Annotated in this window: 56 protein-coding genes; all 56 read left to right on the top strand. The window is 42.8% G+C overall.

The window, feature by feature from the left end; genetic code table 11:
- Positions 1 to 70 precede the first annotated feature (70 nt).
- The 56 genes from flgG to BQ5796_RS06510 all read left to right on the top strand — a co-directional run bounded on the left by flgG (position 71) and on the right by BQ5796_RS06510 (position 57635).
- Complete coding sequence (flgG, locus tag BQ5796_RS06230) at positions 71 to 874, top strand: flagellar basal body rod protein FlgG (protein WP_071459450.1); 804 nt, start codon at positions 71 to 73, stop codon at positions 872 to 874.
- Between the two features lie 71 nt (positions 875 to 945).
- On the top strand, positions 946 to 1167 hold the full coding sequence (locus BQ5796_RS06235; protein ID WP_071459451.1) for a flagellar FlbD family protein: 222 nt from the start codon (positions 946 to 948) through the stop codon (positions 1165 to 1167).
- Entirely contained in the window at positions 1157 to 1585 is a 429-nt protein-coding gene (gene fliL / locus BQ5796_RS06240) for a flagellar basal body-associated protein FliL (RefSeq protein WP_071459452.1), read from the top strand. Before BQ5796_RS06235 ends, fliL begins: the two co-directional genes overlap by 11 nt.
- A 45-nt stretch (positions 1586 to 1630) precedes the next feature.
- Positions 1631 to 2632: a flagellar motor switch protein FliM gene (fliM, locus tag BQ5796_RS06245; RefSeq protein ID WP_071459453.1), complete on the top strand. Its 1002-nt coding sequence runs from the start codon at positions 1631 to 1633 to the stop codon at positions 2630 to 2632.
- A complete protein-coding gene (fliY, locus tag BQ5796_RS06250; protein WP_071459454.1) occupies positions 2619 to 3794 on the top strand; it encodes a flagellar motor switch phosphatase FliY in 1176 nt (391 codons plus the stop codon). The genes fliM and fliY overlap by 14 nt, the downstream gene beginning before the upstream one ends.
- A 20-nt stretch (positions 3795 to 3814) precedes the next feature.
- Positions 3815 to 4177 (top strand): response regulator, encoded by a 363-nt coding sequence (locus BQ5796_RS06255; RefSeq protein WP_071459455.1) that lies wholly within the window; start codon positions 3815 to 3817, stop codon positions 4175 to 4177.
- A gap of 15 nt (positions 4178 to 4192) precedes the next feature.
- Positions 4193 to 4864 carry a flagellar biosynthetic protein FliO gene (locus tag BQ5796_RS06260; RefSeq protein ID WP_428839289.1) on the top strand — a complete coding sequence of 224 codons (672 nt, stop codon included), beginning with the start codon at positions 4193 to 4195 and terminating at the stop codon, positions 4862 to 4864.
- Positions 4857 to 5522, top strand: coding sequence for a flagellar type III secretion system pore protein FliP (gene fliP / locus BQ5796_RS06265; RefSeq protein WP_071461174.1), 666 nt, complete (start codon positions 4857 to 4859; stop codon positions 5520 to 5522). Before BQ5796_RS06260 ends, fliP begins: the two co-directional genes overlap by 8 nt.
- Positions 5523 to 5538: 16 nt before the next feature.
- Positions 5539 to 5808 (top strand): flagellar biosynthesis protein FliQ, encoded by a 270-nt coding sequence (fliQ, locus tag BQ5796_RS06270; protein ID WP_071459456.1) that lies wholly within the window; start codon positions 5539 to 5541, stop codon positions 5806 to 5808.
- 4 nt (positions 5809 to 5812) lie between these two features.
- Positions 5813 to 6589 (top strand): flagellar biosynthetic protein FliR, encoded by a 777-nt coding sequence (gene fliR / locus BQ5796_RS06275; RefSeq protein WP_071459457.1) that lies wholly within the window; start codon positions 5813 to 5815, stop codon positions 6587 to 6589.
- Positions 6590 to 7678 carry a flagellar biosynthesis protein FlhB gene (gene flhB, locus BQ5796_RS06280; protein WP_071459458.1) on the top strand — a complete coding sequence of 363 codons (1089 nt, stop codon included), beginning with the start codon at positions 6590 to 6592 and terminating at the stop codon, positions 7676 to 7678. It abuts the gene before it with no gap.
- A gap of 51 nt (positions 7679 to 7729) precedes the next feature.
- On the top strand, positions 7730 to 9766 hold the full coding sequence (gene flhA / locus BQ5796_RS06285) for a flagellar biosynthesis protein FlhA (RefSeq protein ID WP_071459459.1): 2037 nt from the start codon (positions 7730 to 7732) through the stop codon (positions 9764 to 9766).
- Complete coding sequence (locus BQ5796_RS06290; protein WP_071459460.1) at positions 9763 to 10887, top strand: flagellar biosynthesis protein FlhF; 1125 nt, start codon at positions 9763 to 9765, stop codon at positions 10885 to 10887. The genes flhA and BQ5796_RS06290 overlap by 4 nt, the downstream gene beginning before the upstream one ends.
- Positions 10874 to 11755, top strand: a complete 882-nt coding sequence (locus BQ5796_RS06295; RefSeq protein WP_071459461.1) for a MinD/ParA family protein — start codon at positions 10874 to 10876, stop codon at positions 11753 to 11755. The genes BQ5796_RS06290 and BQ5796_RS06295 overlap by 14 nt, the downstream gene beginning before the upstream one ends.
- Entirely contained in the window at positions 11742 to 12800 is a 1059-nt protein-coding gene (locus BQ5796_RS06300; RefSeq protein ID WP_071459462.1) for a protein-glutamate methylesterase/protein-glutamine glutaminase, read from the top strand. Before BQ5796_RS06295 ends, BQ5796_RS06300 begins: the two co-directional genes overlap by 14 nt.
- Before the next feature lie 15 nt (positions 12801 to 12815).
- On the top strand, positions 12816 to 14852 hold the full coding sequence (locus tag BQ5796_RS06305) for a chemotaxis protein CheA (RefSeq protein ID WP_071459463.1): 2037 nt from the start codon (positions 12816 to 12818) through the stop codon (positions 14850 to 14852).
- Positions 14853 to 14871: 19 nt separating this feature from the next.
- Positions 14872 to 15327, top strand: a complete 456-nt coding sequence (locus BQ5796_RS06310; protein WP_071459464.1) for a chemotaxis protein CheW — start codon at positions 14872 to 14874, stop codon at positions 15325 to 15327.
- Positions 15328 to 15338: 11 nt separating this feature from the next.
- Entirely contained in the window at positions 15339 to 15983 is a 645-nt protein-coding gene (locus tag BQ5796_RS06315; protein ID WP_071459465.1) for a chemotaxis protein CheC, read from the top strand.
- Entirely contained in the window at positions 15976 to 16473 is a 498-nt protein-coding gene (locus BQ5796_RS06320) for a chemotaxis protein CheD (RefSeq protein WP_071459466.1), read from the top strand. The genes BQ5796_RS06315 and BQ5796_RS06320 overlap by 8 nt, the downstream gene beginning before the upstream one ends.
- A gap of 69 nt (positions 16474 to 16542) precedes the next feature.
- On the top strand, positions 16543 to 17304 hold the full coding sequence (locus tag BQ5796_RS06325) for a FliA/WhiG family RNA polymerase sigma factor (RefSeq protein WP_071459467.1): 762 nt from the start codon (positions 16543 to 16545) through the stop codon (positions 17302 to 17304).
- A gap of 15 nt (positions 17305 to 17319) precedes the next feature.
- On the top strand, positions 17320 to 18684 hold the full coding sequence (locus tag BQ5796_RS06330; RefSeq protein WP_071459468.1) for a flagellar assembly protein A: 1365 nt from the start codon (positions 17320 to 17322) through the stop codon (positions 18682 to 18684).
- A 54-nt stretch (positions 18685 to 18738) separates the two neighbouring features.
- Positions 18739 to 19272 (top strand): hypothetical protein, encoded by a 534-nt coding sequence (locus BQ5796_RS06335; protein WP_071459469.1) that lies wholly within the window; start codon positions 18739 to 18741, stop codon positions 19270 to 19272.
- 151 nt (positions 19273 to 19423) lie between these two features.
- Positions 19424 to 20146 (top strand): 30S ribosomal protein S2, encoded by a 723-nt coding sequence (gene rpsB / locus BQ5796_RS06340; protein ID WP_071459470.1) that lies wholly within the window; start codon positions 19424 to 19426, stop codon positions 20144 to 20146.
- Positions 20147 to 20276: 130 nt separating this feature from the next.
- Entirely contained in the window at positions 20277 to 21161 is an 885-nt protein-coding gene (tsf, locus tag BQ5796_RS06345; protein WP_071459471.1) for a translation elongation factor Ts, read from the top strand.
- Positions 21162 to 21256: 95 nt separating this feature from the next.
- Positions 21257 to 21982: a UMP kinase gene (gene pyrH, locus BQ5796_RS06350; protein ID WP_071459472.1), complete on the top strand. Its 726-nt coding sequence runs from the start codon at positions 21257 to 21259 to the stop codon at positions 21980 to 21982.
- Positions 21982 to 22539 (top strand): ribosome recycling factor, encoded by a 558-nt coding sequence (frr, locus tag BQ5796_RS06355; RefSeq protein WP_071459473.1) that lies wholly within the window; start codon positions 21982 to 21984, stop codon positions 22537 to 22539. The genes pyrH and frr overlap by 1 nt, the downstream gene beginning before the upstream one ends.
- A 230-nt stretch (positions 22540 to 22769) precedes the next feature.
- Positions 22770 to 23549 carry an undecaprenyl pyrophosphate synthase gene (gene uppS, locus BQ5796_RS06360; protein WP_071459474.1) on the top strand — a complete coding sequence of 260 codons (780 nt, stop codon included), beginning with the start codon at positions 22770 to 22772 and terminating at the stop codon, positions 23547 to 23549.
- Between the two features lie 12 nt (positions 23550 to 23561).
- Positions 23562 to 24350 (top strand): phosphatidate cytidylyltransferase, encoded by a 789-nt coding sequence (locus tag BQ5796_RS06365; RefSeq protein ID WP_071459475.1) that lies wholly within the window; start codon positions 23562 to 23564, stop codon positions 24348 to 24350.
- Positions 24351 to 24380: 30 nt separating this feature from the next.
- Positions 24381 to 25523: a 1-deoxy-D-xylulose-5-phosphate reductoisomerase gene (gene dxr / locus BQ5796_RS06370; protein ID WP_071459476.1), complete on the top strand. Its 1143-nt coding sequence runs from the start codon at positions 24381 to 24383 to the stop codon at positions 25521 to 25523.
- Between the two features lie 81 nt (positions 25524 to 25604).
- Positions 25605 to 26864 carry an RIP metalloprotease RseP gene (gene rseP / locus BQ5796_RS06375; RefSeq protein ID WP_071459477.1) on the top strand — a complete coding sequence of 420 codons (1260 nt, stop codon included), beginning with the start codon at positions 25605 to 25607 and terminating at the stop codon, positions 26862 to 26864.
- Positions 26865 to 26926: 62 nt separating this feature from the next.
- The gene (locus BQ5796_RS06380; protein ID WP_071461176.1) at positions 26927 to 28630 is read left to right on the top strand and encodes a proline--tRNA ligase; all 1704 of its coding nucleotides are present in this window, start codon (positions 26927 to 26929) and stop codon (positions 28628 to 28630) included.
- 146 nt (positions 28631 to 28776) lie between these two features.
- Positions 28777 to 33099, top strand: a complete 4323-nt coding sequence (locus BQ5796_RS06385) for a PolC-type DNA polymerase III (RefSeq protein WP_428839290.1) — start codon at positions 28777 to 28779, stop codon at positions 33097 to 33099.
- Between the two features lie 187 nt (positions 33100 to 33286).
- A complete protein-coding gene (gene rimP / locus BQ5796_RS06390) occupies positions 33287 to 33757 on the top strand; it encodes a ribosome maturation factor RimP (RefSeq protein ID WP_071459479.1) in 471 nt (156 codons plus the stop codon).
- Positions 33758 to 33816: 59 nt separating this feature from the next.
- Entirely contained in the window at positions 33817 to 34929 is a 1113-nt protein-coding gene (nusA, locus tag BQ5796_RS06395; protein ID WP_071459480.1) for a transcription termination factor NusA, read from the top strand.
- 17 nt (positions 34930 to 34946) lie between these two features.
- Entirely contained in the window at positions 34947 to 35228 is a 282-nt protein-coding gene (rnpM, locus tag BQ5796_RS06400) for an RNase P modulator RnpM (protein WP_071461177.1), read from the top strand.
- Entirely contained in the window at positions 35228 to 35527 is a 300-nt protein-coding gene (locus BQ5796_RS06405) for a YlxQ family RNA-binding protein (RefSeq protein WP_071459481.1), read from the top strand. The genes rnpM and BQ5796_RS06405 overlap by 1 nt, the downstream gene beginning before the upstream one ends.
- A 19-nt stretch (positions 35528 to 35546) precedes the next feature.
- A complete protein-coding gene (gene infB / locus BQ5796_RS06410) occupies positions 35547 to 38009 on the top strand; it encodes a translation initiation factor IF-2 (RefSeq protein WP_071459482.1) in 2463 nt (820 codons plus the stop codon).
- Positions 38009 to 38290, top strand: coding sequence for a DUF503 domain-containing protein (locus tag BQ5796_RS06415; protein ID WP_071459483.1), 282 nt, complete (start codon positions 38009 to 38011; stop codon positions 38288 to 38290). The genes infB and BQ5796_RS06415 overlap by 1 nt, the downstream gene beginning before the upstream one ends.
- 16 nt (positions 38291 to 38306) lie before the next feature.
- Positions 38307 to 38672, top strand: coding sequence for a 30S ribosome-binding factor RbfA (rbfA, locus tag BQ5796_RS06420; RefSeq protein WP_071459484.1), 366 nt, complete (start codon positions 38307 to 38309; stop codon positions 38670 to 38672).
- A 62-nt stretch (positions 38673 to 38734) separates the two neighbouring features.
- Positions 38735 to 39655 carry a tRNA pseudouridine(55) synthase TruB gene (gene truB / locus BQ5796_RS06425; RefSeq protein WP_071459485.1) on the top strand — a complete coding sequence of 307 codons (921 nt, stop codon included), beginning with the start codon at positions 38735 to 38737 and terminating at the stop codon, positions 39653 to 39655.
- A 33-nt stretch (positions 39656 to 39688) separates the two neighbouring features.
- A complete protein-coding gene (gene ribF, locus BQ5796_RS06430) occupies positions 39689 to 40639 on the top strand; it encodes a bifunctional riboflavin kinase/FAD synthetase (RefSeq protein WP_071459486.1) in 951 nt (316 codons plus the stop codon).
- A gap of 124 nt (positions 40640 to 40763) precedes the next feature.
- Positions 40764 to 41033, top strand: a complete 270-nt coding sequence (rpsO, locus tag BQ5796_RS06435; protein ID WP_071459487.1) for a 30S ribosomal protein S15 — start codon at positions 40764 to 40766, stop codon at positions 41031 to 41033.
- Between the two features lie 321 nt (positions 41034 to 41354).
- Positions 41355 to 43475 (top strand): polyribonucleotide nucleotidyltransferase, encoded by a 2121-nt coding sequence (gene pnp / locus BQ5796_RS06445; protein WP_071459489.1) that lies wholly within the window; start codon positions 41355 to 41357, stop codon positions 43473 to 43475.
- Positions 43476 to 43587: 112 nt separating this feature from the next.
- Positions 43588 to 44547 carry a polysaccharide deacetylase family protein gene (locus tag BQ5796_RS06450; RefSeq protein ID WP_071459490.1) on the top strand — a complete coding sequence of 320 codons (960 nt, stop codon included), beginning with the start codon at positions 43588 to 43590 and terminating at the stop codon, positions 44545 to 44547.
- A gap of 88 nt (positions 44548 to 44635) precedes the next feature.
- The gene (locus tag BQ5796_RS06455) at positions 44636 to 45868 is read left to right on the top strand and encodes a M16 family metallopeptidase (protein ID WP_071459491.1); all 1233 of its coding nucleotides are present in this window, start codon (positions 44636 to 44638) and stop codon (positions 45866 to 45868) included.
- An 81-nt stretch (positions 45869 to 45949) separates the two neighbouring features.
- The gene (locus BQ5796_RS06460; RefSeq protein ID WP_071459492.1) at positions 45950 to 46189 is read left to right on the top strand and encodes a YlmC/YmxH family sporulation protein; all 240 of its coding nucleotides are present in this window, start codon (positions 45950 to 45952) and stop codon (positions 46187 to 46189) included.
- 141 nt (positions 46190 to 46330) lie between these two features.
- Complete coding sequence (gene dpaA, locus BQ5796_RS06465) at positions 46331 to 47230, top strand: dipicolinic acid synthetase subunit A (protein WP_071459493.1); 900 nt, start codon at positions 46331 to 46333, stop codon at positions 47228 to 47230.
- Positions 47230 to 47817, top strand: coding sequence for a dipicolinate synthase subunit B (gene dpaB, locus BQ5796_RS06470; RefSeq protein ID WP_071459494.1), 588 nt, complete (start codon positions 47230 to 47232; stop codon positions 47815 to 47817). The genes dpaA and dpaB overlap by 1 nt, the downstream gene beginning before the upstream one ends.
- A 232-nt stretch (positions 47818 to 48049) precedes the next feature.
- Complete coding sequence (asd, locus tag BQ5796_RS06475) at positions 48050 to 49099, top strand: aspartate-semialdehyde dehydrogenase (RefSeq protein WP_071459495.1); 1050 nt, start codon at positions 48050 to 48052, stop codon at positions 49097 to 49099.
- A gap of 44 nt (positions 49100 to 49143) precedes the next feature.
- Positions 49144 to 50382, top strand: a complete 1239-nt coding sequence (gene dapG, locus BQ5796_RS06480; protein WP_071459496.1) for an aspartate kinase — start codon at positions 49144 to 49146, stop codon at positions 50380 to 50382.
- Positions 50383 to 50400: 18 nt separating this feature from the next.
- Positions 50401 to 51270, top strand: coding sequence for a 4-hydroxy-tetrahydrodipicolinate synthase (gene dapA / locus BQ5796_RS06485; protein ID WP_071459497.1), 870 nt, complete (start codon positions 50401 to 50403; stop codon positions 51268 to 51270).
- Between the two features lie 166 nt (positions 51271 to 51436).
- On the top strand, positions 51437 to 53101 hold the full coding sequence (locus BQ5796_RS06490) for a ribonuclease J (RefSeq protein WP_071459498.1): 1665 nt from the start codon (positions 51437 to 51439) through the stop codon (positions 53099 to 53101).
- Between the two features lie 120 nt (positions 53102 to 53221).
- The gene (locus BQ5796_RS06495; protein WP_071459499.1) at positions 53222 to 53962 is read left to right on the top strand and encodes a ClpP family protease; all 741 of its coding nucleotides are present in this window, start codon (positions 53222 to 53224) and stop codon (positions 53960 to 53962) included.
- Positions 53959 to 54183 carry a YlzJ-like family protein gene (locus BQ5796_RS06500; protein WP_071459500.1) on the top strand — a complete coding sequence of 75 codons (225 nt, stop codon included), beginning with the start codon at positions 53959 to 53961 and terminating at the stop codon, positions 54181 to 54183. Before BQ5796_RS06495 ends, BQ5796_RS06500 begins: the two co-directional genes overlap by 4 nt.
- A gap of 138 nt (positions 54184 to 54321) precedes the next feature.
- Complete coding sequence (locus BQ5796_RS06505) at positions 54322 to 56646, top strand: FtsK/SpoIIIE family DNA translocase (RefSeq protein ID WP_071459501.1); 2325 nt, start codon at positions 54322 to 54324, stop codon at positions 56644 to 56646.
- A 263-nt stretch (positions 56647 to 56909) separates the two neighbouring features.
- On the top strand, positions 56910 to 57635 hold the full coding sequence (locus tag BQ5796_RS06510; protein WP_071459502.1) for a GntR family transcriptional regulator: 726 nt from the start codon (positions 56910 to 56912) through the stop codon (positions 57633 to 57635).
- The last annotated feature ends 36 nt before the right edge of the window (positions 57636 to 57671 follow it).

A 57671-nucleotide genomic window follows, 5' to 3' on the forward strand; every position in this document is an offset into this window, starting at 1 on the left:
GGCTTGACCAATAATGGAAGCCAGGGCTGTGGATCGAAGGAAACGGCCCATAATAAGAGGAGGAATAGAAATGCTTCGTTCAATGTATTCAGGAATAAGCGGAATGAAAAACTTTCAAACAAAGCTTGATGTAATTGGCAATAATATCGCGAACGTCAATACACACGGTTTCAAAAAAGGAAGGGTCACTTTTAAAGATACCGTATCTCAAACGATTTCTGGTGCCTCTGCACCTACAGGGGCAGGCGGAATTAATCCCAAGCAGGTAGGCCTTGGATCCCAACTTGCTACCATTGATACGATTGATAGCCAGGGAAGCCCGCAGACAACAGGGCGTGTTCTTGATGTTTCTATTCAAGGGGATGGTTATTTGACCGTTCAAAGGGATGGGAATACATTTTATACGCGCGCAGGGAACTTATATCTTGATAATAGCGGCCAGCTGGTCACAAGCGCTGGTGATAATGTGCTCGATACCAAAGGCAGTCCAATTATCATTAATGGTGGCGACCTTACGACAGTAAAGAGTCTGAGCATTTCAACAGATGGCAAAATTAATTACATTAAAGATGGCGAGACAAAAATTTCGGTTGCTGGGCCTATCGCAGTTGCCAGGTTCAATAATAATGGTGGGCTTGAGAAAGCTGGAGATAATCTTTTTAGCGAGACGGTCAATTCTGGAAAGCCGACCGTATTAGATCCCGGTACATCTGGCGCTGGAATGCTGATATCAGGGCAGCTTGAAATGTCGAATGTGGACCTTTCCGAAGAGTTTACCGAAATGATTGTTGCTCAACGCGGATTCCAGGCCAATACCCGAATTATTACAACTTCTGATGAGATATTGCAAGAGCTTGTAAACTTGAAACGATAATCTGGAAAGGAGCAGGGGAATTGCTGTGTTTCCTTCTTAGGGGATAGACAGAGCTCCCCTCATATCTCATTGTGATTAGACTGACGAAATTGAATGGGAAACAGTTTGGGCTTAATGCTATTTTTATCGAGACGGTTGAGTCATTCCCAGATACTACCATTACTCTTACCAATGGTCATAAATACATTGTTAGTGAAACCGTGGATGAAGTATTTGCTTTAATAGCTGAATTCACTAAATCAGTGGGTTTGATCGGCACTAATATGCTGGGGGAAATGAAAGATGAAGAATAACAAACTATTGATGACAGTTGTATTGATGCTGATAGCTGTTATGTTAGCTTCAGCTGCGGCTGTGGTTGTAGTGTTAAAGATGAAAGGGGAAGACGGGAAACAGGCTCCCTCCATTGATGAAGTGCTGGAAGCATCCGTCGATGTTCCTGAAATCACGACAAATCTGGCTTCGGATGATTATATACGGATCTCCTTTAAAATCCAGACAGATAGTAAAGATGCGAAAGAAGAACTAGAAAAGCGGGATTTTCAAGTCAGGAACATCATCATCCAAGAGCTATCCGAAAAGAAATCGGAGGAACTACAAAGCGGCGGCGGCAAAGCTGCTCTTGAAACCGAGCTGAAGGATAAAATCAATACGCTGATGCAGGATGGAAAAGTCGTAAAGGTTTACATTACCGGTTCGCTCCTCCAGTAAGCATGGCATAGAAGAAACAAGACAGGTAAACGGAGGTGAGCCTCATTGTCCGGGGAAGTATTGTCACAAAACGAAATTGATGCGCTGTTGTCTGCCTTATCGACAGGTGAAATGGATGCGGAAGAACTGCGGAAAGAACAATCAGAGAAAAAGGTAAAATCGTATGATTTCAGGCGTGCACTACGGTTTTCTAAGGATCAGATGCGCAGTCTGACAAGAATTCATGAGAATTTTGCCAGACTATTGACAACCTTTTTCTCTGCCCAATTAAGGACTTTCATTCAAATCAGCGTAGCATCGGCTGATCAGATACCTTATGAGGAATTTATTCGTTCTATTCCTAAAATGACTGTGCTGAATGTATATGAAGTACCGCCCCTTGAAGGCAGAATTTTAATGGAAATAAACCCTAATATAGCCTATGCCATGATGGACAGGCTGCTCGGGGGGAGAGGGGCAGGGCATAATAAGATTGATAGTCTTACGGAAATTGAAACTAAAATCATGAGCGCCGTTTTTGAAAGGTCCTTTGAGAACTATCAAGAGGCGTGGGCAACCATTTCGGATATCGAGCCTCAGCTTGCCGAATTTGAAGTAAATCCCCAGTTTTTGCAAATGGTATCGCCAAATGAAACAGTTGTCGTCATTTCCTTGAACATAACGATTGGAGAGACAAGCGGAATGATTAATATTTGTATTCCGCATGTTGTGCTCGAACCAATCATTCCAAAATTATCTGTTAAGTATTGGATGCAGTCAGAGAAAAAAGAGCATCTTTCTTCGGAAAATGAAGAGATTGAAAGTGAACTGCAAAAGGCGGAAGTAACGGTTACTGCAGAATTGGGAACTACAGAAATTACAATCCAAGACTTTCTGATGCTGAATACGGGTGATGTTATCGAATTAAACCAGTCGATTAACGATCCATTGACAGTATTGGTTGGAGGGGTTCCGAAATTTTCAGGACAACCAGGAAGAAAAAATAAAAAAATTGCTGTTCAAGTAATGGATGCTTTTAAGGGAGGAGATGAAGATGATGAGCGATGACATGCTTTCACAGGATGAAATAGATGCATTGCTTCGGGGAAACAACCCGGAGGAAGAACAGAACAATAATTTAAATGTTGAAGAATATCTTTCTTTCATGGAACAGGATGCGTTGGGAGAAATCGGGAATATTAGTTTCGGAAGCTCTGCAACAGCATTATCGACATTGTTGAATCAAAAAGTGGAGATTACCACACCTACTGTTACGATTGTTCACAGAGAAAGGATACCAGAAGAATTTCCTGATCCCTATGTGGCTGTTCAGGTGCATTATACAGAAGGTTTCTCAGGGACAAACATGCTTGTCATCCAGCAGAATGATGCTGCTGTCATTGCAGATTTAATGCTTGGAGGAGACGGTAGTGCACCGAGGGAATTGATGGATGAAATTCAACTAAGTGCGGTTCAGGAAGCAATGAACCAAATGATGGGGTCCGCAGCCACATCGATGTCGACTGTTTTCAGCAAGCGCGTGGATATATCCCCGCCGGCCATCAATTTATTAAATCTGCAGGAAGGCAAAGGAACGGAAAGTATTCCTTCCGAGGAAGTATTTGTCAAGGTTTCCTTCAGATTAAAGATTGGAAGTTTAATAGATTCAAGTATCATGCAACTGTTTCCAGTCGAATTTGCACGTAGTCTTATCAATGAGTTATTAAATCCAGGAAATAAAACCGGAGAACAAAAGAATGATGGAAATGCTGAAGTGAAAGAACTAGATTTCCTTCGTGAAGAAGGAATGGGAGGTATTGAGCAGCCTTCACGTCAACCAGAACGAGACTTTCAAAATGAGCACCAGGAAACTCAGCATCTTGGCATGTCATTCTCCAACTCAGCGGAGCCGCAAATTCAGCCAGCTGTATTTTCCAGCTTTGACAGTGTTCAGCCAGTACAACATGAAAGCCAAAACTTGGATATGCTCCTTGATATCCCGCTTGAGGTAACGGTCGAGTTAGGGAGGACAAAAAGGTCAGTCCGCGATATCCTTGAACTGTCTGGAGGCTCCATCATTGAGTTAGATAAATTAGCAGGGGAACAAGTGGATATCCTTGTCAACAATCGACTCGTTGCTAAAGGTGAAGTAGTCGTAATCGACGAAAACTTTGGCGTTCGTGTTTCGGATATTATCAGTAAAAAAGATAGACTTAGAAAATTAAAATAGACAAAAGGAGTCAGGAAGCAATGGCATATAGAATTTTAGTTGTGGATGATGCAGCATTTATGAGAATGATGATTAAAGATATATTAACAAAAAACGGATTCGAGGTTGTGGCAGAAGCTGCTGATGGAGCGCAAGCGATTGAAAAATATAAAGAGTTTCAGCCAGATCTTGTGACAATGGATATTACCATGCCAGAGATGGATGGAATTCAGTCGTTGAAGGAAATCAGGAAAATCAATCCTAATGCGAAAGTCATCATGTGCTCTGCCATGGGGCAGCAGGCGATGGTGATCGATGCCATCCAAGCTGGAGCAAAAGATTTCATTGTTAAGCCTTTTCAGGCAGACAGGGTAATCGAAGCGATTTCGAAGTCGCTTTCCTAATTCAAGGAATAGAGGGTGTGGACTTTGTTTAATAGACTGCGTGCAATATTTGCCGCAGCGAGTATGATTGCTGTGCTGCTCGGATCGCCCGCATGGACGGTCGCAGAGCAGCCCGTCAGTGTGAAAGACTGCGTGGAGGGCAAAAAAGGCTGCGGAGAAGATCAAATTAAAGGTTCAAAAAAAGAACCTAGCCAGGCGGAAAGTCAGGCTATTGGTGTAACAATATGGGATTTTGTAAAAATGTTTTTCGCGACAGCATTTGTAATTGCGCTGCTTTACGCCTTACTGAAGTTCATCAATAAAAGGAGCGTAAATTATAAGCGATCACAAATAGTAGAAAATCTTGGCGGAACAAGCTTGGGGACGAACAAGTCAATCCAAGTTGTAAAAGTTGGAAATAGTTTGCTGGTAATAGGGGTTGGTGAAAATGTCAGATTGTTAAAAGAAATTGAGGATAGAGAAGAAATCAATTCGATTCTTGAAGAACATAACAGTAAGCTTGAACAAATGATCCAGCCAAGTGACATTGTGACAAAGTTATTGAGAAGAACAGAGGATTCCACGGAGCGAGAAGAACAGGGGAGTAAGTTTTCCGCATTGCTGAAATCGCAGCTCGACGATGCTGTAAAGGACAGGAAAAAAGTTTTCAGGGAAATGGGAAGAAAGGGTAATGATAGAAATGAATGAATTTATGGAGTTTTTTAACAGCGCCAACCCTTCGAATGTTTCGACATCTATCAAGCTCATGCTCCTTCTTACTGTCCTTTCCATCGCTCCAGGCATTTTAATTTTAATGACTTGTTTCACAAGAATCGTCATTGTTCTTTCCTTTGTCAGAACGGCGCTTGCTACCCAGCAAATGCCGCCAAACCAAGTTTTGATAGGTCTCTCCCTGTTCCTTACTTTTTTCATCATGGCCCCCACTCTCCAAGAAGTAAATAAGGAGGCGCTGACACCGCTCTTTAAGGAAGAAATCAATCTGGAACAAGCATACGAAAAAGCTTCCTTGCCTTTTAAGGAATTCATGAGTACACATACCCGTCAAAAAGACTTAGCTCTTTTTCTTGAATATTCGAAAGCAGACAAGCCGGAATCAATCCAGGATATTCCTCTAACATCCCTTGTTCCTGCATTTGCGATAAGCGAAATCAAGACTGCGTTTCAAATAGGATTTATGATCTTTATTCCTTTTTTAGTCATAGACATGGTCGTTGCGAGTGTTCTTATGTCCATGGGGATGATGATGCTGCCACCTGTTATGATCTCTTTGCCCTTTAAGATACTATTATTCGTACTAGTTGATGGATGGTATCTTGTTGTGAAATCCTTACTACAGAGTTTTTAGAATAGGTGATAAAAAAATGTCAAGTGAAGCAGTTATTTCAATAGCGGAACAGGGAATTTATACAGTATTGATTGTTTGCGGCCCTTTGCTTGTTATTGCACTGGTTGTTGGTTTGATCGTCAGTATTTTCCAAGCAACAACCCAGATTCAGGAACAAACCCTTGCATTCGTTCCTAAGATTGTTGCTGTCCTGGTAGGCATCGTTTTCTTTGGTCCTTGGATGTTAAGTCATATGCTGACATATGCAAATGATATTTTTTCTAATCTGAATAGATTTGTAGGATGAGACAATGATAGGGTTGGAACAATATCTTCCAGGATTCCTGTTGATATTTACTAGGGTTACTGCTTTTTTTCTTATGTTGCCGTTATTCTCTTACCGTACCATACCGGCTCAGCATAAAATCGGGCTTAGCTTTTTCCTTGCTATCCTAATGTATTCAACAATAAAGCCGCCGGTTTTGGAGATGGATGGATTATTTTTCCTTTTAGCGATCAAGGAAGTTCTTGTAGGGCTAGCGATTGGGTTCGCTGCGGCAATGATTCTTTCAGCTGTGCAGATAGCAGGCGGGCTGATTGACTTTCAAATGGGGTTTGCAATTGCCAACGTAATTGACCCGCAGAGCGGAACTCAGAGTCCGCTTACTGGACAGTATCTTTATATGATTGCTCTTTTATTCCTACTCTCGGTTAACGGACATCACATGCTTTTGAATGGGATTTTTCACAGCTATGAACTCATTCCAATCGATCAAGCTTCCTTTTCAGTAGGTGACGCCAAGGTCGCGGAACAGTTGATCAAAAGTTTCAATGCAATGTTTGTTACTGCAGTTCAAATGTCCATCCCCGTTGTTGGCAGTCTATTCCTTGTAGATGTAGCTTTAGGAATTGTTGCCAGGACCGTTCCGCAGTTGAATGTATTTGTGGTGGGAATGCCAATTAAGACAGGAGTTAGCTTCATTGTCCTTATAGCAGTAATGGGAGCGATGATGGTAGTGGTAACAAGGCTTTTCGGAGAAATGTTCGCAACGATGAAAACCTTAATGGAGTTGATTGGAGGAGCATAAATGAAATTGCTGTTGAAACTCGACCTTCAAAGGTTTTCTGGCGAAAAGACGGAAAAGGCAACGCCGAAAAAGAAGCAGGATTCAAGAAAAAAAGGACAGGTCGCTAAAAGCCAAGACCTTAATACAAGTATTGGTCTATTGTCACTTTTTCTTTTTCTTCTCGCCTTTGGAGAAAAGGTTGTCAGGCATCTGCTGAACCTCCTTCGCCACGCATTAAATGAGTATATGCTGATGGAAGTCACCGAAACAAATTTGAAAATGATTCTTGTTGAGGTTTTATCCGAATTAGGGTTGATTATCGGCCCGGTCCTGTTGGTCGCATTCGCTGCTGGTCTTGCAGCAAATTATGTGCAGGTAGGTTTTTTGTTTTCTTCAGAGGCAATCGCAATGAAGTTGGAAAAAATCAATCCAATCAGTGGATTCAAACGGATTTTTTCCGTTCGCTCGCTCGTTGAAATGCTGAAATCAATATTAAAAATTGCTTTTATTGGTTTTATTGCCTTCACGATTCTGATGAATGGGATGGATGAAGTACTTAGGCTGGCTAATAAGCCGGTTGCAAGTGCGCTGGCAGTGGTTGCTAAGCTGACAATTAAAATGGGACTGGCCGCTTCCGGCGCACTGCTGTTTTTATCACTACTTGATTATGCGTATCAGCGATTTGATTTCGCAAAAAGCATCAGGATGAGCAAACAGGATTTAAAGGATGAATATAAGAACTCGGAAGGCGATCCGTTAATTAAATCAAAAATCAAACAGAAGCAACGTGAGATGGCGACAAGAAGGATGATGCAGGAAATTCCAAAAGCGGATGTTGTCATTACGAATCCAACCCACTATGCTATTGCATTGAAGTACGACGAGGAAAAAGGTGACGCTCCAGTAGTCGTGGCAAAAGGTGTTGATTTTGTCGCTCAAAAGATCAAGCTTATAGCAAAGGAAAATGATGTTGTCATGGTCGAAGATCGTCCACTCGCGAGAGCTCTGCATAGCCAGCTAGAAATTGGCGATAGCATTCCTGAAGAATTTTTTAAAGCAGTTGCAGAAATACTTGCCTATGTTTACAGAACGAAAAACAAGGTGCTTTAGTAAAATTTTTTGCAACTAATGAATTATGTAATGCAGTGAGGAGAGAAAAAAATGTCCGGAAGAGACCTTACAGTCCTGTTGAGTGTCATCCTTATTGTCGCGATGCTCATTATTCCATTCCCATCATGGCTTTTAAGTATTCTAATCATGATGAATATATCGCTTGCACTTCTCATTCTGCTAAATTCGATGAATATGACTGAAGCATTGCAGTTCTCGGTATTCCCTTCCCTGCTCCTGTTAATGACGCTATTCCGGTTGGGATTAAATGTATCCACTACAAGGTCGATTCTTTCAAAAGGAGAAGCAGGAGGGGTCGTAGAGACCTTTGGAACATTTGTCGTCGGAGGAAATGTAGTTGTTGGGATGGTAGTTTTCCTCATTCTTATTATTATTCAGTTCATTGTTATAACGAAAGGTTCCGAACGGGTATCCGAGGTGGCAGCTCGTTTCACACTTGATGCAATGCCGGGAAAACAAATGAGTATTGATGCAGATTTGAATGCAGGAATGATCTCAGAACAGGAAGCGCGAAGTCGCAGGGAGAAAGTAAGCCGGGAAGCCGACTTTTATGGAGCGATGGATGGTGCGAGCAAATTTGTGAAGGGGGATGCCATCGCCGGCATTATAATCGTTCTGATAAACCTGATTTTTGGTATTGTTATTGGAATGATGCAACAAGATTTAGGGTTTGGCGAAGCGGCAAATAGATATGCTCTTTTAACAGTGGGTGATGGAATAGTTAGCCAAATTCCTGCATTGTTGATTTCGACTGCCACGGGAATCGTTGTTACGCGGGCAGCATCGGATGGCAACCTGGGCAAAGATATTACGGCACAGCTTATGGCATTCCCGAAAATGTTATACCTTGCCGGCGGTACCATATTCCTCTTGGGACTTTTCACACCAATTTCAGATTTGCTAACTATTCCAATTGGAGGACTATTAGCAATAGGAGGATATATGCTCTCAAGGGTACCGGAACCGGATGACAGAGAACTCCAAGAGATAGAGGAAGACGTCAAAGTGGATGAAATGAAAAGCCCTGAAAGTGTTGTAAACCTGCTGAATGTAGATCCGATAGAGTTTGAATTCGGATACGGTCTCATTCCACTTGCTGATGCCAATCAGGGGGGCGACTTACTTGACCGGATTGTCATGATTAGAAGGCAGCTCGCCATTGAGCTGGGTTTGGTCATTCCGGTGGTAAGGATTCGTGATAATATCCAGCTTGAGCCTAATGAGTATAGATTGAAAATCAAAGGAAATGAAATTGCCCGCGGCCAGCTGCTATTAGACCATTATCTTGCGATGAGTCCGGGTGTCGAAGATGATGCCATTGAAGGAATAGACACGGTAGAACCATCTTTTGGCTTGAAAGCAAAATGGATAGCTGAAGGAATGAAAGAACAGGCGGAAATTTTCGGTTATACGGTTGTTGATCCGCCATCCGTTGTCTCCACGCATATCACAGAAGTAATTAAAGCGAATGCACATGAGTTGCTCGGGCGGCAGGAGACAAAGCAGCTTGTGGACCATTTGAAAGAAAGCTATCCGATTTTGGTAGAGGAAGTGACACCTGTTCCACTCTCTATCGGAGATGTACAAAAAGTACTCTCTAAGCTGCTGAAAGAAAGTGTTTCCATACGGAATCTTCCGGTTATCTTCGAAACGCTGGCTGATTATGGGAAAGTATCGTCCGATACCGATATTTTAGCGGAGTATGTAAGGCAGGCGCTTGCTCGGCAAATTACAGGGCAGTATTCGAATGAAGGAAGCTCTTTAAAGGTGGTTACTCTTTCCGGGAAAGTGGAGAAAGTCTTAGCGGAAGGTGTGCAGCAAACGGAGCATGGAAATTATTTGTCCATTGAACCAACAGTATCTCAACAAATTCTTGAGTCGATTGCATCTCAAGCGGAACAGCTTTCTGTAATGGATCAAAGCCCGATTGTACTTTGCTCGCCTGCGGTGAGGATGTATGTCCGGCAGTTGACAGAAAGGTATTTTCCTCATATCCCTATCCTTTCCTATAACGAATTGGAAGCAAATGTTGAAGTACAGAGTGTCGGGGTGGTGACGATTCCATGAAAATAAAGAAATTCTCAGCTCCGACCATGCCTGAAGCTATGAAGCTTGTACGGGAAGAGTTGGGGAAGGATGCGGTAATTCTAAATTCTCGTGTTCTTAAATCGGACGGTTTCCTTGGTTTGTTTAAAAAAACAAAAATAGAGCTGCTTGCTGCAGTGGAACCAAAAGACGAAGAATACGCCCCTTATAAGAAGGGGAGTACCATATTATCGAAAGAGATGGATGTCGAACGAATTGGAAATGCAGTAAAAAAACAGAATTTTCCACAGAAGGAAATCGAAGCGGATACTACAAAGTCCGCGGATTTCTCACTTTACCCGCCTCCAATTAAGGATGCGGCCAGGATGATGGAAGAGCAGGAATTATGTTCTCAGGTTGTCATAAAAGTCCTTTCTGCTCTATTGGAGCGTTTTTATCAAAAGAATGAATGGCAAGATTTCAGCGATATTAGAATGAACATTGCATTCGAATTAGAGAAAATGCTCTCAGAAAAAGCTTTAGGAGGATTGACCTTTAAAAGAAAGTTCATTATGGTAGCGGGTCCAACTGGGGTTGGAAAAACGACAACGCTTGCAAAAATTGCTGCAGAATCAATGCTGAAATATGATAAAAAAATTGCCTTTATTACAACGGATACCTACAGAATAGGTGCGATAGAACAGCTTAAAACGTATGCTGGAATTCTCGATGTCCCAATTGAAGTTTGCTACAGTATGGCTGATTTCAAGCATGCAAGAGATAGGTTTAACGAGTATGACCATATTTTTATCGATACTGCAGGACGGAATTTTCGCAATGAGAAATATGTGAAAGATTTACGAGAAGCAGTTGATTTTGACGCGAATTTGGAAACATTTCTCGTTTTGTCACTAACATCGAAAGAGCGGGATATGATTGATATTTGTAATCGCTTCTCGAGCATTCCAATCGATAAATTTATTTTTACAAAAGCAGATGAAACCTATAATTATGGTTCTATTCTGAATATGCTTGAAAAATTCCCATATGGGGTTGCTTATATTACAAACGGGCAGGACGTACCGGACGATCTTATCGAGGCGAGCCCCGGACGTATTTCTATGCTGATTGCCAAAGCTGGTGAGACGTTTGGATCAAGCTGAGACTCTAAGAGCACGACTTCAAAATTATGCAAAACCACACGCGAAAACAATCGCCGTTGTTAGCGGGAAAGGCGGGGTAGGAAAGTCCAATTTCTCTCTTAATTTTGCGATTAAACTAGCAAAAAAGGCGAGGAAAATACTCATTTTTGATCTCGATATAGGAATGGGTAACATTGAAATTTTGATGGGCAGATCTGCGCCGTGTTCGATTGCAGACTATTTTATTAAGGGGATGTCCCTTAGCGATTTAATTGTAGGCACGGACACTGGAATCGATTATATTTCAGGGGGATCGGGTTTAAGTCACATCGTCTCATTGAATGAAAATAGTGCAACAAGGTTTATGAACGATTTAGACAGTATATTACTGAACTATGATTACGTAATCTTTGATATGGGTGCAGGTATGACAGAAGTCAATGTATCCATCCTCTTATCCGTTCATGATGTTATCGTCATCACGGCAGCAGAGCCAACCGCCATGATGGACGCATATGCGGCAATCAAGATCTTACACTTAGCTGGGAAAAACTCTCCATTTAAGCTCGTTGTAAATCGAGTCAGTTCAAAAAAAGAAGGGGAAGAAACTTTAAATAGGCTCGAGAAAGTGATACTGCAATTTTTAGGAAAGCACTCGATTAAGCTTGGCATGATACCTGATGACTCTTCAGTAACCCAAGCAGTGAAAAGGCAAATTCCTTTTTCAGTATTACATCCGAGAGGGCCCGCGTCCCGAGCACTGGATAGAGTGCTTGAGCGTTTCGAGGCCAACATGGAAAGTGATATTGAGAAGAAGGAAGAACAAGGTTTTTCTGCAAGGTTCAAGCGATTGCTGTTTCAAAGGAGGGGGAGGAATGGAAAGGGTTAAAGTACTGGTCGTCGACGACTCCGCGTTTATGAGAAAACTGATCGTCGATTTTCTATCGGAACATCTACTAATTGAAGTAGTTGGAACAGCGAGGAACGGGGAGGAGGCTTTAAAGAAAGTTGAACAATTGAACCCCGACATGGTCACCCTTGATGTAGAGATGCCAGGTATGAACGGGATGGAAGTGCTGAAAAAAATCATGGCTAATAAGCCTCTTCCTGTTATCATGCTGTCTAGTACAACAAAGAATGGAGCAGAGAATACTCTGAATGCAATGCAATACGGAGCATATGATTTCATTGCCAAACCATCTGGCTCCATATCTCTTGACCTTCATAAAGTTAAACAAGAATTAGTCGAAAAGGTGCTGTATGCAAGGAAAGCAAATATTCAACGATTTCCTATTGATCGCGAGCTTCCTCCTGAAAAACAAAGGGAGACAGAATTAATACCACGTAAAGCCACAGGAAAACATCTTAAAAAGATTGTTTGTATTGGAACATCTACCGGTGGTCCGCGTGCCCTTCAACAAGTTTTGACAAGGCTGCCAAAGGGGATGCCAGCACCTGTTCTCATCGTGCAACATATGCCGGCGGGTTTTACTAAATCGCTTGCCGATAGACTTCATACTCTTTGCAAAATTGCTGTGAAGGAGGCGGAGGATGGGGAAGTGTTAATGGACGGAATCGCCTATATAGCTCCAGGAGGATTTCATCTAGAGGTGAACCAGAATAGCGGAAAACTCCAAGTTCATCTGTCAAAGGAAGCTCCAAGGAGCGGACACAGGCCTTCAGTGGATGTGCTGTTTGAGTCGGCAGCAAGGATAGAGGGCTATACAAAAATAGCTGTTATTATGACTGGTATGGGTGCTGATGGGATGCTTGGACTGTCCTCGATGAAGCAACGGGGAGATGTGAAGGCTATCGCCGAATCTAGTGAGTCATGTGTTGTTTTCGGTATGCCTAAGGCAGCGATTGCTGCAAAGCTCATTGACGAAATAAAAGATGCGGAAGACATTGCATCCGCCATCATGCAATACATTTAAGCGGAGGTGAAGACAATGGATACAAATCAATACTTAGATATATTTCTCGAAGAAAGTAGAGAGCATCTGCAGTCTTGTAATGATCATTTATTGAAACTAGAAAAGAATCCTGATGATCTATTAATCGTAAATGAAATTTTTAGGTCCGCTCATACACTGAAAGGCATGTCGGCCACGATGGGATTTGAAGATCTCGCCAGCTTGACTCATAAAATGGAGAATGTATTGGATGCCATCCGTAATGAAAAGCTATCTGTTGACCCTGAGATACTCGATGTCGTATTTCTTGCTGTCGATCAGCTGGAAGAAATGGTGGAATCAATCGCATCAGGAGGCGATGGCAAGTTAGATGTCTCTGCTACAACAGAAAAACTCGAAAAGATGGAACGTGGAGACCATTCTGGCAAACCAGGACTCAAAACGGAAGGTGTCTCGGATATCGTTCTAGAAAACACTGTTCTTTCCAAATTGGATGAATATGAGCTTACTGTAATCCGACAATCAACTGAACAGGGGTTTAGAGCCTATGAAGGCTGTATTGCTTTGCGTGAGGACTGCCTGTTGAAGGCAGCACGTGTTTATATGATCTTTGATGTGCTGGAAAAATCGGGAGAGATTATAAAGGCATTGCCTTCAGTAGATCAGCTTGAAGAAGAGAATTTTGATTGTGAGTTTTCAGTCGTTATCTTAACAAAGGAAAACCCTGATGATATAAGGTCCAAGGTATTAAAGGTTGCTGAAGTGGATAAGGTTGATTTCTCCATCATTTCTTTTTCTGAAGAACTGCTTCCCGAAGAGGTACAGGACAATAGTGCCGAAAAAGAGGATGCCGTTGAAGAAGAGAAAGATGCTAAGGACTTAAAGCTTGTTGATCAAGAGACTCACAAAGAGAAAAAAAGCACGCACAGCAACAAGACCATTAGGGTAAATATCGAGAGGCTCGATATTCTTATGAACTTGTTTGAAGAACTAGTAATTGACAGAGGGCGCCTTGAACAAATATCTAAAGAACTAAATAACAGTGAGCTGCATGAGACGGTGGAACGTATGTCAAGAGTATCTGGAGATTTACAGAGTATCATCTTAAACATGAGAATGGTTCCTGTAGAAACAGTATTTAACAGATTCCCACGCATGATCAGGCAGCTAGCACGAGATTTAAACAAAAAGATCAGTTTGACGATCATCGGTGCGGAAACAGAACTTGATCGTACAGTAATAGATGAAATTGGTGATCCGCTTGTCCATTTGCTGCGAAATTCAGTCGATCATGGAATTGAAACTCCTAAGGAACGTATCCAAAAAGGAAAAAAGGAAGAGGGAAGCGTTGTTCTTCGAGCGTATCATAGCGGAAATCATGTTTTTATCGAAATTGAAGATGATGGGGCAGGAATTAACAGGGCGAAAGTTCTTGAGAAAGCTATTGATAGAGGAATTGTTTCTAGGCAAGTAGCAGAAGGATTTACAGACAGGCAGGTTAATGAATTAATACTATCCTCAGGCTTTTCCACCGCAGATGTCATCTCTGATATCTCAGGAAGGGGAGTCGGACTTGATGTCGTAAAAAATACAATTGAATCACTGGGTGGGTCTATTACCATTGATTCCAAGGAAAATGAAGGCACTTTATTTTCCATTGTTCTCCCTCTGACGCTTTCGATTATTTCCGTCATGCTGGTAGAAATTGAAAAAGAGAAATATGCAATACCGTTAACTTCGATAATAGAGACTGCTATTGTGAAAACAAGTGATATTCTTAATGCTCATAATCAAAAAGTGATTGATTTTAGAGGTAAGGTTGTTCCGCTTCTGTTTTTAAAGGAAGTCTTTGAAGTTCCATCAGAACAAAAGGAAGAAGCTTTTCATTCTGTTATCATCGTTCGCAAAGGTGAGAAAATGGCGGGTCTTGTTGTCGATTCCTTTATTGGACAACAGGAAGTAGTTTTAAAGAGTCTTGGAAACTATTTAAATAATGTATTTGCTATTTCCGGCGCCACAATTCTTGGGGATGGTCAAGTAGCACTGATTGTCGATTGCAATGCGCTAATTTAGTAATGGGAGAAGTGATCGAATGTCGGAAACTTTGATGAAAGACATGAAGGTAATTGTTTTTGAGTTAACAGATAAAGAATATGCTATTCCAGTTAACAATGTTAAATCGATAGAAAAGCTGGAGCATATAACACGAGTGCCGCATACTTTTCCTTTTGTAGAGGGTGTAATCAACTTGCGGGGTGTAGTAACACCGATTATCGATTTAAGGAAGCGATTCGACCTGCTGCCAAAAGATTACGATGATTCAACAAGGGTCATCATCGTTTCAGAGGGTGAGAATGAGGTTGGTTTAATCGTAGATGCAGCAAACGACGTTATTGATTTACCTGCTGAAAGCATCGAGCCCCCGCCGGAGATAGTTGGCAGCATTTCTGCCGATTTTATACAAGGAGTAGCCAAGCTTGAAAGGAGACTATTGATTCTCATTGAGCTTGAGAGCATATTAGGCCAAGGAGAAAACTGGCAGGAATAAGGGTGGGATTTATGTCGTTACGATCCAAAATATCGGAAATGCAGCTTGATATATTGAAGGAGATCGGGAATATCGGTGCTGGCCATGCAGCGACTTCCCTATCTACAATGCTAAATAAAAAAATAGACATGAAGGTCCCAAGTGTAAGAATTGTATCTTTCGACGAAATGATAGAAATTACTGGTGGTGCAGAGGCTATTGTCGCTGGGGTATTTTTAAGGATAGAGGGGGACGCACCTGGAAGTATGTTCTTCCTCCTTCCAGTAGGACAAGCGGAAAAGTATATTCAGCAACTGCTTGGAGATCATTCTATCACACTTCATAATCCACATGAGAATGAATTGGGTTTATCCGTTCTTCAAGAATTGGGAAATATTCTTGCAGGTTCCTATCTCACTTCACTATCGGATTTTACTGGACTGTCCATGCATCCATCTGTCCCAGCTTTGGGAATAGACATGGCTGGCGCCGTTGTGGGAAGCGGTCTTATGGAGGTTTCTCGAGCCGGTGACTATGCGATCCTTATTGATACTGTTGTAAAGGAAGATGTTGCGCCGTCTAACTTGGAAGGAGTAAAAGCACATTTTTATCTTATGCCTGATCCAGACTCTTTTTCAATTATTTTTACAGCGCTTGGAGTAGAACACGATGGATAGCTCATTTCAAGTAATTAAGGTAGGAATTGCAGATATGAACGTTGTGGAGATACCCGACTCCATAAGAACAACAGGCTTAGGCTCCTGCGTTGGCCTTGTGCTCTACGATCAGTGCAGGAAAATTGCGGGAATGGTTCATGTTATGCTCCCTTCCTCCAATCTAGCAAAAAATGGCGCAATGAACAGGGCGAAGTTTGCGGACACCGCTGTTCCAGATCTTGCTACGCTTCTTGTTCAAAAAGGGGCCAGACAATCTTCTCTTAGAGCTAAACTTGCTGGCGGTGCCCAAATGTTTCAATTTTCAGGAGGCAGCGATTTGATGAGAATTGGTCCTAGGAATGTAGAAGCAGTAAAGGACCAGTTGAAACAGATGAAGATCCCCGTGATTGCAGAGGATGTCGGGGGAAATAATGGTAGAACGATTGAATTCAGTACCACTTCATATATGTTGCAGATCAAGACAGTTAATAGCGGAGTAACATTGATTTAACAAGGAACTTGTCGACTCTAATGAATACGCAAAGGGCAGTAAGAGTATTTAGAAGATAGGGGGATGAGAATGGGACAGGCATCAGCTTGCGATGAACAGGAGATATGGAACAGATGGATACATTCCCGAGACAGGGAAGCTGCGAATATGCTTATCAAAAGATATATGCAGTTGGTTTCCTATCATGTGCAGAGAATAGCAGCCACTCTCCCTAAAAGTGTTTCACGGGAAGATTTGAAGAGCCTTGGCATGATTGGACTGTATGATGCTTTAGAAAAGTTTGATCATAAAAGGGATTTGAAGTTCGATACGTACGCTTCTTTCCGTATTAGAGGAGCAATCCTTGATGGGCTTAGAAAAGAGGACTGGCTGCCGAGAAGTACAAGGGAGAAAGCGAAGAAAATTGAAGCTGCAATTGAAAGACTTGAACAAAAATATATGAGGAATGTTTCTGTGGAAGAAATCGGGGCGGAACTTGGGATGAGTGAAGAAGAAATTATCTCAACCGTGAACGAGCATTTTTTCGCAAATATCCTTTCCATAGATGAACATTCTGGTGAAGAAGATCGTGAGGGACAATCCTATTCTATCAAGGACACTAGGACTGCCACTCCCGAAGAAAACATTGTCAAGGGAGAAACCCTTGAAGAAATGGCAAATTTAATTTCCCAGCTGAACGAGAAGGAACAGACTGTACTTAGTTTGTTTTACCGCGAAGAGCTGACATTGACTGAGATCGGCCACGTTATGAGCCTATCGACATCCAGAATTTCACAAATTCATTCGAGGGCCCTTTTCAAACTTAGAAAACTCCTTGAAAAAGCAGGATGAAACAGGGGATGAACAATGGACACTCACTATCGGATCAGTTTATCCAAAGACAGGTTGACGGCCAGGCTAAGCCTGTTTCCTTGCAAAGGAGCTTCATCACCTTTTGAAGGAAGCATGGAAGAAATTCTGGCAAATGAGAATATCGTATTTGGAATTAACCGGCAAGCACTTAAACAATTGGAGGAATCTACTCAAGCAGAGCCGATATCTGTAGTGGTTGCCGAAGGCGTCAGGCCGGTAAATGGCCGCGACGCCTATTTGCACAGGGAATTACATGCTGAGGAGGAAGAATCCGGGGGAAGGCTGAACTACAGGGATGTATTAAAAATACCAGCAGTCAAGAAAGGACAGCTGATAGCAACAATTGTCCCGGCAAGCAACGGAGAAGACGGGATTGATGTAACAGGGAATCCAGTACGGGCAAAGCGTGGGAAGCCGTTAAATCTATCAGTTGGCAAAAATGTAGTCGAGAAAAATGGAAGATTATTCTCCTTAGCGGACGGACAACTATGTGTTACACATAAATCCATATCTGTCAACCCGCTATTTGAAGTGAAGGGAGATCTTGATTTACGGGTTGGGAATGTCAATTTCCCTGGTACCATCATCATCCGAGGGGACGTACCATCAGGTTATGAGCTTACAGCAGGAGGTGACATCATAGTCCAGGGAACCGTCGATGCTGCCTCTCTTAAAGCAGAAGGGAACATTTTCGTAAAAGGTGGTATAGCATCAGGGCAAAAGGGGATCGTGGAAGCAGAAGGAAATGTTGAAGCCTCCTATTTAAACCAGGGAAATGTAACTGCCGGCGGAGATGTGCATATAACCGCTTCCGTATTGAATAGCAGAGTGATAGCGGGCGGGAATATCGATTGCCGGAGAGGAACCATTATCGGAGGGATGTCTGCTGCCGGGAAAAATATTTTTGTAAAAGATCTAGGCAATCATCTTTATTCCAAAACAGAGCTAGCCGCAGGTTTTTCCCCTCTTTTAATTCAGGAAGAACGCCAACTTCTTGAAAAACTAAGAGAAGCAAAAGCTAAATGGAAACAGCTTTCCGAAATCGATAAAAAAGTCGCAAGTCTCGAAAATGCAAATATCAGACTTTCTCCACAGCAGTATGCAATGCTGGAAAAGCAAAAAATGACGAAGAGAGCGATTGAAAAAGAACTGTACTTTTTGGAAGGTCGACTGCTCGAAGTGGAATTAGAAAAGCATGAACAGTCTAAAGTGAAAATCGCCACCTATGGCAAGGTATTTCCAAATGTAAAGGTGCATTTCGGTAAATATACTACCACAACGACCGAAGTGCTCACAGACATGGTTTTTTATTTGTTTGGAAGTGAAATACGGTACCGAAAAAATGAAGACATGAAATAAAACATCATGAACGCTTAACTGGAATGGTGCAGGATTTTAGCAGAAGGAACAAATTTGATTACAGCGAACTGGAGCGAGACGATGATATTATTTTTACTGCTTCTTAGCCTGGCGCTAAACGCTGGCTGTATCTATGCGATTATTTTGCTTTATATGAGACAAAACGGGATGATGAAGGTGGAGAAAGATAACAAGAGGCTGATCAAAGAGATGGAAGAGATTTTTTCAGGGTACATGTTAGAGTTGAAAGAAGAAAATGAATCCTTTCTCAGACAGCTTTCCTCCATACAGCAGAAAGAGAAAAATCTTAGCGTGAAAGAAATTGATGACAGCGAAGATGCTGTCATAAAAAACGGGAACAGCGGAGAACAAATTGCTTTTTCCGTTAAAGTTCCATCCGCAAGCCGTTCAGTCATAGAAAAAGCATATACAGCCCTTGAATCGGAACCCAGGAAGCAAAAAAAAGAAGCGTTAGTCGATACGATTAAAGAGCTTAAAGAAGAAGGACGTTCGACAGAAGAGATTGCAAAGCTTTTAAATAAAGGGAAAACTGAAGTGGAATTAATGTTGAAATTACAGAAAAAATGACAGTTAAGCTTGATTGAGCGCACTACATATGCTATATTATTTCTTGGTGTTAATACACACGCTCGCTGATTCCGGCGGATGGTGCTGCATTTGCAGTTTCCGCCTGAAGATGATGCGAACGGAGGAAAACAAACCATTAGGAGGAAAAAACATGTCAGTCATTTCTATGAAGCAATTGCTTGAAGCTGGTGTACACTTCGGTCACCAGACTCGCCGTTGGAACCCTAAGATGAAGAAGTATATCTTCACTGAGCGTAACGGCATCTATATTATCGACCTTCAAAAGACGGTTAAAAAAGTAGAAGAAGCATACAACTGGGTAAAAGAACTTGCAGCTGAAGGCGGCACAGTACTTTTCGTTGGTACAAAGAAACAAGCGCAAGATTCCGTTAAGGAAGAGGCGACTCGTTCTGGTATGTACTTTGTGAACCAGCGTTGGCTTGGCGGTACATTGACAAATTTTGAAACAATTCAAAAGCGTATTTCACGCCTGAAAAAGATCGAAAAAATGGAAGAGGACGGCACTTTCGAAGTACTTCCTAAGAAAGAAGTTGTCCAACTTAAGAAAGAACAAGAACGCCTGGAGAAATTCCTTGGCGGTATCAAGGACATGAAAAAGCTTCCTGATGCACTTTTCATCATCGACCCACGCAAAGAGCGCATCGCAGTAGCTGAAGCTCGCAAGCTGAACATTCCAATCGTTGGTATTGTTGATACAAACTGCGACCCGGATGAAATCGATGTAATCATTCCTGCGAATGACGATGCAATCCGTGCGGTTAAGCTTTTGACAGGCAAAATGGCGGATGCTATCCTAGAAGCGAAACAAGGCGAAGAAATTGCTGAAACTCCTGCTGAAGAAGTAGAAGCTTAATTTTTCAAGGTAATGGGAAAGGTGATAATAGGGTATCCTTTATCACCTTTTTTTAAGCCTTATTGTGAATACTATAAAAGGTTTAAACTTGCAATGGTACATACCCATTTAATTAAAGGAGGAAATCGTAATGGCAATTACTGCACAAATGGTTAAAGAACTTCGTGAACAAACTGGAGCAGGCATGATGGACTGCAAAAAAGCGCTCCAAGAAACAAACGGAGATATGGAGAAAGCAATTGATTTTCTTCGTGAAAAAGGTATTGCAAAAGCCGCTAAAAAAGGTGACAGAATCGCTGCTGAAGGATTGGCATCTGTCATTGTTGATGGAAACGAAGCGGTTATTCTTGAAGTGAACTCTGAAACAGACTTTGTTGCAAAGAATGAAGGTTTCCAAACACTTGTTAAAGAATTGGGAGCACACCTATTGAAGAACAAGCCTGCAACAGTGGAAGAAGCTGCCGCACAAACGATGGAAAATGGAGCAACTGTTGAAGCGCATATCAACACTGCAATTGCAAAAATCGGAGAGAAACTTTCCCTTCGCCGTTTTGAAATCAAGACAAAAAATGATGGAGACGCATTCGGCGCCTACCTTCATATGGGCGGAAAGATCGCGGTTCTAACAGTTCTTCAAGGTAGCCAAGACGAGGCTGCTGCGAAAGATGTTTCCATGCATATTGCTGCATTGAATCCAAAATATATTTCTCGTGACCAAGTTTCAGAAGAAGCAGTTGAGCATGAGCGCCAAATCCTTACACAACAAGCTCTTAACGAAGGCAAGCCTGAAAACATTGTGGCGAAAATGGTGGAAGGGCGTCTAGGCAAATATTTCGAAGATGTCTGCCTTCTTGATCAGACTTTCGTTAAAAACCCAGACCAAAAGATTCGTCAATTTGTTGAATCCAAGGGCGGAACAATACGTGAATTCGTACGTTTTGAAGTAGGCGAAGGTATCGAGAAGCGTGAAGACAACTTTGCGGAAGAAGTAATGAGCCAAGTTAACAAAAAATAATTGTATCTAACATGCAACAAAACTGCAGGGAACACATTGTGTTCCCTGTTTTTGGAAAGGATAACAATGAGTTCAGCTCTTTCTAGGAGGTTTTTATGGGTACCCCAAAATATAAACGTGTAGTATTAAAACTTAGCGGAGAGGCCCTTGCAGGAGAACAGGGCTTTGGAATCAACCCTGCCGTAATCAAAAATGTTGCTGCTCAAGTGAGAGAAATCGCAGAGCTCGGCGTCGAAGTAGCAGTAGTTGTAGGAGGCGGCAATATTTGGCGTGGAAAAATCGGTGAAGAAATGGGAATGGACCGTGCAACTGCTGATTATATGGGCATGCTTGCGACTGTCATGAATTCACTTGCTCTTCAGGATAGCTTGGAACTAGAAGGAATTGAGACAAGGGTTCAAACATCTATTGAAATGCGTCAAGTAGCGGAGCCGTATATTCGCAGAAGGGCAATCCGACATCTTGAAAAGACAAGAGTTGTCATCTTCGCTGCGGGCACTGGCAATCCATACTTTTCAACAGATACGACAGCAGCATTAAGAGCTGCGGAAATCGAAGCAGATGTTATTCTCATGGCGAAAAACAATGTTGACGGTGTGTATTCCGCTGACCCGCGCACTGACAAGAACGCGGTGAAATATGATGAGCTATCCTATTTGGATGTTTTAAAAGAAGGCCTTGCAGTGATGGATTCTACAGCTTCCTCGCTATGCATGGATAATAATATCCCGCTTATCGTCTTTTCCATTATGGAAGAGGGGAATATCAAACGTGCTGTTATGGGTGAAGAAATCGGGACAATCGTAAGGGGGAAAAACTAATGCCAAAACAAGTGATTGCAAATGCGAAAGACAGAATGACAAAAGCAATTGGAGCATACACGAGAGAACTTGCCTCCATTCGTGCCGGAAGGGCGAGTGCATCCCTGCTCGACAGAATTACAGTAGATTATTATGGAGCACCAACACCGGTAAACCAATTGGCCGGCATCTCTGTACCAGAAGCACGCCTCTTAGTCATTCAGCCGTATGACAAAAGTATTCTTGGGGAAATCGAGAAAGCAATATTAAAATCAGACCTTGGTATTAACCCGACAAATGACGGTTCCCTCATCCGCATCATGATTCCGCAGCTTACGGAAGAGCGCCGTAAAGAGCTGGCAAAACAAGTGAAAAAGGAATCAGAAGAAGCGAAAGTAGGAATCCGCAACATTCGTCGCGACGCTAATGATGAGTTGAAAAAGCTGGAGAAAAACGGTGAAATTACAGAAGATGTACATCGTGGTTATTCTGATGATGTTCAGAAATTGACAGATGAATTCATCGGAAAAATTGACCAGATTACGAAGGATAAAGAGAAGGAAATCATGGAAATATAATTTTTCGATGCCAAAAAGACCCTCTGATGACGGGGGTTTTTTCTCTATTTGAGATTAATTTAAGACTTAATAGTCTCGAACTTCTGAGCAGCCCATGACTTACATATAATTTTTTAGAGATATCTTTTTCCATTTTTGATATGATAGGAGCATGTGAAAAACAGCAATTGAATTCGCCTTTTTGTTTTTTCACACGAGGAACGTATATCCTATTCTGGGGGAGCTGGCTTATGTTAAAAAAAATAAATCCGTGGAAGAACAATAAAAAACCTTCCAGTTTCCATGAGCGGATTGAGCAGGTTAAAAAGGAAAATATACCTGCTCACGTCGCAATCATTATGGACGGGAATGGGAGGTGGGCCAAGAAACGCTCTTTGCCAAGGATTGCGGGCCATCATGAAGGGATGAAGGTTGTCAGGAAGATTACAAGGCTTGCCAGCGAGCTCGGTATTAAAACGTTAACTGTATATGCGTTTTCAACGGAAAATTGGAAAAGGCCAAAATCCGAAGTCGACTTTTTGATGAAGCTGCCGGAGGAATTTTTGGGGACATTTCTGCCTGAACTTATCGAGGAAAATGTAAGGGTCGAGATGATCGGAGAGAAAGACGGTTTGCCTGGCCACACTTTGAGGGCAGTTCAAAAAGCAATGGACTGCACATCTGGCAATAGTGGGCTCGTATTGAACTTTGCTCTTAACTATGGAAGCAGGGCCGAGATACTCAGTGCTGTGAAGAAGTTCAGCAAGGACTGCAAGGAAGGGATAATAGCTCCGGAGGCATTGACAGAAGAGGTATTTTCCTCTTATTTGATGACCTCATCTCTCCAGGAACCAGACCTTCTTATCCGGACAAGCGGCGAAATAAGACTAAGTAATTTCATGCTTTGGCAAATAGCCTATACAGAATTCTGGTTTACGGATGTACTTTGGCCGGATTTTAATGAAGATCATTTTCTTGAAGCGTTGGAAGAATACCAAGGGCGACAACGGCGCTTTGGAGGAGTTAAATAAAGGGTGGATTAAATGAAACAAAGAATCATCACAGCAGTAATAGCTGCGGCTATTTTTCTGCCAATCGTCATCGTTGGGGGAATACCTTTTGAACTCATGGTATATTTGCTAGCATCAATTGCATTATATGAAGTGCTTAAAATGAAAAATACCGCTATTTTTTCGGTTCCTGGTATTCTTTCATTGCTAGTTCTATGGGTTTTCCTTCTCCCTCCCGACAGTCAGGAGATATTCGGAACAATAGCCTCTAAGAAAATGGAGATAATTTACATAGCAATCCTCCTTTTTCTCACATACACAGTAGCGACAAAAAACCGTTTTACTTTTGAAGACGTCGCTTTTTCCATTATGGCTTTATTGTATCCGGGCATTGGCTTTTATTATTTCATGGAAACAAGAGTCGAAGGCCTGGCCTTTGTTTTCTATTCCTTGTTCATTATTTGGGCAACGGATTCAGGGGCATACTTTATCGGAAAAGCAATGGGGAAAAACAAATTATGGCCTGAAATAAGCCCGAATAAGACTGTCGAAGGTTCACTCGGTGGTGTTGTTTGTGCCTTGGCTGTTGCAGGAGGATTCTATTTGGCTGGAAGCCTTGATGTTCCATTATGGCGGCTGCTTATTGCAACAGTTTTCCTATCTGCCTTCGGACAGGTTGGCGATCTTGCTGAGTCTGCATTAAAACGGCATTTTGGTGTAAAGGATTCAGGGACAATTCTGCCAGGACACGGCGGTATTTTGGACAGGTTTGACAGCCTTCTGTTCGTTTGGCCGCTGCTTTATTTCTTTTTAATCATGTAGCGGATATAGGTAACGTTTGGAGTGAAAACATTGAGAAAAATTAGCCTTTTGGGTGCAACAGGATCTATTGGGGTACAGACACTTGATATCATTAGGGAGCACAAGGAAGAATTTTCTCTCATCTCCTTCTCTGCTGGAAAGAATATTGAATTGTCGCGTAAAATCATACTTGAGTTTATGCCTGAATATGTATCTGTCGAGTCAAAATCTGATGCTGAATCGCTTAAGGCGGAGTTTCCAGATACAGCTTTTGGTTATGGGTCCCATGGACTGCTGGAAGCCGCTGTTTATCATAAAGCGGATATCCTCGTAAACGCCGTAATGGGAAGCGTTGGTCTTCAGCCAACACTTGAAGCAATCAAGCTTGGCAGAACGATTGCGATAGCGAATAAGGAAACGCTTGTAACAGCAGGACATCTTGTTATGGGATTAGCTAAGGAATACGGTGTGAAGATTCTGCCGGTAGACAGCGAGCATTCTGCAATCTTCCAGGCATTACAAGGAGAGCATGAAAAAAACATTGAAAGATTAATTGTGACAGCTTCTGGAGGAAGCTTCCGCGATAAGACGAGAGAGGAACTAGCCGAAGTTACCGTAAAGGAAGCATTAAACCATCCCAATTGGTCGATGGGCGCGAAGATTACCATTGATTCCGCGACAATGATGAACAAAGGGCTTGAAGTTATTGAGGCTCACTGGCTTTTTTCCATGCCGTATGAGAAAATTTCTGTATTGCTTCACAAAGAAAGCATTATTCACTCGATGGTGGAATTCCACGACAGCAGCATTATTGCCCAGTTGGGAACACCTGATATGAGGGTTCCTATCCAGTATGCACTTACATACCCGGATAGAATGCCGTTGCTTTCAGGTAAACGACTTCGTCTAGAGGAAATTGGTAAGCTTCATTTTTCAAAAATGGATCTAGAACGATTCCGCTGTTTACGCTTTGCCATTGATGCAGGAAAACGCGGGGGAACGATGCCATCTGTGTTAAACGCTGCGAATGAAGTGGCGGTTGCTGCTTTCCTTGAAGGAAAAATTAGCTTTTTACAAATTGAAGCGTTGATAGAGAAGGCGCTTATACAGCATAATATAGTAAATAATCCTGATCTGGAAACCATACAGGCGGCAGATCAAGAAGCACGGCGTTTTGTCACTTCTCTCCTATAAAACAGCGTGTGAGCGACAAAAAATTTCTACAAAACAAAGGGGCAGCAAAATCCATCCCGATTAAAAAGGTGGTCATCTATATTGAGTACAGTAATAGCCTTTATCGTCATTTTCGGTGCGCTTGTATTCTTCCATGAGCTGGGCCATTTCGTCTTTGCAAAAAGGGCGGGAATATTATGCAGAGAGTTTGCTATTGGTTTTGGGCCAAAGGTATTTACTCACAAAAAGGGAGAAACAATCTATACTATCCGTCTTTTGCCAATTGGAGGGTTTGTCCGAATGGCAGGGGAAGACCCGGAAATGATTGAAATAAAGCCCGGTTACCGGATCGGCCTTTTATTTGACGGCGATGGCCTTGTGACAAAAATCATTTTAAACAACAAAAACAAATATCCGGACGCTAGAATTGTGGAAGTGGAAAAAGCGGATATCGAAAAGGATCTTTTTATAAGCGGATACGAAGAAGGGGAAGAAGAGGAAACTAAGGTTTTCAAGCTTCGTCGTGATGCTGTTCTTGTCGAAGGGAACACCGAGACGCAAATCGCTCCTTATGATCGGCAGTTTGCCTCTAAGACCCTTGGCCAAAGGACGATGGCGATTTTCGCTGGTCCAATGATGAATTTTATTCTTGCCTTTATTGTGTTCGTTATCCTTGCATTAATTCAAGGAGTACCTGTTAATGATCCGGTACTAGGTAAGCTGACGGAAGATGGAGCAGCATACAAAGCTGGATTGGCTCGGGGAGATGTCGTTCAGTCAATTGATGGGACAGAGATTTCAAGCTGGGGAGATGTCGTGGATACAATTCGCTCAAATCCGGGGAAAAGCTTGGAATTCAATGTTGAAAGGGACGGCAAGACACTTGAAATACCTGTGAAGTCGGTTGTTCAAAAGGTTGAAGATAAAACCATTGGAGTTATTGGTGTATTCAGCCCTGTCGAGAAGTCTCCATTAAAATCAATCGGATACGGACTTGAAGAAACGTACCGTTGGACAAAGGAAATATTTTTTATGCTCGGGAAACTGGTAACAGGACAGTTTTCCATCGATGCATTATCAGGTCCTGTAGGCATATATGTCTCGACTGATACTGTAGCAAAATCGGGAGTTCTCTATTTGATGCATTGGGCAGCGATACTCAGCATCAACCTTGGCATCATGAATCTTTTGCCGTTCCCAGCGCTTGATGGGGGCAGGCTAATGTTCTTCGGCATCGAGGCATTTAGGGGAAAACCGGTGGACCGTCAAAAAGAAGGAATGGTTCATTTTATTGGTTTTGCTTTGCTGATGCTATTGATGCTAGTGGTAACGTGGAACGATATCCAAAGATTTTTTCTATGATGCTCCAAACTGCAGGCCGGATAAATAGTATTTCGGCCTTATACTTGAAGAGGTGAAGAATGATGAAGCAAAGCATGATGCTCATTCCTACATTAAGGGAAAATCCGGCAGATGCGGATATAAAAAGCCATCAGCTATTATTGAGAGCAGGTTACATGCGGCAAAACGCCAGCGGGATTTACTCTTATATGCCATTGGCAAAAAGAGCGCTTCAAAAAGTGGAGGCGATCATCCGAGAAGAAATGGATGAAGCAGGAGCTGCTGAGCTTCTTATGCCGGCACTCCAGCAGTCAGAGCTTTGGCAGGAATCTGGCAGATGGTATTCTTACGGTCCTGAATTAATGAGAATTAAAGACAGAAATGAGCGAGATTTTGTTCTTGGACCAACACATGAGGAAGTAATTACAAGTCTTGTCCGGGATGAAGTTAAATCGTATAAGCGACTTCCGCTCACTCTTTATCAAATTCAGACAAAATTTAGAGATGAAAAACGCCCTCGTTTTGGTTTGCTGAGAGGGAGAGAGTTCATCATGAAGGATGCGTACTCTTTCCATGCTACAAAAGAAAGTCTTGATGATGTTTATGATAGAATTTTTACGGCTTATTCTAATATATTTGCCCGCTGCGGCTTGAACTTCCGCGCAGTCATTGCTGACTCCGGAGCGATGGGGGGCAAGGATACCCACGAATTCATGGTGCTATCAGATGTAGGAGAAGATACAATTGCTTACTCTGATACGTCTGACTATGCTGCTAACATTGAAATGGCTCCTGTTGTTACAAAGTATGAGAAAAATACAGATCCTGCAAGGGAACTTGAAAAAGTTTCTACACCTGGGCAAAAAACCATCGAAGAGGTATCCGCCTTCCTTGGAATTAAGGCGGATAATACCATTAAATCCATGCTTTTCAAAGTAGATGATCAATTTGTACTCGTACTCGTCCGCGGCGACCATGAAGTTAATGATATTAAGCTGAAAAATCTATTCTCTGCCTCTGTTGTTGAACTAGCAGAAGTAGAAGATGCAGTGAAGATTCTTGGGTGTGCTCCAGGTTCTCTTGGACCAATAGGCACTAAAGATATTGCTGTCGTAGCTGATGTGGCAGTGGAAGCTATGGCGAATGCAGTTTGTGGTGCAAATGAAGAAGGGTATCATTATCTTAACCTAAATCCGGGAAGAGACTTTGAAGTATCGCAGTATGCAGATTTGAGATTTATTCAGGAGGGCGACCCTTCGCCTGATGGACATGGGAAGATCCTTTTTGCAAAAGGGATCGAAGTTGGGCATGTTTTCAAGCTTGGTACACGGTACAGTGAAGCAATGAATGCAGTTTATCTGGATGAGAACGGGCGATCCAAGCCAATGATTATGGGCTGCTATGGAATTGGTGTTTCGAGAACGATGGCTGCAATCGCTGAGCAGTTTAATGATGAGAAAGGACTTATCTGGCCTCCGGCAGTTGCGCCATTTGCTGTCCATGTCATTGGTGTGAATATGAAGGATGCTGATCAATCAAGGGTTTCATCAGAAGTATATCAAAGCTTGAAACATGCTGGCCTCGAGGTCCTTTACGATGATCGAAATGAAAGGGCAGGCGTGAAATTTGCAGATGCAGATCTTATCGGTCTTCCTGTAAGAGTTACAGTCGGGAAGCGTGCTGCTGAAGGAATTGTTGAATTGAAATCACGCAAGACCGGAGAAGTTCTGGAAGTTTCAATCAATGAGCTGGAAAAAGAAATCAAGAACATCCTTGCAAACTGGTAGTTTTGACAATCAGTATAATAAGTGCCGGGTTCCTTTATGGAATCCGGCTTTTTTATAGGAAAGTAGAAGCTTTTTTTATGTTATAATTACATTTGCTGTAGAACTTCAGCCCGTAACAGCGGGCTTTTATGTCAGGAGGGAAAAGTGTGGATCTTTCCTCTAAGAAGAAAGAGAGCTTCCAGCATTTGCTTCAGCAGCTGGAACTGACAGAAGATAACGTATTGAACCATTTTAACAATGCTGAAATAGAAAAGGTCATTGTGGACAAGAAGTCGAAAAGCTGGCATTTTGTCTTTGCGTTGGAGAAAATCATTCCGTGCGAACTTTTTAAAAGGTTCGCTACTTCACTTGAAAGAGCATTTGCTCATATTGCTAGAGTGAACTTTACACTTCAAGTGAAAGACCAATCTTTCACAGAAAAGCTGCTCTATGATTACTGGAGAAATTGTATAAAGGAGATTGATGGAATATCCCCTCCGCTACTTAAGCTTTTAAATGAACAAGAGCCGAAGATTCAAGGCACAAAACTTGTTCTGGCGGTCGGGAATGATACAGAGGGTCTGGCCATTAAGCGGAAATATGCTGGTGTAATCTCCAATATCCTTCAGTCATTTGGCTTTCCTTTGCTGGCCATTGATACAGAGGTCGCTTTAACGGGAGCAGCCACACAATATGAAGATTTCGTCAAGGCAAAGGAAAGAGAAGATCAGGAACGGGCACTGCAGGCGATTGCTGAAATGCAAAAGCGGGAAGCAGAGAAAGATAGTGGGGATAAAATACATGATGAAGGTCCTGTCATGATTGGCTTGACCATTAAAGATGACGCTGACTTCCGCCGACTTGTAGATATTGTGGATGAAGAAAGAAGGATTGCAATTGAGGGTTATGTCTTTTTTGCTGAGACAAGGGAGCTCCGCAGTGGAAGGACCCTATTAACCTTTAAGATTACCGATTATACAAGCTCTATTATGGTGAAAATGTTCTCAAGAGATAAGGAAGATGCAGCAATATTTGGCAGGGTGAAGAAAGGTATGTGGCTGAAGGTACGAGGTAGTGTCCAAAACGATACATTTGTCCGCGACCTTGTCATGATCGGAAACGACATCAATGAAGTGAAGCCGAAACAAAGAGTGGATACCGCACCGCAGGGAGAAAAGCGCGTTGAACTGCACCTTCACTCCCCGATGAGCCAGATGGACGCTGTCACATCGGTAAGTGAACTTGTTTCTCAGGCGAAAAAATGGGGGCACAATGCAATTGCAATAACAGACCACGCAGTTGTGCAGTCTTTTCCGGAGGCTTATAGTGCAGGGAAGAAAAATGACATTAAAATACTGTATGGACTCGAAGCAAATCTTGTTGATGATGGGGTCCCGATAGCATACAATGAGACCCATCGTGAACTGGAAAGTGCCACATATGTAGTATTTGATGTGGAGACGACAGGCTTGTCTGCCGTTTATGACACCATTATTGAGTTGGCGGCGGTAAAAATAAAGGACGGGGAAATTATCGATAGATTTGAATCCTTCGCTAATCCTCACCATAAGCTTTCGGCAACAACCGTTAATCTAACAGGTATAACGGATGATATGGTAGAAAATGCTCCTGAGGTGAAAGAAGTTATCGAGCGGTTTCATGAATGGATGGAGGATGCAGTTCTTGTTGCACATAACGCTTCATTCGATATGGGATTTCTTAATGTCGAGCTTAAGAAAATTGGACTCGGCAAAGCAAAAAACCCTGTTATCGATACGTTGGAGCTGGCTAGGTTCTTGTATCCGGACATGAAGAATCATAGGCTGAATACATTAACAAAAAAGTTCGACATCGAACTCACACAGCATCACCGGGCAATTTTCGATGCAGAAGCAACTGGTTACCTTTTATGGAAAATGCTAAAAGATGCCTTTGAAAGAGAGATTCGATTCCACCATCAACTTAATGAGAATATGGGTAAGGGAAAAGCATATCAGCGTGCGCGCCCGCATCATTGCATTCTCCTTGCACAAAATGAAACAGGGTTAAAAAATCTGTTTAAGCTAGTATCCATTTCTCATATCGAGTACTTTTACCGCGTTCCCCGCATCCCGCGTTCCATCTTGCAGAAATACAGGGATGGCCTGCTGGTTGGATCCGGATGTGATAAAGGTGAAGTTTTTGAGGGGATGATGCAGAAATCCCCTGAAGAAGTGGAGGAAGTTGCTAGGTTTTATGACTACCTTGAAGTGCATCCGAAAGAAGTGTATGCACATCTTCTAGAATTGGAACTTGTGAGGGATACGAAAGCGCTCGAAGAAATTATTTCCAACATCGTAAAACTTGGAGAAAAGCTCGATCTGCCGGTAGTGGCGACAGGAAACGTTCACTATCTAAACCAAAACGATAAAATCTACCGTAAGATACTGATCAATTCACAAGGTGGTGCCAATCCACTCAACAGGCATAATCTTCCTGACGTTCATTTCCGTACAACAAATGAAATGCTGGATTGTTTTTCGTTCCTAGGCAAGGAAAAAGCGAAGGAAATCGTTGTTGTCAACCCGAACAAGATCAGTGACATGATTGAATCGATAAAGCCAATTAAGGACGATTTGTATACGCCTAAAATTGAGGGCGCAGATGAAGAAATGCGAAGTATGAGCTATGGGATGGCAAGAAAAATATATGGAGAGTCATTACCCGAAATAGTCGAAGCCAGACTGGAAAAAGAACTGAAGAGCATTATCGGCCACGGTTTTGCTGTTATCTACCTTATTTCACACAAGCTGGTGAAGAAGTCGCTTGATGACGGTTATCTTGTAGGATCCCGTGGTTCGGTCGGTTCATCTTTTGTTGCTACGATGACGGAAATTACAGAAGTCAACCCGCTTCCACCGCATTATGTCTGTCCTAATTGCAAGACTTCTGAGTTTTTCAATGATGGATCTGTTGGCTCCGGTTTTGACCTACCGGATAAGGATTGCCCTGAGTGTGGAACGAAATTTAAAAAAGATGGGCATGACATTCCGTTTGAGACATTTCTAGGCTTTAAGGGGGATAAAGTTCCCGATATCGATTTGAACTTCTCTGGTGAGTACCAGCCTAGAGCGCATAACTATACTAAGGTTCTCTTCGGGGAAGATAATGTTTACCGTGCAGGAACAATTGGAACGGTTGCAGATAAAACAGCTTTTGGATATGTAAAGGCCTATCAGCAGGATAATAACCTTCATTACCGGGGGGCTGAAATTGATAGGCTTGCATCAGGGTGCACAGGAGTAAAAAGGACAACAGGCCAGCATCCTGGAGGCATTATTGTTGTTCCGGATTATATGGACATTTATGACTTTTCCCCGATTCAATTCCCGGCAGACGCAAGTACATCTGAATGGAAGACAACCCATTTTGATTTTCATTCTATTCATGATAATTTGCTTAAGCTTGATATTCTTGGTCATGATGATCCAACCGTTATCCGCATGCTTCAGGATTTAAGCGGAATAGATCCTAAAACCATTCCTACGGATGATCCGGATGTCATGAAGATTTTTCGAAATACAGAGTCCCTTGGTGTGTCGGAAGAGCAAATAATGTGTAAAACTGGAACGCTTGGTATCCCGGAGTTCGGCACAAGATTTGTTCGTCAAATGCTGGAGGATACGAAGCCGACAACGTTCTCGGAACTGGTTCAGATATCAGGACTTTCCCATGGAACGGATGTATGGCTCGGCAATGCTCAAGAATTAATCCATAATAGTATTTGCAGCCTAAGCGAAGTAATCGGCTGCCGTGATGATATTATGGTCTATCTGATATACCAGGGATTAGAACCTGCCTTTGCCTTTAAAATCATGGAGTCTGTGCGTAAAGGAAAGGGCCTATCAGATGAAATGGAAGCAGAAATGAGAAAGAATGAAGTCCCGGAATGGTATATTGATTCCTGTAAGAAAATCAAGTATATGTTCCCTAAGGCTCACGCTGCTGCATATGTACTGATGGCTGTAAGGATTGCATATTTCAAAGTACATCATCCGCTATTATATTACGCAGCCTACTTTACTGTCAGGGCGGAAGACTTTGATGTTGAAGCGATGGTGAGGGGTTCAGAAAGCATTCGGTCAAAAATTGAAGAGATTAATGCAAAAGGACTTGATGCCTCCACTAAGGAAAAGAACCTCCTGACAGTGATGGAACTGGCACTTGAAATGTGTGAACGCGGCTTTTCTTTTCAAAAGGTGGATCTGTATAGATCACATGCGTCCGAGTTCATTATCGAGGGAAATACACTTATTCCGCCATTCAATGCCATACCGGGTCTCGGGACAAATGCTGCCGTTAATATCGTGAAAGCAAGGAAAGACGGTGAGTTTCTTTCGAAGGAGGATCTTCAGCAGCGCGGAAAAGTTTCCAAGACGATTATTGAATACCTTGATAAGCAAGGCTGCCTGGAATCGTTACCTGACCAGAACCAATTGTCTTTGTTTTAACATGTGACAGCTGTATTAGAGCCGTTTGCATTAAATGACTGGTTATGATATATTTTAATTGGAAATACTTTAGATAATCTCTGGCAGATGAGAGTGGGGAAACCCGCTCTTTCTTGTTGTTATGCACTCTTCCGGACACAGGAGGAAGAGACCGGGCAAAAGGAGCAACTTCCGAAGGAGGGATAGGATGAGCAAAGTGACAGAGGTTGTCGAAGGACTGGCTACACCTTTATTGGCAGAAATTGGCCTTGAATTGGTTGATATCGAGTATGTCAAGGAAGGAAAAAGCTGGTTCCTTCGCGTATATATCGATAAAGAAGGTGGAGTCGATATCGAGGACTGCGGACTTGTCAGTGAAAGACTAAGCGAAAAGCTGGATGAGCTGGATCCCATTCCGCATAATTATTTTTTGGAAGTATCATCACCTGGAGCGGAGCGTCCGCTTAAAAAAGAAAAGGATTACCAAAAAGCAATCGGAAAGAATGTTTTTATCAAAACATTTGAACCTATTGATGGGGAAAAAACATTTGATGGTGTCTTAATCGCATTTGATGGCGAAACGGTAACAATGGAGAGGAAAGTGAAAACAAGAAAAAAAGCAATCTCCCTTCCATACGATAAAATTGCCAGCGCACGTTTGGCTGTAACCTTTTCATAAACGATTCAGGTATTAGTAAAATACTTATTCATACCTAAAAAAAGGGGGACCAAAGCAAAATGAGCAGTGAATTATTGGATGCTCTTGAGATGCTCGAAAGAGAAAAAGGCATTTCAAGGGATGTTCTTATTGAAGCCATTGAGGCTGCCTTAATTTCCGCATACCGCCGAAATTTCAACCAGGCGCAGAATGTTCGCATCGACCTTAACCTTGCTAGTGGATCGATGAGAGTCTTTGCCAGAAAAGAAGTAGTGGACCAGGTATTTGATCCAAGACTCGAAATTTCCATAGAAGATGCGAAAAATATCAATCCAAACTATCAAGTAGAAGATGTTGTGGAATTGGAAGTGACTCCAAAGGACTTCGGGAGAATTGCTGCACAGACCGCAAAGCAAGTTGTGACTCAGCGAGTACGTGAAGCAGAACGCGGCATCATTTATTCAGAATTTATTGATCGAGAAGAAGATATTATGACTGGGATTGTTCAACGGCTTGATTCAAAATTCATCTATGTCAGTCTTGGGAAAATCGAAGCGATTCTGCCTGCAAATGAACAGATGCCCAATGAACGTTATAAACCTCATGACAGAATCAAGGTGTTTATTACAAAGGTCGAAAAGACCACGAAAGGTCCGCAAATCTTTGTTTCAAGAACACATCCCGGCCTTCTGAAACGACTGTTTGAAATTGAGGTCCCTGAAATTTATGACGGAACAGTGGAAATTAAATCAGTTTCTAGGGAAGCAGGGGACAGATCCAAAATCTCGGTTTACTCGGATAATGCGGAAGTGGATCCAGTAGGCTCCTGTGTTGGTCCAAAAGGAACTAGGGTACAGGCAGTCGTAAACGAGCTAAAAGGCGAAAAGATTGATATTGTTAAATGGTCTGAAGACCCGGTTGTTTTCGTTGCCAATGCGCTAAGTCCATCGAAAGTCCTTGACGTCATTGTCGGGGATGATGAAAAATCCACCACTGTCATTGTTCCTGACTACCAGCTTTCACTAGCAATTGGAAAACGCGGACAAAATGCTCGTCTTGCTGCAAAGCTGACAGGATGGAAGATTGACATCAAATCAGAAAGCGAAGCGCGTGAAGCCGGCATCTATCCGCGTGAAGACGCAACACTGCTTTCAGATGATATAGAAGATATTGACACAGCTGATTTTGAATAAGGGAGAGGGAAATGACTGTGAACAGCCGAAAAAAAATTCCGATGCGAAAATGTGTCGCAACCGGTGAAATGAGGCCCAAAAAGGAACTTGTTCGCATCGTTCGCTCTAAGGAGGGAGAGGTATCGATCGATCCCACCGGAAAAAAATCTGGGCGCGGTGCCTATCTTTCTAAAGAAGTGGAAGTGATCCAGCTTGCCAAGAAAAAGGGGATACTCTCCAAACAGCTGGAGGCTCCGGTTGATGTTTCCATTTACGATGAGCTGATTGAGCTAATAGAAAAGGAGAAAAGACTAATCTGATGAAAGGTCAGTGGACGTCATTGCTTGGCTTGGCCAATCGAGCGCGCAAAACCATCTCAGGTGAAGAGCTGGCCGTCAAAGAGATCAGAAACGGGAAGGCAAAGCTGGTTCTCCTTTCTAGGGATGCTTCGGTCAATACTCAAAAGAAGATACTGGATAAATGTAATTATTATCGTGTGCCCTACCGATTCGTCGAGGACAGATATACGCTTGGCGGAGCGATCGGTAAAGAAGCACGCGTGGTAGTTGCCCTACTGGATGATGGGTTTGCGAAAAAAATGTCTATGCTGCTCGATTAATTCTAGCGGGGGTGAAAATATGAGCAAAACACGTGTTTATGAATACGCTAAGAAACATAATGTTTCTAGCAAAGATGTAATTGGAAAATTGAAAGATATGAAAATAGAGGTTTCAAACCATATGACGGCAATGGAACCAGATACGGTGAGGAGATTAGACGCCATTTTTAATAAATCAGAGGATAAACAAACTACAAATAATCATGGTAACCTGCAAACAGGCCAAGGCCAACAGCGCAATTCACAAGGCGGCCAAAGGCAAGGCCAGGGCCAACAGCGCAATTCACAAGGCGGCCAAGGCGGCCAAAGGCAAGGACAAGGACAGCAGCGCAATTCACAAGGCTCACAAGGCGGTCAAAGCGGCCAAAGGCAAGGACAAGGACAGCAGCGCAATTCACAAGGCGGTCAAGGCAGCCAAGGCGGCCAAAGGCAAGGCCAGGGGCAGCAGCGCAATTCACAAGGCGGCCAAAGCGGCCAAAGGCAAGGCCAGGGGCAGCAGCGCAATTCACAAGGCGGCCAAAGCGGCCAAAGGCAAGGACAAGGACAGCAGCGTCCAACACAAAGCGGTCAACAAAGGAACCAAAATAATGGGAACAGAAAGCCGGGTGCAGCAAATGGCCGCGGTGGAAACGGTCAGAATCGCGGGATTAATCGTGGCGGTAAAGGTGGAAACAATCGGGGAAAACAGCAACAGCAGCATGTCCAGCCGGTTGTCAAGAAAGAAAGAGAACTTCCAAAGAAAATTACGTTTGTTGAGTCGCTTACAGTTGGCGAATTAGCTAAAAAACTTTATCGGGAACCTTCTGAAATCATCAAGAAACTCTTTATGCTAGGGGTTATGGCTACAATTAACCAAGATCTTGATAAAGATGCAATCGAGCTGATTGCATCGGATTATGGTGTTGAGGTAGAAGAAGAAGTACTGATTGATACGACTGACTTGGAAGTTTACTTTGCCGAAGATGAAGGGGTTGTTCTTTCGGAAAGACCACCAGTCGTAACGATTATGGGCCATGTTGACCACGGTAAAACAACATTGCTCGACTCCATCCGTAATACGAAAGTTACAGCTGGAGAAGCCGGTGGTATCACCCAGCATATCGGGGCATATCAAATCGAGGATAATGGAAAGAAAATCACTTTCCTTGATACTCCGGGACACGCAGCGTTCACAACGATGCGTGCACGTGGTGCTAAAATCACAGATATCACTATTCTTGTAGTCGCGGCTGATGACGGTGTCATGCCTCAGACAGTCGAAGCCATCAACCATGCAAAAGCTGCAAATGTACCAATTATTGTTGCAGTGAATAAAGTTGATAAGCCTACAGCAAACCCTGACAGAGTGATGCAGGAATTGACAGAACATGGTCTGGTCCCAGAAGACTGGGGCGGAGAAACGATTTTTGTTCCGCTTTCTGCCCTGACTGGAGAAGGAATTGACAGCCTTCTGGAAATGATCCTGCTTGTAAGTGAAGTGGAAGAATACAAGGCAAACAAAGATCGCCATGCAGTTGGAACAGTAATCGAAGCACAATTGGATAAAGGCCGTGGCTCTGTTGCAACATTACTTGTACAAAATGGAACACTGAAAGTTGGAGATCCTATAGTAGTCGGGAATACTTTCGGCAGAGTGCGTGCAATGGTTAATGATTTAGGCCGTAGAGTGAAGGAAGCCGGTCCATCAACACCTGTTGAAATTACCGGCTTGAACGATGTGCCGCTTGCCGGAGACAGATTTGTTGTTTTTGCAGATGAAAAAACAGCACGTCAGGTTGGAGAAGCCCGTTCTCAGCAGGCTGTACAGGCTCAGCGCAGTGAAAAGACACGCGTCAGCCTTGATACATTGTTTGAACATATGAAACAAGGGGAAATGAAAGACCTCAATCTTATTATCAAGGCGGATGTCCAAGGCTCTGTTGAGGCGCTAGCTGCAGCGTTGCAAAAATTGGACGTTGAAGGCGTTAATGTAAGAATCATTCATACTGGTGTTGGCGCAATCAATGAATCGGATATTACCCTTGCAGCAGCATCAAATGCAATTGTCATTGGATTCAATGTACGCCCTGATAATAATGCAAAGCGCGCAGCTGAATCGGAGAAAGTAGACATTCGTCTTCATAGGATCATTTACAAGGTAATAGAAGAGATTGAATCGGCTATGAAAGGGATGCTTGACCCGGTATATCAAGAAAAAACAATTGGTCAAGCAGAGGTACGTCAAACCTTCAAAGTATCCAAAATCGGAACAATTGCCGGCTCCTATGTTACCGAAGGAAAAATCACTCGTGACAGCGGAGTACGTGTTATTCGCGACGGAATCGTCATTTTTGAAGGCCAAATCGACGCGCTCAAACGCTTTAAGGATGATGCGAAGGAAGTTGCAACAGGCTACGAGTGCGGTATTACCGTTAAAAACTACAACGATCTTAAAGAAGGCGATGTATTAGAAGCATACATCATGGAAGAAGTGGAACGTTAATGATAGTAGGGCTTGCTTCTTTTGAATGCCTGATATATGATGCTTCTTCTTTAAAAGACAAGAGGTCGGTCCTACAGCGGGTCTTAACGCGGCTGAAACAGAAATTCAATGTTTCGGCCGCTGAAGTAGGCCATCAAGATGTATGGCAGCGGACAAAGCTTGCTTTTGCTGTAGTATCATCCAGCCGAGTACAGGCGGAGAGGGAATTGCATAGAGCCCTGCAATTTGTGGATTCATTCCCTGAAATTGAGCGAACCATGACAGAAATAGAATGGCTTTGAATAAGAGGTGAAGGAAATGGCTCACAGGGTAAACCGTGTAGGAGAACAAATGAAAAAAGAGTTGGGCGATATTATCGGCCGCAAGATCAAAGATCCGCGCATCGGATTTGTAACCGTTACAGATGTGGAGGTTACCGGGGATCTTCAACAGGCTAAAGTTTTTATTTCCGTTCTTGGTGATGCAACCCAGAAGGAAAATACATTAAAGGCTTTGGCGAAAGCAAAAGGATTCATCAGAAGTGAGATTGGCCGAAGAATCAGGTTGCGAAAAACCCCGGAGATTACATTCGAATTTGATCAGTCCATTGACTACGGTCACCGGATTGATACGCTGCTCCATCAAGTTCAATTAGAACATAAGGACAGCGATGATAAGGAATAGGGGAAGGATAGACAATTGTGTCTATCCTTTTTTTAAGAAAAAGAGGCAAGGGGTGCAACATATTGGAAGGAATAATACCATTGTACAAGCCTGCTGGCATGACTTCACATGATTGTGTATTTCGGCTTAGAAAACTCTTGCGGACAAAAAAAGTCGGACATACAGGAACCCTCGATCCAGATGTTACAGGAGTGCTGCCAATCTGTATTGGAAGAGCAACAAAGGTCGCGGAATATATCACTGATGCAGGAAAGAGCTACATAGGGGAAGTTACCATCGGCTATGCTACTGCAACTGAGGATGGTTCAGGAGAAACCATCGAAGAGAAGCATGTTGATCGCCCTATCACCCGGGAGGAAATACTTGGCGTGCTAAATAGTTTAACCGGAGAAATAATACAAACGCCGCCAATGTATTCCGCTGTTAAAGTGAACGGTAAGCGATTGTATGAATATGCTCGCCAAGGATTGGTTATCGATAGACCTTCAAGAACTGTCGATATATATTCGATGGAATTGTTGGATGACAGAATGATTTTTGAAGGAAACAATATATCATTCCGTTTCAAGGTTTCCTGCAGCAAAGGTACATATATTAGGACTCTTGCTGTTACAATAGGACAGAAGCTTGGCTATCCTGCGCATATGTCTTACCTGCAAAGAGTGAAGTCTGCTGTATTCAGTTTAGAGGACTGTTATACTTTCTCTGATATCGAAGAAGCAGTAGAACGAGGGAGTGTAGAAGATCTATTGCGTTCAATGGAGGAGGCAGTCCTCCATTTGCCGAAATTATCGATAAATGATACAGTAGCAGAGAAAGTCAAGAATGGATCCCAACTCGCAATTCCTTCGTACTTAATGGAAGAAGAAGGGCCAATTGCAGTATGCACGGAAGAGGGACTACTTCTGGCAATCTACTGCAAGCACCCTGTTAAACCAGGATTGCTGAAACCTGACAAAGTGCTTAGAATAGCGCCGCAGTAAATTCATGGATCAATAGAAAAGGTGAATGGTAACATGGAATATATTAAGCTGAAACATCCGCACCACTTCAAAAAGAAAGAGTTCCCGCCACTTTCCATGGCGTTAGGTTTCTTCGACGGAGTTCATCTTGGGCATAGGCATGTGATTCTCGAAGCGAAAAAAACAGCCGCTGCTGATGGAACAAAAAGTGCCGTAATGACATTCGATCCCCATCCTTCTGTTGTTTTGGGAAAGAGTGTACAGCATGTAGAATATATTACGTCAATCGAAGACAAGATTTCGCTTGTAAAAGAAATGGGGATCGACTACTTATTTGTCGTTCATTTTACTAGAGCGTTTTCCGAGCTTTTGCCCCAGGAGTTCATTGATCAGTATGTGATCGGTTTGAATGTCCGTACGATGATTGCTGGCTTCGACTATACCTATGGGAAAATGGGCAGGGGAACAATGGAAACGCTCCCTTTTCATTCAAGGGGAATGTTTGAAAATAAAGTTGTTTCAAAGTTTACTGTGGAAGGTGAGAAGGTTAGCTCTACTCGTATCAGGGCAGCTATAAGGGAAGGAAGACTGGAAGAACTCCCCGCGCTTCTTGGGCGACGGTACACGACAAGCGGAACGGTCATCCATGGGGATAAACGGGGTGGAACTTCACTTGGTTTTCCAACTGCTAACGTTAATATTGATGACTATATCCCCCCTGCAACAGGTGTTTATTCTGTTAGGATAAAGGTGAAAGGGATATGGTGTAAAGGTGTCTGCAATATCGGTTACCGTCCAACCTTCAAGGAACGGCTGGAACCCAAGCCATCGGTGGAAGTGCATATATTTGATTTCAATGATGATATTTATGGTGAATATGTTGCCGTTGAATGGCATACCCGTATTCGGGGAGAGAGAAAGTTTGCCGGTATCAATGAGCTTGTATTACAAATTGAAAAAGATAAGCAAGAAGCAAGGGGATACTTTGAAAATCAGCAGAGTTAAGCTTGCATTTTAAGATCAAAAGATGTATTCTTATAAACGTACCAAAAATGAACCTTTGCTTGGCAAGTCGAGTCACCGACGCTTGCTAGGTAACAGGGGATCTATTTTTTAGGAGGTGGAACGGATGGCAATCTCTAAAGAACGTAAAAACGAGATCATCGCTGACTTCAGAACACATGAAGGCGATACTGGATCTCCAGAAGTTCAAATCGCTGTCCTTACGGAAGAAATCAACACATTGAACGGTCATTTGCGCGTTCATAAGAAAGACCATCATTCACGTCGTGGTCTTTTGAAAATGGTAGGTAAGCGTCGTAATCTTTTGACTTACCTTCGTAACAAAGACGTAACACGTTACCGTGATCTGATCAACCGTCTTGGTCTACGTCGATAGTCTACAGAAGCGGGATTTTTCCCGCTTTTTTATTAGGCAATTTTTCAAGGTAGTTTTTTCCGGATTGATCGGGGATTTCATCCTTTTCGATTACATATTGATAAAACTTGTAGATAATGTGCTTTCTGTACATAATATAGCTGTACCGTAAGCAACTTTGATATATAGGACAAGACCTATTGTAGGTTTTTATTCGCCATTGCAAGGTATATTGATAAGAAACAGCAATTGCTGCAGACATACATGGACTGCCATATGTAAATCGCATGGTGATAATCCTTGCGAAAAATAAGTACGAGTGATTAGAGAGGGGCTTAATGCATGGAACAAGAGAAGCAACAGTTTTCATTTGACTGGTCCGGCAGACCGCTGACAGTTGAAGTTGGCCAGCTGGCTAAACAGGCCAATGGCGCAGTTTTGGTACGCTATGGAGATACAGTGGTGCTAAGTACAGCCACGGCATCGAAAGAACCGAAGAACCTCGACTTTTTTCCATTGACTGTAAACTATGAAGAACGCTTGTATGCGGTCGGGAAAATCCCTGGCGGTTTCATTAAGAGGGAAGGACGCCCAAGCGAGAAAGCAATCCTCGCAAGCCGGCTGATTGACAGACCGATTCGTCCTTTGTTCGCTGATGGTTTCCGAAACGATGTCCAGGTTATTTCGATTGTGATGAGTGTCGATCAGGATTGTCCGTCAGAAATGGCTGCAATGCTTGGTTCATCCCTTGCACTCAGCGTGTCCGACATTCCATTTGAAGGTCCGATTGCAGGAGTCATCGTTGGTAGAGTGGATGGAAAATTTGTCATCAATCCAACCGTTGACCAAGCAGAGAAGAGCGACATGCACCTTGCTGTAGCTGGTACGATGGATGCCATTAATATGGTTGAGGCAGGAGCAGAGGAAGTCCCGGAAGAAGTCATGCTGGAAGCAATTATGTTCGGCCATGATGAAATCAAAAAGTTAATCGCATTCCAACAAGAAATCGTTGAAAAGGTTGGAAAAGAAAAGCGCGAAATTACTCTTTTTGAACTTGATGCAGAGCTTGAAGCAGAAGTAAGGGAAATGTGCGAGCAAGAAATGATTGCCGCCATTCAAGTGCAGGAAAAACATGCGCGCGAAGATGCTATTAAACAAGTGAAAGATGCTGTTTTAGAAAAGTATTCAGAGCAGGAAGCAGATGAGTCTGATCTAAAACAGGTCAAACAAATTTTAGATAAGATAGTTAAAGGCGAAGTACGCCGTCTCATCACGGAAGAAAAAGTTCGTCCAGATGGGCGTGGCGCTGACGAAATCCGTCCGCTCTCATCCCAGGTTGGCTTGCTTCCACGGACTCATGGATCAGGTCTCTTTACAAGGGGACAAACACAAGCACTCAGCATTTGTACATTAGGTGCCATGGGTGATGTCCAGATTCTTGATGGGCTTGGACTAGAAGAAGAAAAGCGATTTATGCACCATTATAATTTCCCGCTATTCAGCGTGGGTGAAACCGGTCCAATCCGCGGACCGGGCAGGAGGGAAATTGGCCATGGAGCGCTTGGAGAACGTGCGCTTGAACAGGTAATTCCTTCTGAAAAAGATTTCCCTTATACTATTCGCCTTGTTTCAGAGGTACTGGAGTCTAACGGTTCCACTTCCCAAGCAAGTATTTGCGCAAGCACTTTAGCATTAATGGATGCAGGGGTACCATTGAAAGCTCCTGTAGCAGGTATCGCAATGGGTCTTGTGAAATCCGGAGAGCATTACACGATACTGACGGATATTCAAGGAATGGAAGATCATTTGGGAGATATGGATTTCAAGGTTGCTGGAACAGCCAAAGGCGTAACAGCATTGCAAATGGATATCAAAATTGAGGGTCTTTCCCGTGAAATTCTTGAGGAAGCACTCCAGCAGGCGAAAAAGGGAAGAATGCAAATCCTTGAATCCATGCTGAATACTTTGGCTGAACCAAGGAAATCACTTTCTAAATACGCTCCTAAAATCATGACGATGACGATTAATCCAGATAAGATTCGCGATGTCATTGGACCTAGCGGTAAGCAAATCAACAAGATTATCGAGGAAACAGGCGTCAAGATTGACATTGAGCAGAACGGTACGGTCTTTATTGCATCAGTTGACGAAGAAATGAATCAAAAAGCTAAGTCCATCATTGAAGATATCGTGCGTGAAGTCGAAGTTGGACAAATGTACTTAGGAAAAGTGAAGCGAATTGAAAAATTTGGTGCATTTGTAGAGATTTTTAACGGTAAAGATGGTCTTGTCCATATTTCAGAACTTGCGGAAGAACGCGTAGGTAAAGTAGAAGATGTGTTGAAGCTCGGAGATGAAATTCTCGTCAAGGTAACGGAAATCGATAGACAAGGTCGTGTCAACTTGTCCCGTAAAGCAGTCCTCAAAGAACAAAGAGAGAAATCCGAGCAGGCTGAGAAATAGTATTAAGAAAACCAGGGGAAACCCTGGTTTTTTAATAAATGGAACTAATTTTTCCGGCTCCTGTTCTACCTTGTCCTCTCCCTTCATACTTTTTAGGGAAGGGGGAAGGTGTATGCGAAAATTATGGTTGGTTCCCATCATCATACTGGGAATGATGCTAGTTAACAATACATACTCTGAATTTTATCTGGCAAAACTAAAAAGTGATAGTATACCGGTTTCTATGCATGAAAATGGGCTGCTCAGGGAAATAGAAATAAAAGCATCTTCCTTTGAGACAAATGCCTCCGATGCAAGGATTGATCCGGTGTGGAAAGCAATTCCTGGTTATAATGGGTTAAAAGTGAATATAAAGGAATCTTATCAAAGGATGAAAAAGGACGGAGAGTTTTCGGAGGATAAATTAGTTTTGGAACAAACTAGTCCAAAAGTACACTTGAGCGAGCTTCCGCCATCACCCGTCTACAAAGGCCATCCTGATAAACCAATGGTTGCCTTTGTCATTAACGTTGCATGGGGTAATGAATACTTGTCAGAAATGCTCGCAACCCTTAAAAAGCATCGCATGAAAGCTTCTTTTTTTATGGAAGGCCGTTGGGTTAAGAATAATCCAAAGCTTGCAAAGATGATTGCAGAAGAGGGCCATGAGATCGGCAATCATTCGTTTTCTCATCCTAAAATGGAAAAGCTATCTGGGGCAGAAGCCAATGAAGAAATCAGTAAGACTAACGCAATTATCGAGACGACGACCGGGGTACAGGTTAAATGGTTTTCCCCTCCAAGCGGAGGCTATCGCGATGAGACGGTGAAAATCGCTGCAGCAAATGGACTTGGTACCATCATGTGGAGCGTAGATACAATCGACTGGCAAAAGCCCACAAGCGATACGTTGATCAGGAGAGTGACAACAAAGGTGCATAATGGGGCGATAATCCTAATGCATCCAACAAAGTCTACTGCAGATTCACTCGATCGGTTAATTGAAGAACTGAATAAAAGGGAATTACATGTTGGTACAATATCGGAATTGTTGAGTGAGGATCGAGTAATGAAGAAAATGTCGAAAAAATAATCTTCTGTTTGGAAAAAGCCTCCGAAATGAAATATACTATTTTAATGCAGGAGTAGTTTTTGCAGCAGGTTCCAGAGGAGGAATTTATTTGATTAAAAAATATACTTGTCAAAATGGTGTTAGAATCATACTAGAACAAATTCCGACAGTTCGGTCAGTTGCAATCGGTATCTGGATAGGAACTGGTTCAAGGAATGAACACCAGATGAACAACGGAATTTCCCACTTCCTTGAGCATATGTTCTTCAAAGGAACAAAAACAAGGTCCGCACGGGAAATAGCAGAATCCTTTGACAGTATTGGAGGACAGGTGAATGCTTTCACGTCAAAAGAATACACCTGCTATTATGCAAAGGTTCTTGATAATCATGCCAATTATGCGCTTGATGTGCTAGCTGATATGTTCTTTCATTCTACATTTGAAGAGGAAGAGCTTGCAAAAGAGAAAAATGTCGTATATGAAGAAATCAAGATGTATGAAGATACACCTGACGACATTGTTCATGATTTGCTAGGTAAAGCGATTTACAAAGATCATTCCCTCGGATATCCGATTCTTGGCACAGAAGTAACGCTTGAAACCTTTACAGGCGATACACTAAACGAGTACATGCATGACACGTACACGCCTGAAAATGTAGTAATTTCCATTGCGGGGAATGTACCTGAAACATTTATAGCGGAAGCGGAAAAGCTGTTTGGTTCGTACGAGGGTGGAAAAGGTCACGAAGTACAGCTTGCACCCTCCTTCCATTCAGATAGGATTTCCAGAAAGAAGGAAACCGAACAGGCACATCTCTGTCTTGGTTTTGAGGGTTTGCGAATCGGACACAAGGACATTTACAGCCTGATTGTCTTGAATAATATTCTTGGGGGCAGCATGAGCAGCAGACTATTCCAAGAAGTGCGGGAGCAAAGGGGATTGGCTTATTCGGTATTTTCTTATCACTCTGCATACCTCGACAGCGGGGTGGTTACTTTATATGGAGGGACTGGAGCAAAGCAGCTAGACGTTCTATATGGGACCATCCAAGAAACGCTCTCTAAGCTCAAGCTAGATGGAATTACCGATAAGGAATTAAACAACAGTAAAGAGCAATTGAAGGGGAGCCTAATGCTGAGTCTTGAGAGTACCAATAGCAGAATGAGCAGAAACGGAAAGAATGAACTGTTGCTTGGACGTCACCGTTCATTGGATGAGATTGTGGAACAGATTGATCAGGTTTCGAAGATGAGTGTCAATCAACTTGCTGCGTCTATCTTTACAGATAACTATTCTGTATCTGTGATTAGTCCGGACGGAGAACTCCCAAAAATATAAAAGGAAAAGGCCTGCATTCGCAGGCTTTTTTGCATGCTGGGCCAATCTTTAACATATATTGAGAGTACAGGAGGGGTCCCAATGAGATTGAGTGAACTTGGGGGTAAAGAAATTGTAGATGTCAAAAAGGCGGAGAGGCTAGGTATTCTCGGTCAAACAGATCTTGAGATTGATGAGCGGACGGGACAGGTAATGGCATTAGTGATACCGTCCGTTAAGTGGTTCGGCTTGAAGCGAGAGGGAAATGAGCTTAAAGTGCCATGGAAGCATATCAAGAAAATCGGTACAGACATTGTTATACTCGATATCCCAGAAGATTAGAGGAGTGCCTTCCACGAGGAGCACTTCTCTTTTTTATTCTCCATAGTCGTAATTCACCACCATGCTTTATTTTACATATCATGTTGGAGTAAATATCATTTTAATTCCTGTTCAATTATTGGAAAGAAGGTGAATGTACCGATGCTGACAGGAATGCAAATCGCTGTCATTGGCGGGGATGCAAGACAGCTGGAGATTATCAGAAAGTTGACTGAACTGGATGCGAAGCTGTCGCTCATTGGATTCGAGCAACTGGAACATGCATTTACGGGAGCTGCAAAGGAAAAGGTAGAGGAATTGGATTTTTCTGCACAGGATGCTTTGATTCTTCCTGTGCCAGGAACCAGCTTAGAAGGGCAGGTCGAAACAATCTTCTCCAGCGAAAAGGTAGTTGTTACGCAAGAGATGGTAGAGAAAACTCCGCCACATTGCATTATTTACTCGGGAATCAGCAATGCTTATTTGACCGGTATTACTCAGCAGGCCAAAAGGCAACTGGTTCTTCTCTTCGAACGGGATGATGTTGCGATATATAATTCGATTCCGACAGTAGAAGGGACTATCATGATGGCAATTCAGCATACAGATTTCACCATTCATGGTTCAAGAGTCGCCGTCCTTGGTCTTGGGCGTGTGGGAGTGAGCGTTGCCCGCACTTTCCATGCTCTGGGCGCAAAAGTGAGTGTTGGAGCAAGGAAGAGCGAGCATCTTGCAAGGATAACAGAAATGTCTCTCAGGCCATTCCGTCTTGACGATCTTCCGATTATTGTAAGGGATATGGATATTATAATTAATACTATCCCACATCCTGTTGTAACAGCCTCTGTTATCTCAAAAATGCCTTCCCATACACTAATTATCGATCTTGCATCGAAACCTGGCGGAACAGATTTTAGGTATGCAGAAAAAAGGGGAGTAAAAGCTCTCCTTGCACCTGGCCTTCCTGGTATTGTGGCACCCAAAACTGCCGGCAAAATACTTGCGAATGTACTCGCTCAACTAATTGGGGAAGAATTTAGCCTGAGAAAGGGGAATGGCTGATGAGCCTTAGTGGAAAAAGAATTGGTTTTGGGCTGACAGGATCCCATTGCACATATGAAGCTGTATACCCGGAAATTGAAAAACTGGTGAATGCAGGAGCGGATGTAGTACCTGTCGTGACAAAAACCGTTCGAAAGACGGATACACGCTTTGGAAAAGGGGAAGAATGGGTTGAAAAAATTGAAGCCCTGACAGGAAAAAAAGTAATCGATACTATCGTTATGGCGGAGCCGCTAGGTCCCAAAATGCCATTGGACTGTATGATTATCGCACCAATGACGGGTGTTTCAATGAGTAAGTTTGCCAACGCGATGAATGACTCGCCTGTATTAATGGCTGCAAAAGCGACGCTCCGGAACTTAAAGCCAATTGTTCTCGGCATTTCAACAAATGATGCTCTCGGATTGAACGGTGTAAACTTGATGAAACTCATGTCGACAAAAAATATTTATTTTATCCCGTTTGGCCAAGATGACCCAGTTAAAAAGCCTAATAGTATGGTAGCGAAAATGGAGTTACTTAGTGATACTGTCATTTGTGCAATAGGTGGAGAGCAGATTCAGCCGGTGATTAGAGAGTATTTGTAGCAATAAGAGAAACATTTTCTTGAACAAGTAGAATCATTGGAAATCTGTGTGACATATTATTCCTTTTATCGACCAAAGTATGAAAATGGTTCTTTCCTTCATCAATGAATATGATAAAATAAATGATACTATGAATCGGCAGATTGTTTAGGCACTTTACTATCTGCCGTTTGATACTTAAAGAAAATCGGTTTTACGGATTACAAATCCATATTGGAAGGGGAAAGAAACCATGCTTCTAGAGAAAGGATTTCATGTAGCTGTAGTTGGTGCAACTGGAGCGGTTGGGCAACAAATGATGAAAACGCTTGAGGAAAGGGATTTTCCAATTTCTAAATTGACGCTGCTATCCTCTGCTCGTTCTGCCGGAAGCACTGCGGTCTTTAAAGGCGAAAAAATCACCATTCACGAGGCAAAACCTGAAAGCTTCGAAGGTGTGCAAATCGCATTGTTCAGTGCCGGGGGGAGCGTTTCAAAAGAATTAGCTCCGGAGGCTGTCAAGCGTGGCGCCATTGTTGTTGATAATACTAGCGCGTTCAGAATGGATGAGAACGTTCCGCTGGTTGTTCCAGAGGTGAATGAGAAAGACTTAGAAAACCATAACGGTATCATTGCTAACCCAAACTGTTCCACCATTCAGATGGTTGTTGCCCTTCAGCCGTTCCGCCAGAAATATGGCCTTGAAAAAGTGATTGTCTCGACCTACCAGGCGGTTTCGGGAGCGGGTGCTGCAGCAGTTGAAGAGCTGAACAGGCAGACAAAGGTGATTTTGGAGGGAGAAGAGGCTAATCCATCTATCCTTCCTGTCAAATCTGCAGATAAGCACTACCAAATTGCTTTTAATGCCATTCCACAAATAGATGTATTCCAAGAAAATGGCTTTACTTTTGAAGAGATGAAAATGATCAATGAAACAAAGAAGATTATGCATATGCCATCACTTCAGGTTGCTGCTACATGCGTGCGCCTTCCAATCGCGACTGGCCATTCAGAATCAGTTTATTTTGAAACGGAAAAAGCAGGTGTTACAGTCGAAGAAGCAAAAGAGTTGATGAAAAATGCTCCGGGTGTCATTTTAGAGGATGATCCTTCTCAGCAAATTTATCCAATGCCTGCAAATTGTGTCGGAAAGAGCGACGTATTTGTTGGAAGGATTCGCAAGGATCTTGATAACGAAAAAGGCTTTCATCTGTGGGTTGTATCCGATAACCTGTTGAAGGGTGCAGCTTGGAATTCAGTCCAGATTGCTGAAGGCCTCGTAAAATTGGGTCTTGTAAAATAATTTAATGTAATTGCAGGATAGAGATAACCAGGGGTGGTACTACGATGAAAATCATTGTTCAAAAATTTGGCGGAACTTCTGTCAGGGATGACGATAGCAGGGCACATGCCATAAAGCATATCAAACAGGCAATATCTCAAGGGTATAAAGCGGTGGTGGTCGTGTCCGCCATGGGACGTAAAGGGGAGCCTTATGCAACTGACACACTGCTCAGCCTTGTGGGCGGCAGTGAAAATGAGTTGAGCAAACGGGAGCATGATCTCCTTCTATCTTGCGGGGAGACTATTTCGAGCGTCGTTTTTACAAACAAACTTTTGGAACACGGTATTAGCGCCAGGGCTTTGACAGGAGCACAAGCAGGCTTCAGGACCAATAAGGATCATACAAACGCAAAAATCATTGATATGAAAGTCGATCGGTTATTACAGGAATTAGAAAGCGTTGACGCTGTAGTCGTAGCTGGGTTCCAAGGAATAGCATCCAACGGGGACATTACGACAATCGGTCGCGGTGGAAGTGATACATCTGCCGCCGCGCTTGGCGCTGCATTAAATGCGGAATGGATAGATATCTTTACAGATGTGGAAGGCATCATGACAGCAGATCCTAGAATAGCAGAAAATGCCCGTCCGCTTTCAATTGTTACCTACACTGAAGTGTGCAATATGGCATATCAGGGTGCAAAAGTTATTCACCCAAGGGCTGTAGAAATTGCCATGCAGTCTAAGGTTCCTATTCGCATCCGATCAACGTATTCTGACTCCAACGGGACACTTGTGACTTCCCTTAGCAGGAACAGCAAGGGAAGCGACATACGGGAACGCCTTGTAACAGGGATCGCCCATATGGCAAAGGTCACTCAGATAAAAGTTGAGGCGAAGAAAGATCAGTATAACTTGCAGTCAGAAGTCTTTAAGGCGATGGCAAATGATGAAATCAGCGTTGATTTTATCAACATTTCTCCTAACGCTGTAGTCTATACGGTCCTAAACGAAATGGCTGAAAAAGCAAAAGGGATTTTGGAAAAACTAGGGTATTCGCCGCAATTGGAATGGGATTGCGCAAAAGTTTCCGTTGTCGGAGGCGGAATAGCAGGCGTTCCCGGTGTTGCATCCAAAATTGTTACCGCACTGTCGGAGAAGGGGATCAGGATTCTCCAATCAGCTGACAGTCATACAACTATTTGGGTTCTAGTGAAAGAAAAAGACCTCGTAACAGCTGTCAATGCATTACATGATGCTTTTGAATTGGAAAAAGAACAGCAGGAAATGCTGCAGGATTGATAAAAAGGAGTGGGAAACATGGTCCATTTCGGACGGATTGCGACCGCAATGGTAACACCGTTTGACAAAAACGGGCATATTGATTTTGCAAAAACAACGAAGCTAGTAAATCACTTAATAGAAAATGGTACGGACTGTCTTGTCGTTGCTGGCACGACAGGAGAATCCCCAACCCTTTCAAAAGAAGAAAAGATTGCATTATTCCAACATGTTGTAAAAGTGGCTGGTAAGAGAGTACCAGTCATTGCGGGTACTGGATCTAACAATACTTATGCTACAGTAGAACTGACAAAAAAAGCGGAAGAAATAGGCGTCGATGGAATCATGATTGTCGCCCCATATTATAATAAACCAAACCAGGAAGGCATCTATCAGCATTTTAAGGTGATTGCAGAAAACACAAGCTTACCTTTGATGATTTATAATATTCCAGGACGTTCTTCCGTTAATATCATGCCCGAAACGATAATCAGATTATCAGAAATCCCTAACATTGTAGCTGTTAAAGAAGCAAGCGGGGATTTGAACGCAATGACAAAGATTATTGCAGAGACACCAGAAGACTTTGTTCTTTATAGCGGTGATGATGGACTGACCCTTCCGACTCTTTCCATCGGAGGTGTGGGGGTAGTTTCCGTAGCCTCCCATATCATTGGTAATGAAATGCAGGAAATGGTAGAAGCATTCTTTTCAGGAAAGATACAGAAGGCTGCTAGGATGCACGGAAAACTGCTTCCTACTATGCAAGGATTGTTTGCAGCCCCAAGTCCAGTCCCTGTAAAAACAGCGCTTCAGTTGAAAGGCCTCGATGTTGGTACCGTGAGACTGCCTTTGGTTCCCTTAACAGAAGAGGAGAGAAAAACGCTTGTAGAATTAATTGCGGAGTAAATTGTTAACCGGCCATTCCTAGCTGAATGGCCGGTTCTTTTCTATATTTTATCTGACTCGATTCTACTAAGTCCCATGCTTCTAGTTGTCATGTTTTTCCGTTATCAAGTATAATAGCTATAATTGGTCAATGGTCGGCCCATTTTGATTTAGGAGGAAGTATAATTTGAATAAGACTAATGAATGTATTAAAATAATCCCGCTAGGGGGAGTTGGGGAACTCGGTAAAAATATGTATGTCACAGAAGTGGATGATGACTTGTTCATTATTGATGCAGGACTTATGTTTCCTGAAAATGAAATGTTGGGAATCGATATTGTAATTCCGGATATGACATATTTGAAGGAGAACAGGGAGCGGGTTACTGCTGTTTTTCTTACTCATGGTCATGAAGACCATATCGGTGCATTAAGCTATTTACTGAGGGAAATCCAGGTTCCTGTCTACGGCACGAGACTTACCATTGCAATAGCAAAAGCGAAGCTAAAAGAACAAGAGTATTACGGGCCTGCAGATTTTAGAGTAATAGATTCGGAAACCGTTCTTGATTTCAACTCTTCTTCTGTTTCTTTCTTTCGTACAAACCACAGTATTCCAGACTCAGTTGGAATTACAATTCATACATCACAAGGCGCTATCGTGCACACAGGCGATTTCAAATTTGATCAGGCAGCTTCCAAAATGTACAAGCCAGAAATCGGAAAAATGGCTAAAATAGGAGAGGAAGGGGTGCTTTGTCTCCTTTCTGACAGCATGGAAGCAGAAAAACCTGGCTATACTGCCTCGGAAGCTACGATGGCAAAAGAGCTGAACAGCGTTTTCTTGCATGCAAAAGGTAGAGTCATTGCAGCATGTTTTGCATCGGATTTAATCCGCATCCAGCATGTATTTGATAGCGCGCGTGATAGCGGCCGAAAAGTGGCGGTTGTTGGTAAAAGCCTAAAAAAGATTTACGATCTAGTTATTGAACTAGGCTATTTAGAAGTAGATGAAGATATTTTGATTTCCGTACCAGATATTAAAAAATACCCTGGGGATGAAGTGGTCGTTCTAGCGACAGGCCACCAGGGTGAGCCGGTGGAAGTACTGCAAAAGATGGCAAGGCAAAGCCATCCGCAAGTGAACATCGTTGAGGGTGATACGGTGATCATTACTGCATCTCCTATTGGGACCAATGAACTTCTTGTCAATAAAACGGTTGATATGCTTGAACGAGCAGGGGCTAACGTATTCGCTGGGAAAAGGGCGCTTCATGTCTCGAGTCACGGAAGCCAAGAAGAATTGAAATTCATGCTCAATTTGATGAATCCTCAATTCTTTATTCCAGTTCATGGTGAATATAAGATGCTGAAAGCCCACAGCCAAATCGCGATCGAGTGTGGAATACCGAGGGAAAAAATCCATATTCCTGACCGCGGCGATATCATTACATTTGAAAAGGGGAAGGTTCGTTCCACTGAAAAAGTGACAGCAGGCAACGTACTTATTGATGGAATCGGTGTAGGCGATGTAGGGAACATCGTTTTGCGCGATAGGAGGCTATTGTCTCAGGATGGAATTTTAATTGTTGTTGTGACACTTAATAAAGCCGAGAGAAAAATAGCGGCGGGGCCAGAAATTATTTCACGCGGGTTTGTGTATGTCCGTGAGTCGGAAAAGCTGATGGAGGATTCTGCTATCATTGTGAGAGATATCGTGGAAAAAGTAATTGCAAGGCCTTCCTTCGACTGGGCAGGATTAAAACAGGATATGAGGGATGCGCTTAGCCAGCATCTCTATGAAAAAACAAAGCGCAGGCCAATGATTATGCCGATTCTAATGGAAGTCTAACAGAGATAGCTGCAGGAAAATCCTGTGGCTTTTTCTTTTTACTAAAATCAGGATTAGCCTGGATGAAATCCCTCATTTGGCGGATACTATTCGAGATTATGCCTGAAGGGAGTCAATACAATGGAAAAAAACGAAAAACTGACAGTGAACCAGGAAGAGGAAAAAGGAGAAAAATCGTCATCTAGCCTCCTTGAAAAAATACAGCAGCTCGGGCAGACAAACGTTCCTCAGCTTTCTCAGGACTCCAAGATTCATTGTTTGACAATTGTTGGACAAATTGAAGGCCATATGCAGCTGCCACCGCAAAATAAGACAACAAAGTATGAGCATTTGATTCCACAAATTGTTGCAATAGAACAAAATCCGAATATAGAAGGGCTGCTGGTCATTCTGAACACAGTCGGCGGGGACGTGGAAGCAGGGCTTGCAATATCGGAAATGCTAGCATCATTGTCCAAACCAGCTGTTTCCCTAGTCCTTGGGGGAGGCCACTCCATCGGTGTTCCTATCGCCGTCTCCTGCGATTATTCCTTTATCGCTGAAACGGCTACCATGACCATTCATCCTATAAGGCTGACGGGTTTAGTAATCGGCGTTCCCCAGACGTTTGAATACCTGGATAAAATGCAGGAACGAGTAATCAAGTTTGTCACAACGCACTCAAATGTTTCAGATGAGGATTTTAAGGAGTTAATGTTTGCAAAAGGGAATCTTACAAGGGATATAGGCACAAATGTCGTTGGACGCGATGCTGTTAACCTTGGTTTAATAGATGGTGTTGGCGGCATAGGGGAAGCGATGAAGAAACTAAACAGTCTTATTGATGCCAATAAGGAAGAAAAGGACGCTTTAGTGCAATGATCCTCTATACGATGATGCCGCATGAATTTATCTATCCCCAAGAGCATAAAGAACCTGCTCAGTCAATCGTCCATTATCGAGGAGTACCCATCATTGCCGAGAGGGCTGCAAACAATGATTATTATGTAGTTCGAATTATCAGTACAAATCCGGCCCACTATTTGATTGATGAGTGTAGGCCAGGATCAAAAATTTCCTTTGGACAGAACGAACGTTTGTGAACTTTGTTGGAAACAACTATGATATAATAACCTTAATAGAAAAGCGGCAGCCTAAAGAAGGCTGCTTCTTCTTTTCTAATCCACAGGCAAGAGATGTCGTGAAATAATGAAGATACTAGTACAAAAACAGGTGATATAATGGCGAAAAAGAAACGGCGAAAGAATAGCCAAAAGAATACGATGAAAACAACGGTTAAATATGAGTTAACGGGATTGGTTCTGCTCTCTTTAGCCATTATAGCAATGGGGGGATTTGGAAAGGCGGGAGCTATCCTCGTAATTTTTTTTCGTTTTTTTATGGGGCAATGGTATATGCTTGGTCTTATCGGGCTTGCGGTCTTCAGCATTTATATTATGTGGAAGCGTGAAATTCCTAATTTGCTGAAAGTGAAACTTGTTGGTACATATTTAATCGTAGCAGCGGTGCTGCTGCTTAGCCATGTAACCATTATGGAACTCTTAGCACAAGGCGGCAAAAATGGAGATCCGAGTGCTATCTCCAATACTTTTAAGCTATTTGAACTGGAAGCAAGAGGGAAATCGAATCCACTAGGACTTGGTGGGGGAATGACAGGGGCCGTCCTATTTGCAATGTTCTACTATCTATTCGATGCTACGGGAACTCAATTGATTGCTTTTGTTCTAATTATGATAGGGATCGTTCTTATTACCGGCCGTACGTTTGGAGATGTTGCTGGCAAAGTCATTACAAGGTCAGCTAAGTTCCTAAAAGAACAATGGGACGCCTTCCTTGTTGACATAAGAGAATGGAAGCAAAAGCGCTCGGTGAAAAAGCCAATGAAGCAGGAGAAAAAGAAAAAGAAAAAAAAGCAAGAGGATGAGAAAGAGGAAACCCCGATGGTCCAAGAAAACGAAGCAACAGGACCTGAACCAATCATTTCCAATTTCGCCGAAAGAGCTTTTCCTGATCATGAGGACGAAGAGCTGAAGGAGGACAAGCCTTCAGTGAGAGAACAGCGTGATAACGTGTTAGGAGAGGAACAGACACCTTCCATTACATTTACGGAAGTGGAGAATGAATCATACGAGCTTCCACCTGTATCGCTATTAAAACCCCCAAGTCAAACAGATCAAAGTAGCGAATATGAACTGATTCATGCTAACGCAGCAAAGCTTGAACGGACATTTCAAAGTTTCGGTGTAAAGGCGAAGGTTACACAGGTACACTTAGGCCCCGCTGTAACTAAATATGAAGTACATCCAGATGTCGGTGTTAAAGTCAGCAGGATAGTGAGCCTCCATGATGACCTCGCTCTTGCACTTGCTGCGAAAGATATTAGGATTGAAGCACCCATTCCCGGGAAGTCAGCAATTGGTATTGAGGTGCCGAATTCTGAAGTTGCAATGGTATCACTCAGGGAAGTACTCGAATCTAAGAAACATGTAATACCTACATCAAAGCTCCAGATCGGACTTGGCAGGGATATTACAGGGGACGCAGTCTTAGCGGAGTTAAACAAGATGCCCCATCTCCTAGTTGCCGGTGCCACTGGCAGCGGAAAAAGCGTTTGTATTAATGGAATCATTACAAGCATCTTGATGAGGGCAAAACCACATGAAGTGAAACTTATGATGATTGATCCCAAAATGGTTGAGTTGAATGTTTACAATGGAATTCCCCATCTGTTGGCACCTGTTGTCACCAATGCGAAAAAAGCTTCTCAGGCATTGAAGAAAGTGGTCGGGGAAATGGAACGGCGGTATGAACTTTTCTCCCACACTGGTACAAGAAATATTGAAGGGTACAACGACTACATCAAAAGATATAATGCTGAAGAGAAAGAAAACCAGCCGCTTCTTCCCTATATCGTTGTGATTGTCGATGAACTTGCAGACCTGATGATGGTTGCTTCATCTGATGTCGAGGATGCTATTACGAGGCTTGCACAAATGGCGAGGGCTGCAGGGATCCATTTAATTATCGCAACCCAGAGACCTTCGGTTGATGTCATTACAGGTGTTATCAAGGCAAACATTCCATCTAGAATTGCTTTTGCTGTTTCTTCGATGACCGATTCTAGAACCATTCTAGATATGGGCGGTGCTGAAAAATTGCTAGGTCGAGGTGATATGTTATTTCTGCCGGTTGGCGCCTCAAAGCCAATAAGAGTCCAGGGCGCCTTTCTATCGGATCAAGAAGTTGAGGAAATCGTCGATTATGTGATTGGTCAGCAAAAAGCACAGTATCAGGAAGAAATGATACCAGACGAAATACCGGAAAATACTTCCGAAGTGGAAGATGAATTATATGGAGATGCTGTTGACCTTGTGGTGGAAATGCAAACAGCCTCCGTCTCTTTACTACAGCGGCGATTCCGTATCGGCTATTCTCGTGCAGCAAGGCTAATCGATGAGATGGAGCAAAGAGGTGTTGTCGGCCCGTATGAAGGCAGCAAACCCAGGACAGTCTTGCTTGGAAAAACGGAAGAAGCCAGTTCTTAAAAAAGCAAGCTGGACGCGTGGAAGTTCAGCTTGCTTTCTTTTATATATGTATCAAATAAAGTGCTTTCATCATTATATTATACCAAATGAAGGATGAAAGTTGGGCAATGTCACCTAGTTATCTTAATTTGAAACCTTTTTTCGACAATTTTTTGAAAGGCTATTTATTTATGGAATAAAAAGTGATATAGTATTTTCGATTAGTAGGAATGATTATACATCAGATGTCTGATGTCTTCAGAAAACGGTTGGAGGATATCTCTATGTCAATCAAGTCAGATAACAGGCCCTTGTATTTGCAAGTAATTGATCGCCTTAAACAGGATATTCAGGAGGGAGTTTACAAAGAAAAAGAAAAGCTTCCATCTGAGTTTGACCTTGCAAAGCTCCTAGGAGTCAGTCGGGCAACGTTACGTGAAGCACTTCGAATTCTTGAAGAGGAAAATGTAATCGTTCGCAGGCATGGAGTTGGTACATTTATCAATTCGAAGCCGCTTTTCACTTCAGGTATTGAGCAGTTGAATAGCGTGAGGGACATGATTGAACAAGCGGGGATGACTCCTGGAACAATTTTTCTGGATTCAATGACAACCAGCCCGACCGAAGATGATATCCGTCGATTCTCGTGCCGTTCGGATGAGAACATTTTCATGATGGAGCGCGTTAGAACAGCAGATGGACAGCCAGTTGTCTACTGTTTGGATAAAATTCCTGCAAGCTTGATGCCGTTAAACTTCACATGTGATGATGAATCGATTTTTCAAATGTTGGAACAAAAATCTAATCGAAGCATCACGCACGCGGTTGCTCAAATAGAGCCAATTGGCTATCATGAGAAAGTTTCACCGATACTCGAGTGTGAGCCGGAGACAGCCTTGCTTATCCTGAAACAAATGCACTTCGACGATTCGGACGCGCCTATCCTCTATTCGGTCAATTATTTCAGGGCAGATAAGTTCAGCTTTCACGTTTTGCGTAAAAGAATATAATTTTTTTTGCAAAATGTAAACGCTAACTTTAGGACC

It is taken from the genome of Bacillus massilinigeriensis, from assembly GCF_900111815.1.
GTDB classification, from domain to species: domain Bacteria; phylum Bacillota; class Bacilli; order Bacillales; family Cytobacillaceae; genus Mesobacillus_C; species Mesobacillus_C mediterraneensis.

Coding starts and splice junctions, on each gene's coding strand:
- flgG (WP_071459450.1), top strand. CDS start 71: ATGCTTCGTTCAATGTATTCAGGAATAAGCGGAATGAAAAACTTTCAA.
- fliL (WP_071459452.1), top strand. CDS start 1,157: ATGAAGAATAACAAACTATTGATGACAGTTGTATTGATGCTGATAGCT.
- fliY (WP_071459454.1), top strand. CDS start 2,619: ATGATGAGCGATGACATGCTTTCACAGGATGAAATAGATGCATTGCTT.
- BQ5796_RS06255 (WP_071459455.1), top strand. CDS start 3,815: ATGGCATATAGAATTTTAGTTGTGGATGATGCAGCATTTATGAGAATG.
- fliP (WP_071461174.1), top strand. CDS start 4,857: ATGAATGAATTTATGGAGTTTTTTAACAGCGCCAACCCTTCGAATGTT.
- fliQ (WP_071459456.1), top strand. CDS start 5,539: ATGTCAAGTGAAGCAGTTATTTCAATAGCGGAACAGGGAATTTATACA.
- fliR (WP_071459457.1), top strand. CDS start 5,813: ATGATAGGGTTGGAACAATATCTTCCAGGATTCCTGTTGATATTTACT.
- flhB (WP_071459458.1), top strand. CDS start 6,590: ATGAAATTGCTGTTGAAACTCGACCTTCAAAGGTTTTCTGGCGAAAAG.
- flhA (WP_071459459.1), top strand. CDS start 7,730: ATGTCCGGAAGAGACCTTACAGTCCTGTTGAGTGTCATCCTTATTGTC.
- BQ5796_RS06290 (WP_071459460.1), top strand. CDS start 9,763: ATGAAAATAAAGAAATTCTCAGCTCCGACCATGCCTGAAGCTATGAAG.
- BQ5796_RS06300 (WP_071459462.1), top strand. CDS start 11,742: ATGGAAAGGGTTAAAGTACTGGTCGTCGACGACTCCGCGTTTATGAGA.
- BQ5796_RS06305 (WP_071459463.1), top strand. CDS start 12,816: ATGGATACAAATCAATACTTAGATATATTTCTCGAAGAAAGTAGAGAG.
- BQ5796_RS06310 (WP_071459464.1), top strand. CDS start 14,872: ATGTCGGAAACTTTGATGAAAGACATGAAGGTAATTGTTTTTGAGTTA.
- BQ5796_RS06315 (WP_071459465.1), top strand. CDS start 15,339: ATGTCGTTACGATCCAAAATATCGGAAATGCAGCTTGATATATTGAAG.
- BQ5796_RS06320 (WP_071459466.1), top strand. CDS start 15,976: ATGGATAGCTCATTTCAAGTAATTAAGGTAGGAATTGCAGATATGAAC.
- BQ5796_RS06325 (WP_071459467.1), top strand. CDS start 16,543: ATGGGACAGGCATCAGCTTGCGATGAACAGGAGATATGGAACAGATGG.
- BQ5796_RS06330 (WP_071459468.1), top strand. CDS start 17,320: ATGGACACTCACTATCGGATCAGTTTATCCAAAGACAGGTTGACGGCC.
- rpsB (WP_071459470.1), top strand. CDS start 19,424: ATGTCAGTCATTTCTATGAAGCAATTGCTTGAAGCTGGTGTACACTTC.
- tsf (WP_071459471.1), top strand. CDS start 20,277: ATGGCAATTACTGCACAAATGGTTAAAGAACTTCGTGAACAAACTGGA.
- pyrH (WP_071459472.1), top strand. CDS start 21,257: ATGGGTACCCCAAAATATAAACGTGTAGTATTAAAACTTAGCGGAGAG.
- frr (WP_071459473.1), top strand. CDS start 21,982: ATGCCAAAACAAGTGATTGCAAATGCGAAAGACAGAATGACAAAAGCA.
- uppS (WP_071459474.1), top strand. CDS start 22,770: ATGTTAAAAAAAATAAATCCGTGGAAGAACAATAAAAAACCTTCCAGT.
- BQ5796_RS06365 (WP_071459475.1), top strand. CDS start 23,562: ATGAAACAAAGAATCATCACAGCAGTAATAGCTGCGGCTATTTTTCTG.
- BQ5796_RS06380 (WP_071461176.1), top strand. CDS start 26,927: ATGAAGCAAAGCATGATGCTCATTCCTACATTAAGGGAAAATCCGGCA.
- rimP (WP_071459479.1), top strand. CDS start 33,287: ATGAGCAAAGTGACAGAGGTTGTCGAAGGACTGGCTACACCTTTATTG.
- nusA (WP_071459480.1), top strand. CDS start 33,817: ATGAGCAGTGAATTATTGGATGCTCTTGAGATGCTCGAAAGAGAAAAA.
- BQ5796_RS06405 (WP_071459481.1), top strand. CDS start 35,228: ATGAAAGGTCAGTGGACGTCATTGCTTGGCTTGGCCAATCGAGCGCGC.
- infB (WP_071459482.1), top strand. CDS start 35,547: ATGAGCAAAACACGTGTTTATGAATACGCTAAGAAACATAATGTTTCT.
- BQ5796_RS06415 (WP_071459483.1), top strand. CDS start 38,009: ATGATAGTAGGGCTTGCTTCTTTTGAATGCCTGATATATGATGCTTCT.
- rbfA (WP_071459484.1), top strand. CDS start 38,307: ATGGCTCACAGGGTAAACCGTGTAGGAGAACAAATGAAAAAAGAGTTG.
- ribF (WP_071459486.1), top strand. CDS start 39,689: ATGGAATATATTAAGCTGAAACATCCGCACCACTTCAAAAAGAAAGAG.
- rpsO (WP_071459487.1), top strand. CDS start 40,764: ATGGCAATCTCTAAAGAACGTAAAAACGAGATCATCGCTGACTTCAGA.
- pnp (WP_071459489.1), top strand. CDS start 41,355: ATGGAACAAGAGAAGCAACAGTTTTCATTTGACTGGTCCGGCAGACCG.
- BQ5796_RS06450 (WP_071459490.1), top strand. CDS start 43,588: ATGCGAAAATTATGGTTGGTTCCCATCATCATACTGGGAATGATGCTA.
- BQ5796_RS06460 (WP_071459492.1), top strand. CDS start 45,950: ATGAGATTGAGTGAACTTGGGGGTAAAGAAATTGTAGATGTCAAAAAG.
- dpaA (WP_071459493.1), top strand. CDS start 46,331: ATGCTGACAGGAATGCAAATCGCTGTCATTGGCGGGGATGCAAGACAG.
- dpaB (WP_071459494.1), top strand. CDS start 47,230: ATGAGCCTTAGTGGAAAAAGAATTGGTTTTGGGCTGACAGGATCCCAT.
- asd (WP_071459495.1), top strand. CDS start 48,050: ATGCTTCTAGAGAAAGGATTTCATGTAGCTGTAGTTGGTGCAACTGGA.
- dapG (WP_071459496.1), top strand. CDS start 49,144: ATGAAAATCATTGTTCAAAAATTTGGCGGAACTTCTGTCAGGGATGAC.
- dapA (WP_071459497.1), top strand. CDS start 50,401: ATGGTCCATTTCGGACGGATTGCGACCGCAATGGTAACACCGTTTGAC.
- BQ5796_RS06495 (WP_071459499.1), top strand. CDS start 53,222: ATGGAAAAAAACGAAAAACTGACAGTGAACCAGGAAGAGGAAAAAGGA.
- BQ5796_RS06500 (WP_071459500.1), top strand. CDS start 53,959: ATGATCCTCTATACGATGATGCCGCATGAATTTATCTATCCCCAAGAG.
- BQ5796_RS06505 (WP_071459501.1), top strand. CDS start 54,322: ATGGCGAAAAAGAAACGGCGAAAGAATAGCCAAAAGAATACGATGAAA.
- BQ5796_RS06510 (WP_071459502.1), top strand. CDS start 56,910: ATGTCAATCAAGTCAGATAACAGGCCCTTGTATTTGCAAGTAATTGAT.